This is a genomic window from Mesorhizobium sp. M1329 (genome assembly GCF_040318035.1).
Lineage (GTDB): Bacteria > Pseudomonadota > Alphaproteobacteria > Rhizobiales > Rhizobiaceae > Mesorhizobium.
Genome location: NZ_JAMYLN010000019.1, coordinates 57,102 through 114,772, shown reverse-complemented (window position 1 = coordinate 114,772; position 57,671 = coordinate 57,102). Strand labels below are relative to the sequence as shown.

The 57,671-nt window shown below is 61.0% G+C and carries 49 protein-coding genes (2 of these 49 cut by a window edge); 15 read left to right on the top strand and 34 right to left on the bottom strand.

The window, feature by feature from the left end:
- The 3 genes from NKH21_RS19860 to NKH21_RS19850 form a co-directional block, all read right to left on the bottom strand.
- A protein-coding gene (locus tag NKH21_RS19860) for a hypothetical protein (protein ID WP_352665798.1) crosses the window boundary here: on the bottom strand, positions 1–147 show its 5' portion. Its footprint begins 51 nt before the window's first position; only the first 147 of its 198 coding nucleotides appear in the window; its start codon is at positions 145–147; its stop codon lies off the left edge, out of view.
- 668 nt (positions 148–815) lie between these two features.
- Positions 816–1,121 carry a hypothetical protein gene (locus NKH21_RS19855; RefSeq protein ID WP_352867043.1) on the bottom strand — a complete coding sequence of 102 codons (306 nt, stop codon included), beginning with the start codon at positions 1,119–1,121 and terminating at the stop codon, positions 816–818.
- A gap of 91 nt (positions 1,122–1,212) precedes the next feature.
- Positions 1,213–2,166, bottom strand: coding sequence for an NAD(P)/FAD-dependent oxidoreductase (locus NKH21_RS19850; RefSeq protein ID WP_352665796.1), 954 nt, complete (start codon positions 2,164–2,166; stop codon positions 1,213–1,215).
- A gap of 386 nt (positions 2,167–2,552) precedes the next feature.
- Between NKH21_RS19850 and NKH21_RS19845 the strand changes: the two genes are divergently transcribed.
- The gene (locus NKH21_RS19845; RefSeq protein ID WP_352867040.1) at positions 2,553–3,818 is read left to right on the top strand and encodes an OmpA family protein; all 1,266 of its coding nucleotides are present in this window, start codon (positions 2,553–2,555) and stop codon (positions 3,816–3,818) included.
- Positions 3,819–3,829: 11 nt separating this feature from the next.
- Positions 3,830–5,080 carry a caspase family protein gene (locus NKH21_RS19840; protein WP_352665794.1) on the top strand — a complete coding sequence of 417 codons (1,251 nt, stop codon included), beginning with the start codon at positions 3,830–3,832 and terminating at the stop codon, positions 5,078–5,080.
- A gap of 1,325 nt (positions 5,081–6,405) precedes the next feature.
- On the opposite strand, the gene NKH21_RS19835 is transcribed toward NKH21_RS19840, so the two are convergent.
- Entirely contained in the window at positions 6,406–6,999 is a 594-nt protein-coding gene (locus NKH21_RS19835; protein ID WP_352665793.1) for a DUF6931 family protein, read from the bottom strand.
- Between the two features lie 187 nt (positions 7,000–7,186).
- Here NKH21_RS19835 and NKH21_RS19830 point away from each other — a divergent pair, with 187 nt between their 5' ends.
- The gene (locus NKH21_RS19830) at positions 7,187–7,723 is read left to right on the top strand and encodes an OmpA family protein (protein ID WP_352665792.1); all 537 of its coding nucleotides are present in this window, start codon (positions 7,187–7,189) and stop codon (positions 7,721–7,723) included.
- A gap of 224 nt (positions 7,724–7,947) precedes the next feature.
- Here the strand turns inward: NKH21_RS19830 and NKH21_RS19825 are convergent, their stop codons facing one another.
- From NKH21_RS19825 to NKH21_RS19810, 4 genes are read right to left on the bottom strand one after another with little or no spacing between them, the layout of a single operon-like run.
- Positions 7,948–10,281, bottom strand: a complete 2,334-nt coding sequence (locus NKH21_RS19825) for a M23 family metallopeptidase (protein ID WP_352665791.1) — start codon at positions 10,279–10,281, stop codon at positions 7,948–7,950.
- A complete protein-coding gene (locus tag NKH21_RS19820) occupies positions 10,278–10,784 on the bottom strand; it encodes a DUF1036 domain-containing protein (RefSeq protein ID WP_352867035.1) in 507 nt (168 codons plus the stop codon). Before NKH21_RS19820 ends, NKH21_RS19825 begins: the two co-directional genes overlap by 4 nt.
- A 12-nt stretch (positions 10,785–10,796) precedes the next feature.
- A complete protein-coding gene (locus NKH21_RS19815) occupies positions 10,797–13,379 on the bottom strand; it encodes a serine/threonine-protein kinase (protein ID WP_352867032.1) in 2,583 nt (860 codons plus the stop codon).
- A gap of 5 nt (positions 13,380–13,384) precedes the next feature.
- Positions 13,385–14,158 (bottom strand): PP2C family protein-serine/threonine phosphatase, encoded by a 774-nt coding sequence (locus NKH21_RS19810; RefSeq protein WP_352665788.1) that lies wholly within the window; start codon positions 14,156–14,158, stop codon positions 13,385–13,387.
- 537 nt (positions 14,159–14,695) lie between these two features.
- On the opposite strand from NKH21_RS19810, the gene NKH21_RS19805 reads away from it, so the two are divergent.
- A complete protein-coding gene (locus NKH21_RS19805) occupies positions 14,696–15,298 on the top strand; it encodes a DNA-binding protein (protein ID WP_352665787.1) in 603 nt (200 codons plus the stop codon).
- Positions 15,295–16,128, top strand: a complete 834-nt coding sequence (locus tag NKH21_RS19800; protein WP_352665786.1) for an RES family NAD+ phosphorylase — start codon at positions 15,295–15,297, stop codon at positions 16,126–16,128. The genes NKH21_RS19805 and NKH21_RS19800 overlap by 4 nt, the downstream gene beginning before the upstream one ends.
- A gap of 67 nt (positions 16,129–16,195) precedes the next feature.
- Here NKH21_RS19800 and tssM (NKH21_RS19795) read toward each other — a convergent pair whose 3' ends face one another.
- From tssM (NKH21_RS19795) to tagH (NKH21_RS19785), 3 genes are all read right to left on the bottom strand, one after another.
- On the bottom strand, positions 16,196–19,759 hold the full coding sequence (gene tssM, locus NKH21_RS19795; RefSeq protein ID WP_352867029.1) for a type VI secretion system membrane subunit TssM: 3,564 nt from the start codon (positions 19,757–19,759) through the stop codon (positions 16,196–16,198).
- A gap of 22 nt (positions 19,760–19,781) precedes the next feature.
- Positions 19,782–21,122: a type VI secretion system protein TssL, long form gene (gene tssL, locus NKH21_RS19790; protein ID WP_352867054.1), complete on the bottom strand. Its 1,341-nt coding sequence runs from the start codon at positions 21,120–21,122 to the stop codon at positions 19,782–19,784.
- Between the two features lie 457 nt (positions 21,123–21,579).
- Entirely contained in the window at positions 21,580–22,635 is a 1,056-nt protein-coding gene (tagH, locus tag NKH21_RS19785; RefSeq protein WP_352867027.1) for a type VI secretion system-associated FHA domain protein TagH, read from the bottom strand.
- 276 nt (positions 22,636–22,911) lie between these two features.
- Here tagH (NKH21_RS19785) and NKH21_RS19780 point away from each other — a divergent pair, with 276 nt between their 5' ends.
- Genes NKH21_RS19780 through NKH21_RS19770 form a run of 3 tightly spaced genes read left to right on the top strand, consistent with a single transcriptional unit; the run spans position 22,912 to position 26,022 of the window.
- Entirely contained in the window at positions 22,912–25,242 is a 2,331-nt protein-coding gene (locus NKH21_RS19780) for a type VI secretion system Vgr family protein (RefSeq protein WP_352867025.1), read from the top strand.
- A 10-nt stretch (positions 25,243–25,252) separates the two neighbouring features.
- Positions 25,253–25,675, top strand: a complete 423-nt coding sequence (locus tag NKH21_RS19775) for a DUF6484 domain-containing protein (protein WP_352867023.1) — start codon at positions 25,253–25,255, stop codon at positions 25,673–25,675.
- Positions 25,675–26,022 (top strand): hypothetical protein, encoded by a 348-nt coding sequence (locus NKH21_RS19770; RefSeq protein ID WP_502911902.1) that lies wholly within the window; start codon positions 25,675–25,677, stop codon positions 26,020–26,022. The genes NKH21_RS19775 and NKH21_RS19770 overlap by 1 nt, the downstream gene beginning before the upstream one ends.
- 1 nt (position 26,023) lies before the next feature.
- Here the strand turns inward: NKH21_RS19770 and NKH21_RS19765 are convergent, their stop codons facing one another.
- The 18 genes from NKH21_RS19765 to NKH21_RS19680 all read right to left on the bottom strand — a co-directional run bounded on the left by NKH21_RS19765 (position 26,024) and on the right by NKH21_RS19680 (position 46,354).
- Complete coding sequence (locus NKH21_RS19765; protein WP_352867022.1) at positions 26,024–26,947, bottom strand: beta propeller repeat protein; 924 nt, start codon at positions 26,945–26,947, stop codon at positions 26,024–26,026.
- The gene (locus NKH21_RS19760; RefSeq protein WP_352867021.1) at positions 26,947–27,894 is read right to left on the bottom strand and encodes a DUF4150 domain-containing protein; all 948 of its coding nucleotides are present in this window, start codon (positions 27,892–27,894) and stop codon (positions 26,947–26,949) included. Before NKH21_RS19760 ends, NKH21_RS19765 begins: the two co-directional genes overlap by 1 nt.
- A complete protein-coding gene (locus tag NKH21_RS19755; RefSeq protein ID WP_352867019.1) occupies positions 27,894–28,916 on the bottom strand; it encodes a 3-oxoacyl-ACP synthase in 1,023 nt (340 codons plus the stop codon). The genes NKH21_RS19760 and NKH21_RS19755 overlap by 1 nt, the downstream gene beginning before the upstream one ends.
- On the bottom strand, positions 28,913–30,016 hold the full coding sequence (locus NKH21_RS19750) for a DUF2169 family type VI secretion system accessory protein (RefSeq protein ID WP_352867017.1): 1,104 nt from the start codon (positions 30,014–30,016) through the stop codon (positions 28,913–28,915). The genes NKH21_RS19755 and NKH21_RS19750 overlap by 4 nt, the downstream gene beginning before the upstream one ends.
- Positions 30,016–30,558 (bottom strand): type VI secretion system-associated protein TagF, encoded by a 543-nt coding sequence (gene tagF, locus NKH21_RS19745; RefSeq protein WP_352867016.1) that lies wholly within the window; start codon positions 30,556–30,558, stop codon positions 30,016–30,018. Before tagF ends, NKH21_RS19750 begins: the two co-directional genes overlap by 1 nt.
- Positions 30,540–34,076 (bottom strand): type VI secretion system membrane subunit TssM, encoded by a 3,537-nt coding sequence (tssM, locus tag NKH21_RS19740; protein WP_352867013.1) that lies wholly within the window; start codon positions 34,074–34,076, stop codon positions 30,540–30,542. Before tssM (NKH21_RS19740) ends, tagF begins: the two co-directional genes overlap by 19 nt.
- A 1-nt stretch (position 34,077) precedes the next feature.
- Positions 34,078–35,400 carry a type IVB secretion system protein IcmH/DotU gene (gene icmH / locus NKH21_RS19735; RefSeq protein WP_352867010.1) on the bottom strand — a complete coding sequence of 441 codons (1,323 nt, stop codon included), beginning with the start codon at positions 35,398–35,400 and terminating at the stop codon, positions 34,078–34,080.
- 4 nt (positions 35,401–35,404) lie between these two features.
- Complete coding sequence (gene tssK, locus NKH21_RS19730) at positions 35,405–36,739, bottom strand: type VI secretion system baseplate subunit TssK (RefSeq protein WP_352867007.1); 1,335 nt, start codon at positions 36,737–36,739, stop codon at positions 35,405–35,407.
- A gap of 39 nt (positions 36,740–36,778) precedes the next feature.
- The gene (gene tssJ, locus NKH21_RS19725; RefSeq protein WP_352867004.1) at positions 36,779–37,234 is read right to left on the bottom strand and encodes a type VI secretion system lipoprotein TssJ; all 456 of its coding nucleotides are present in this window, start codon (positions 37,232–37,234) and stop codon (positions 36,779–36,781) included.
- Between the two features lie 3 nt (positions 37,235–37,237).
- The gene (gene tagH, locus NKH21_RS19720; RefSeq protein WP_352867001.1) at positions 37,238–38,710 is read right to left on the bottom strand and encodes a type VI secretion system-associated FHA domain protein TagH; all 1,473 of its coding nucleotides are present in this window, start codon (positions 38,708–38,710) and stop codon (positions 37,238–37,240) included.
- Complete coding sequence (tssG, locus tag NKH21_RS19715; RefSeq protein ID WP_352866998.1) at positions 38,707–39,768, bottom strand: type VI secretion system baseplate subunit TssG; 1,062 nt, start codon at positions 39,766–39,768, stop codon at positions 38,707–38,709. Before tssG ends, tagH (NKH21_RS19720) begins: the two co-directional genes overlap by 4 nt.
- Positions 39,732–41,606: a type VI secretion system baseplate subunit TssF gene (gene tssF, locus NKH21_RS19710; RefSeq protein WP_352866995.1), complete on the bottom strand. Its 1,875-nt coding sequence runs from the start codon at positions 41,604–41,606 to the stop codon at positions 39,732–39,734. Before tssF ends, tssG begins: the two co-directional genes overlap by 37 nt.
- A gap of 1 nt (position 41,607) precedes the next feature.
- Positions 41,608–42,363: a type VI secretion system baseplate subunit TssE gene (tssE, locus tag NKH21_RS19705; protein WP_352665769.1), complete on the bottom strand. Its 756-nt coding sequence runs from the start codon at positions 42,361–42,363 to the stop codon at positions 41,608–41,610.
- Entirely contained in the window at positions 42,350–42,811 is a 462-nt protein-coding gene (locus NKH21_RS19700) for an Hcp family type VI secretion system effector (protein WP_023678576.1), read from the bottom strand. Before NKH21_RS19700 ends, tssE begins: the two co-directional genes overlap by 14 nt.
- Positions 42,812–42,857: 46 nt before the next feature.
- Positions 42,858–44,360, bottom strand: a complete 1,503-nt coding sequence (gene tssC / locus NKH21_RS19695) for a type VI secretion system contractile sheath large subunit (protein ID WP_352665768.1) — start codon at positions 44,358–44,360, stop codon at positions 42,858–42,860.
- 2 nt (positions 44,361–44,362) lie between these two features.
- Positions 44,363–44,899 (bottom strand): type VI secretion system contractile sheath small subunit, encoded by a 537-nt coding sequence (tssB, locus tag NKH21_RS19690; RefSeq protein ID WP_352665767.1) that lies wholly within the window; start codon positions 44,897–44,899, stop codon positions 44,363–44,365.
- Between the two features lie 6 nt (positions 44,900–44,905).
- Positions 44,906–46,084 carry a type VI secretion system protein TssA gene (tssA, locus tag NKH21_RS19685; RefSeq protein ID WP_352665766.1) on the bottom strand — a complete coding sequence of 393 codons (1,179 nt, stop codon included), beginning with the start codon at positions 46,082–46,084 and terminating at the stop codon, positions 44,906–44,908.
- A gap of 72 nt (positions 46,085–46,156) precedes the next feature.
- Positions 46,157–46,354, bottom strand: coding sequence for a hypothetical protein (locus NKH21_RS19680; protein WP_352665765.1), 198 nt, complete (start codon positions 46,352–46,354; stop codon positions 46,157–46,159).
- Positions 46,355–46,421: 67 nt separating this feature from the next.
- Here NKH21_RS19680 and tssH point away from each other — a divergent pair, with 67 nt between their 5' ends.
- Positions 46,422–49,172 (top strand): type VI secretion system ATPase TssH, encoded by a 2,751-nt coding sequence (gene tssH / locus NKH21_RS19675; protein WP_352866991.1) that lies wholly within the window; start codon positions 46,422–46,424, stop codon positions 49,170–49,172.
- Between the two features lie 128 nt (positions 49,173–49,300).
- Positions 49,301–49,534, top strand: a complete 234-nt coding sequence (locus NKH21_RS19670; RefSeq protein ID WP_352665763.1) for a type II toxin-antitoxin system VapB family antitoxin — start codon at positions 49,301–49,303, stop codon at positions 49,532–49,534.
- A gap of 304 nt (positions 49,535–49,838) precedes the next feature.
- Here NKH21_RS19670 and NKH21_RS19665 read toward each other — a convergent pair whose 3' ends face one another.
- From NKH21_RS19665 to NKH21_RS19645, 5 genes are all read right to left on the bottom strand, one after another.
- The gene (locus NKH21_RS19665; protein WP_352665762.1) at positions 49,839–50,336 is read right to left on the bottom strand and encodes an RES family NAD+ phosphorylase; all 498 of its coding nucleotides are present in this window, start codon (positions 50,334–50,336) and stop codon (positions 49,839–49,841) included.
- An 8-nt stretch (positions 50,337–50,344) separates the two neighbouring features.
- Positions 50,345–50,695, bottom strand: a complete 351-nt coding sequence (locus NKH21_RS19660) for an MbcA/ParS/Xre antitoxin family protein (protein ID WP_352665761.1) — start codon at positions 50,693–50,695, stop codon at positions 50,345–50,347.
- Between the two features lie 303 nt (positions 50,696–50,998).
- Positions 50,999–51,292, bottom strand: coding sequence for a type II toxin-antitoxin system RelE/ParE family toxin (locus NKH21_RS19655; protein WP_352665760.1), 294 nt, complete (start codon positions 51,290–51,292; stop codon positions 50,999–51,001).
- Positions 51,289–51,597 carry a type II toxin-antitoxin system RelB/DinJ family antitoxin gene (locus tag NKH21_RS19650; RefSeq protein WP_352665759.1) on the bottom strand — a complete coding sequence of 103 codons (309 nt, stop codon included), beginning with the start codon at positions 51,595–51,597 and terminating at the stop codon, positions 51,289–51,291. The genes NKH21_RS19655 and NKH21_RS19650 overlap by 4 nt, the downstream gene beginning before the upstream one ends.
- 169 nt (positions 51,598–51,766) lie before the next feature.
- A complete protein-coding gene (locus NKH21_RS19645) occupies positions 51,767–52,756 on the bottom strand; it encodes a Tim44 domain-containing protein (RefSeq protein WP_352665808.1) in 990 nt (329 codons plus the stop codon).
- A 359-nt stretch (positions 52,757–53,115) separates the two neighbouring features.
- Here NKH21_RS19645 and NKH21_RS19640 point away from each other — a divergent pair, with 359 nt between their 5' ends.
- From NKH21_RS19640 to NKH21_RS19620, 5 genes are all read left to right on the top strand, one after another.
- Positions 53,116–53,835, top strand: a complete 720-nt coding sequence (locus NKH21_RS19640) for a FadR/GntR family transcriptional regulator (protein WP_352665757.1) — start codon at positions 53,116–53,118, stop codon at positions 53,833–53,835.
- A gap of 14 nt (positions 53,836–53,849) precedes the next feature.
- Positions 53,850–55,055: a mandelate racemase/muconate lactonizing enzyme family protein gene (locus NKH21_RS19635; RefSeq protein ID WP_352665756.1), complete on the top strand. Its 1,206-nt coding sequence runs from the start codon at positions 53,850–53,852 to the stop codon at positions 55,053–55,055.
- A gap of 39 nt (positions 55,056–55,094) precedes the next feature.
- Positions 55,095–56,078, top strand: a complete 984-nt coding sequence (locus NKH21_RS19630) for a sugar ABC transporter substrate-binding protein (protein ID WP_352492409.1) — start codon at positions 55,095–55,097, stop codon at positions 56,076–56,078.
- Between the two features lie 200 nt (positions 56,079–56,278).
- Complete coding sequence (locus tag NKH21_RS19625; protein WP_352665755.1) at positions 56,279–57,259, top strand: ABC transporter permease; 981 nt, start codon at positions 56,279–56,281, stop codon at positions 57,257–57,259.
- A 2-nt stretch (positions 57,260–57,261) separates the two neighbouring features.
- On the top strand, positions 57,262–57,671 hold the 5' portion of the coding sequence (locus NKH21_RS19620; RefSeq protein ID WP_023678772.1) for an ATP-binding cassette domain-containing protein. The gene runs 322 nt beyond the window's last position; 410 of the gene's 732 nt are visible here — the first part of the coding sequence; its start codon is at positions 57,262–57,264; its stop codon lies off the right edge, out of view.

Sequence of the window (57,671 nt, the reverse complement as noted above, 5' to 3'; positions counted from 1 at the left end):
GCGCGCTTCGCGTAGCAATGACGGGGGGTCCGTGCCGAACATGTTTATCAGATCCAGGACCTGGGCCGCCGTTATGCCGGTTTCCTTCGCAACAGACTTCGCTACGAGACTTTTGAGGTCGTCATGATCGCTCTTGTCGTCGTCCATAGTAAACTCCCAGCCACGCTTGCGTGTGTCGGTCGCCGTGATACTCGTTTCTCGAGTTAGTTGCATCGCAACGCTCGGTAACAGCTTTCGTTGCATTCGGCGCCGGGAAGAACAGTATATCATTTCGGTCTAAGAAGTTCGAGGAGCTCGCCCTCGTGCTTTTGCCCTCCAACAAAGGTCAAAACGCGAGATGCGAGACGTCGCCGTCCAAGGGCGAGGTTCGACGTTTCGTCGACGCAGTGCCGTTGAAGTACGCGGTGGCACAAACCTAGGTCGGCGGGGTCAAGGCTGGTTTGAACGGCGCAACGTCCCTGACCCATGCTTGGTGAATAGCATTCGATCGATCATCAGTCCCGCCGTGCTTCATATGCGGCGGGCTTTTTATTCCACTAGCGGGAACAACCGAGCCACCCCGAAGGTTCGGTGCTGGCAGCAAGTTTACTCCTGATGGCTGCAGGATCGGTCAAGCCGGTCGAGGCCCGCGTCTTTCATCCCTCCGAAGACGCGGGCCTTACTGCATAGATTCCGTCACAGACGCGAAACTGGAAAGAAGTTGCTGATCGCCGGGAGCTGACTGTATCGTGTGAGGGACTTCGAGGCCGCACCTTTGCCGCTCTGGTCAACCTGCGTCGAGCCTGCCCGCCGCCGGAACCGAAGCTCTATGCGTCCTACACGACGCCGATCGATGAGTAACGGATGATCACCTCGTCCTGAGGAAAGCGTCGCTCAAGGTCAGCACGGCGTATCCGCCAGGCTGGCAGATCATTGTCCTCCGCCATCACCTCGAAGATGACGATTTCATCGTTGCTGCACTGGTCGCCTTGCCGCCACAGACCTTCGGCAGGTGCCTGCAAAAAAGCCGTAACGCCGGCGAACTGCTGGGCCAGTTCCTCTTTCAGCCGGTCGAATTCCTGTTTGGGGAACGGTCTGCCGGAATTGTCCGCGGGAGGTAGGAGGATTTGAAAAAGATACATGCTGAATCCCGATGATCATGAACGGTCGCCGTGTCTCTTCGTTCCTCATGCTTTGTTCTCGGCGTCGGCGCCGGGCGCCGTGTGCTTGATGTCACCGTGGGCCGTGTTCGGCCTGGGACCAATGTTCGCTCTCGCCATTTGCAAGATAGTTGTGCATGTCGGTTGCTGCGACCGCTGCGTGGCCGAATGCTACGGCAAGCTGATTGATCTCGTCGACCACATCTCCGGCTGCATAAAGTCCGCGGACCGCAGTGCGCTGGCGCGAATCCACGACGAGATTGCCCGCTTTGTCACAGCATGCACCAAGGTCGACCGCAAGCTGCGAGCGGATCGTTGAGCCCATCGCAGGGTAGATGGTCTGGAACGAGAGCGTTGCGCCGTCGATGAGTTCCACTACCGCCTCCCGGCCCGTGGCGCAAACGGCATTGGGTCTGCATATGCCGATCTTGATTCCGGCGCTTTTGAGTTTGTTACGCTTGTCCGGGGAGAGCTCGGATGGATCGGTAATCAGCAGGGTGAGATCCTGAGTGAAAGTGCGCATGAACAACGCCTTTTTCATTGCGTGTTCGGTCGGTCCGATGATGGCCACCCGCTTGTCGATTGCTTCATAGCCGTCGCAGATAGGGCACAATCGCAAGACGCCAGCTTGGATCATGTCGGTAGCGCTAGGAAGATCCGGGAGGACGTCAACAACGCCGGTTGCAATGAGCACCGAGCGGGCACGAATGGGAGACGAAGCGGCCGCCAAAAACCCAGCCTTCGTTTTGCGAATGGATACGATCCTGTCGCGGACCAAGCTTGCGCCGTATCGAGGAGCCTGCAGTTCGAGGCGCTCAAGCAGGTCAGGGCCGGTAATGCCATCTGGGAAGCCCGGGCAGTTGCGTGTCAAGGGAATCCACTTTGCACGGCTTTCATCTGCGTCGACAACAATTACTCGCCTTCGAAATCTTCCAAGGTAAGTCGCAGCCGTTAGGCCCGCTGGCCCGCCACCTACGATCAGGCAGTCGAAGCTTCCTTCATGCCGGTTCGTGTCACGGTTGGCCATTCAGAAATCCTGAATCAAAAGGCTGGATCGCGAGGGCACAGCCGAACGCCGTTGAAGGAACGCGGAGCTGGCGATTTGGTTACAAATGTGGAGCTCCCAATTGGTCGGACAGTTCAGCTATTGAGACAATGCTTTGATACCTGCGGAGGGGAAGCCATCTTCAGCGCGGTATCCGGATGGATACCGACAGAATAGGTCGACGACGGGCTGGCGGAGTAAGCGTCCGCGGCACAAGCAGGATGAAGTAGGCGGGCGTTTCCCTCACTTGGCCTGGGCCAACATGACCGGCCTTCAGAGACGGCGGCAGCTGCTGTAGCGATTTCTTCAATCAGCTCCAATATCCGCCAACAAGACTGCTGCGCAGCCAGTGTTCGTCCATCACCATTTTGCCGGACTTCCGCAGCCCGGACCAGAGCGGATTTACACCGTTGCGGTCGATTCGCCGGTGCTCGCCAAGCCTCGACAATTGTTCTATGCTCTCTTTGGCACGGCATGGTCGTGATTGCGACACAGAAGGCTGTTGTCCTGTGGGGGGTTCCATGTTCGAAGTCGTCGGAGACTGGTGGAAGACGGGCTCGAGAAGCTGCTTCGCCCTAAACACCACCCTTGGCTTGATCGTTGCGCTATCGGTGCTGTTGGTACCTGGGCTGGAAAGCGCCAATGCACAGACGAACTGGACGCTCGACCCGACGGCGTCCGTGCTCACCTACCAGTCGGTCAAGAAGAACACGATCGTCGAAACCAACAAGATCAGGAACATAGCCGGCACTCTTTCTTCGGCGGGTGAGGCCAAGATCACCTTTGACCTCAACTCCGTCGACACCGGTGTCGACCTTCGCAATGTCCGCATGCGGTTCCTCTTCTTTGAGACATTCAAATATCCGTCCGCCGAACTGACCGCAAAAGTGGACCCTGCCGCATTTGCAGACCTGGCGACCAAGCGAAGGGTGAAGGCAGTACTGCCATTTCGCCTCAACCTGCACGGGGTCGATAAGGATCTCGAGGCCAATGTTGTGGTGACCATGATCAGCGACAGCATGGTCTCCGTCGCTTCGGAGGCGCCTGTTGCCGTGCATGTCGAGGACTTCGGACTGCTGCCGAATGTCGACAAACTGCAGCAGGCCGCCAATGTGACCAACATTGTTCCGACCGCTTCGGTATCGTTCGATTTCGTGTTCAACGCTGACGGCAGCAAGCCCGCGGCCGTGCAGACAGTCGCGGCAAGTACTGCCGACGTCGGACCCGTCTCCACCGATGCCGCGAAGGCGAACTTCAGCGACGAGGAGTGCCTCAACCGGTTCGCGGTGCTCTCCCGCACTGGTGCCATCTACTTTCGGTCGGCGAGCGCGCGCCTCGACAACCTAAGCCGCCCGCTGCTGGCGGAGGTGGTTGGCGTGGTCGGCAAGTGTCCCAGCCTGAAGGTAGAGGTTTCCGGCCATACCGATTCCGACGGTTCGCCTGAGGCCAACAAGCTGCTGTCGGAGCGCAGGGCTCAGGCTGTTGCCGACGCCATCGTTGCCGCGGGTATTGCACGAACGCAGATCACGGCGACCGGGTATGGCGAGGAGCGGCCTGTTGCGGCCAACGATACGCCGAAGGACAAGGCGCTCAACCGGCGGATCGAGTTTTCCGCCACCAAGCTCGTCAACTGAGGAAGGACCTCTTGTTCCGGCGGGGCTTCCAGCTGATTGCCTGTTTTGGCAGCACCCCGCGCATGATCGGGCTGGTGACGCTCTCTCTATTGTTGGCATTGACGGCGGCCAATGCGGAACGCCGTGTTGCTCTGGTCCTTGGCAACTCCCAGTACCAGCATGCGCCGGCGCTGACCAACCCGGTCCGCGACGCGCAGGCTGTTGCCGACCGCCTTGCGACGTTGGACTTTGAAGTCGTCTCCGGTTTCGATCTGACCAAATTGCAGACCCAGACGACCATTGCGCAGTTCGCAAAGCAGGTTCGCGGCGCCGACATTGCCCTTTTCTTTTACGCCGGCCATGGTTTGCAGGTTTCAGGCAGCAACTACCTCCTTCCGGTCGATGCCGCATTGGAAGACGAGACCTCGCTTGATTTCGAGGCCGTGCCTGTCGAGTTCGTTTTGCGGCAAATGTCGCGCGAGACCAGCATAAGACTGATTTTCCTCGATGCCTGTCGCGACAATCCCCTGGCCGAAGTGTTGGCAAAGGCGGCCGGCAAGGGAGCGAGAAGCGGGCTTGCCGAAATCCCGATCGAGAATGGCGGCGCCGGCACGCTGGTCGCGTTCTCCACCAGTCCCAATCAGGTCGCCTATGACGGATCGAGCGAACATTCGCCGTTCACGTCTGCGTTGCTTGCCCATATCGGAGCTTCGAACGTCTCCATCACCGATGCGATGAACATGGTCACCGCCGATGTCTTCAAAGCAACCGCCGGCAAGCAGCGCCCGTGGATCAATGTCTCGCTGACCACCGAGGTCGTATTGCACAGAGTCGATCTCAACGCGCCGCTGATCGTCGGCGAAGCGACCGGTCCGCAACCAGCGGAAGGCGGCTCGGATGGGCGCAACGCCACCGGAAATTCGTCAGGCGAGGATGAGGCACAGCTTGCACTTAATGTCCTGCGGCAGAAAATCCCGAAACTGGCTTCGGACGATCCGATCTTTTTCGACCGACCTGTCGATTTTGGAGATCCAAAGATCGACGGCAAGAGTATCGCCGAGCTGATCACGGGCAAGCCGCTCTTTGCTCCCGTGGAAGGGCTCGACAAAGCGGTGTGGCAGGGCAAGCACTGCAATGGCTGTCATGAGTGGAATGAGGTTCGGCTGTGCGAACAGGCGAAGAATTTCGCCGCCAACGATGTCTCCGTGCTGCGCCTGCAGCATCCGCTCGGGACGCGCTTCAAGGTGGCGCTGGCCAAGTGGGCGCAAGGCGGCTGCAAGTAAGATCTGGACCTTCGGTTCGAAAATTCTCGGTCAAACAGGCTATGGGGCCAATCCCCGCATAGACATTCGTCGTGTGCGGAAATCAGAAAACGGCCCGATTGAGAGCCACGGATGAGCTCCACAACAGCGTGTCGGCCCGCGCCATCCTGATCGAGATGAAAAGCATTCCTTGCTGCACGAAGCCCTCTAAGGGGACCCTATTAGTGGCGGATGTTGAAGGGTCCGCAACGCTCGACAGTCTGCACCGAAAGTGCCCGCGCGATACCCGCTCGCGGAACTGGAACGATCTAAACGATCTAATCGTGCCTGGTGTGCCTTTAGAACGGCCGTAGCGGCCCTCCGTGACCTGGGCCCACACGCAGACGAGACGAACCTCGAACTGTGTGAAATTCTGATCGATCTGGCGACATATGATGGAAGGGCCGTCCTGCTCGACACCGAAGAATAGCCAGAATAGCTAAGGAACAAATCGGATCACGGGATGGTTCGGACCTATTCGCATGTAGGCCGGCCATGGTTGAGTTCGACGAAAGAAACAGAAGGTTATCGCCGATCTCATACGACGGTGGATCACGTCAGAAGCCATCCGCGACTACCTCCGCAAGGCGCTAAATCTTCCGGTAGATCAGGGGCTTCCGGATGAGCACAAGTCTTTGCTTGATGAAATTGATAGGGTCGACAAAGAGTGATCGCATGACTGGTTTGCTCCGGTCCCGTCAATCTACGTCTGCAACTCACAGGGCAACAGCAAGTAACTCATGAAGTGGACCAAGCGTGGCCGTCAGTGGAGCGTGGGTCTAGCTGATGCCGCCACCACGAAGCACGAACAGCCTACCGACGTTTGATCAGTTCGGAAGGCAATCGTCAGGTTTGCGCAAGCGGCTAGGGTTGGAAGTCGATGCAGAAATGCCGAAGCACTTTGCCGGGTTGCTAACCGCGCTTGACCAGCGTGAGCAGGAACTGGCTGACGAGCCTTCAGTACGCTTTCGTACCTCGAATTGATTCAAATATGGCCGTCATGGCAACGTTGCCCAGAGAACACCTAGATCGCGGCGAGCAGGGACAGCAGCACATTGCTAGAACTCATCTTCCGGGGCTGAGACTGGTGGCCCGCAAAATCCACCCGACGTCGCCCTCTAGACCGAGGAAAGCACCGAGGCGAAGAGGCGGACGACGGTAGCCAACCCGCGGATGAGAATCTGATCAACGTCATCTCTGAGCCCCCCCTCGGCCCTGCGCAGTTCCAGCCAATCCCGACTCCTTTGGACACCCGCGCCAAGCAGTTGTTCCCTCTCGCCTTCAGCCCTGACAGAAAACATGCGAGGCTAGTATGCGTCCGCTGATTGGCGCAGCGCCTCGGTCTCGGCCATCTGTAAGCCCATTTCAACAAAGGCAGATAGGACGGCAAAACGGTCCGCAAGTGCAACACGCGCGAGTCCTGCCAGAACTCCGGCATTGACGGCATGGGCGGCAGGCAACGGCTGTAAGGCCGGTGGCACTGCTGTGCGGCCGGTGGATCCGCCAGTACCAAAGCCATTGCTACGCCGTACCGCAGCCAACGCAATCCAGGCGCCCGGGGTTGTAGGTGGCACTGCCGCTGCCTGGCCCAGCGCGGCGCGATGGTGGGCGCTGCCCGGTTCGCTGACCCAGTTGCTGACGAGTGCGAGCAGTTTTTGATCAGTTTCATCGAGCAGCTCGCTCAAATGCCCAAGGCATTCATGAGCCCACCAGACCGCAGCCCGATCCGGCAGCAGGTAGGCGCAAAAGGTGATTGCCTCTTCGGGAACGCGCCCGGCGAGGAGGCCGCGGCAAAACTCGATCGAACGCTGTTCGGTTGGAAGGGTTCGCATGTCCAGGGCAGCCGCAGGACAAGCCATGAAAAGATCTCGTGCCGTTTTGAATCGGAGCCCGTTGGCCATGACGCCACGCTTTCATCGAGAGCCTGCCGGCACTCAAGCCCGCAGCGCGGCGCGGGTCAAGTCTCAACTTGCGGCGGGGTGATGACCGGTGACACAGCCGCGGCTCGGTATTTCCCGCAGACAATTGCTTCGGAATTTGGTATGTTCACGGTTGGTTAATATCGGATGCTCAACAGGAGTAACCGCTATGCGGTGGGCCAGTTCACCCTTGGTGTTGGCGGTCTTGGTTTTCTCGACCCATGTTTACGCCGACCCGGTCCAGAAATCAGAAGATATCGTGAAGTTTTTTGCCGGCGTGGCCGATCTTGGCAAGTCGCGTGGAATTTGTGTCGGCACCGATGAGCAGTGCAAGAGCAGGACCAAGGCAAAAGACGGACCCGCCGACAAATCCAGTCTCGACATGCTGATCAATTTCGGACTCGATTCGGCCGAACTCGACGCGACCGCGCGCGCCGAGCTTGCGGAGTTTGCCAAGGCCCTGAAGGACAACCGGCTAAGCACTTTCCACTTTGTCGTCGAAGGCTATACCGACGCCTCCGGTCCGGCAAACTACAATGAGCGGCTCTCACAGCGGCGGGCGCAATCTGTGACGTCCTTCCTGACAGCAAGCGGCATTGAGGCTGCCCGCATTAACCCGATTGGCCTGGGCGAAGCGCATCCGCGCAGCCCCAATCCGTACGATGCTGTCAATCGCCGTGTGGAAATGCGCATAAAGACCGAGTAGCGAACGCTGGCGCATGCCGCCGGAAACTGTGCGGCAGTTTCGAGCCACAACGGCATTGCGGCGGGCAGGGCAGTCGTTTGAACGCCTGCTGACAGTTCCTCCAGCTCGCCGCCCACCACCACCCTGGCGCTGAGGTGCAGCGGCTTGGTCGGGAAATCGCGGACCCGGGAACTAATCGGGCTGCGTCTGCGAAGCGGTTGCGACTTGCCGACGCCGGCCCTGGTTCAAAGCGCATTCTGAACGGAGCTCAGCATCGCCGTGATCACCTGTTTGTACTTTGCGAACTCGGGCGATGTCTGCCGGACCTCAGTCGTGGTCGTGGACTGCTGGCTTGCGGCGGTCGTGGCTGGGCTGAGCTTTCGACCCATCTTCCTTTCGGCCCAGTCCACGACATAGCTGGCGGTCTTGCCGGTGAGAAAGGGATTGGCCTGAATGACGGCTGATCCGAGCACGGCGCTCAGTTGCGCCGAACCCGACGCCGACAGCACCTGATGCGCCCCCTCCATGCCGAGGAAATGGCACAGATAGAGCCGGCCGGCTGTGATCTGGTGGCCACGCGCCCGAAGATAGGCTTCGCCCTCTCGCGCCAGATTGCGAACCATCTCGCGCGAGATCGTGGCGTCGTAACGCAGGGCAAGCAGGTCGGCGGTCGAGAGCGTGCGTGCCAGTTCAGGGCGGTATGTATTCATCATCCGGATCCAGGTTTTGGTAATGAACTGGCCGGCGCCGGTCGCTGAAGAATTCGGGTTCTTGGCACGGGCACTGCCGCCACTTTCGACGTGGACGATGCGGTCGGTGAGCGTTTCCACGGCGGAAAGATCCGACGCGACCGCGGTAACTGTGCCCAGCGGGTCGATCGCCGCGCCATTCTGGTAAAGTTCGAAATGCAGGTGCGGTCCGGTCGACAGTCCGGTGGTGCCGATGTAGCCGATGATGTCGCCTGCCTTCACCTTGGTGCCGACACCTCCGACGATTGCGAATTTCTGCATGTGCGCATAGCGCGTCTCGCGCCCGCTGCCGTGCGAAATCTTGACCAGATTGCCATAGCCGCCCCCATCGCCCTGGAAGCTGATTTCGCCATCGAAGGCGGCTGCGATCGGCGTGCCGACCGGCGCCGCCCAGTCGACGCCCTTGTGGATGCGAACGGTGCCCAGAATTGGATGCTTGCGCGGCCCGAAGGTCGAGGTCAAGACCCCGTTGACCGGCGTGACCATGCCGTTGGTGACCGTCAGCGAGCGGACCTGATCGTCGCCTGTCACGCATGCAAACTGGCCATCGCCCTGCTGGAAGACGAAACAGTCGAGACTTTTTGTCGTGCCCTGGACACCAACATACAGCACGCGCCCGGCGCCTTCGTCCTTGCCGCGCGGCGTCTGCGAATAGATCAGCACAAGACGCTGGTCCTCGCTTGCGAAGGCGTCCAGATCCTGTCCTCTCGACAGATACATGATGGCTTCGCCGATCACGCCGGTCGGAACGCTATTGCGTGCCGCGGTCGAATAGATCGCGTCGAGCAGACGATACTGCCTTTTGTGGGCGCCTTCGGCGGGCGCGCCCGAGTAGTTGAACAGATCTTCACGTACCCAAGGATCAACGCCCGATACGAACACGCCCGCGGCATTGCGCGTCAGCGTACCGACAAAGACGTTCTTGGCGTAGATCGACACCTGCATGAGGGACATCGTTGTCGTCTCGCGGTTGGGCCGGTATCCACGCATGGCCACGACATAGCCCGGTTCCAGGCCGTCCCGGCCGAAGAGGGCCTTCAGCGCCTCGCCTGCCTGCTTGGCGTCGTCGGCGGAGAAATGTGCATCGAGCGCAACGCTGTCCAGACTGCGATCGTTGAGGATCTTCACGAACGTGTCTTGCGTCGTTTCGAACCGCTGATATTCGTTCGTGACGGTTACGACGCTGGTGTTGTTTTCGATCTGGGTCTTGTGGAACGCGGGAAGAGCTGCATCGCCTGCATCGATTGTTTCACCCCAGCCGGCCTCCGGGTCGTCGGCTTCGGCCAGTTGATCGGCAGCAGGCGCGGGTTCATCCGGGGCAGGAAATGGCTGAAGGTTGTTCTGCAGATCGCTGGAAGCGGCGGGAGCCGTCTTTCGTTGCGCCTGGAAGAATGCAAAATCCTCCTGCGTCGACGGTATGGTCGTCATGAATTTCTCGCTGGCGCTGAGCATGACGTCGGACAAAATCTCGATCTGTGGCGAAACCCCGGCCAGGTCGAGTTCGGCCGGACGTGGAACAACACGGCCTTTCGTTGCGGCGCCGGAATCGGGTGCGAGCGTGATCCACATCGGGTCCCCCGGCAGGCCGATGATGGCAGGTACATAAACAGAGGCATCAGCCGGCACATCGTCGGCTCCTTCGACCGCATGCAGCTCCTCGTCTTCGTCGCCAAACGACCAATAGTCCGCGGTGAGATAGAAGCCGGCGGCAATCGAACAAAGGAAAACCGTGGCGAAGCCGGCAAGAAGCCTGCGCCAAAACGTGCGCCGGCGAAGGGCAGCGCGTGCTTGCTTCTTCTCCTTGAAGGTGGTGTCGATAGCGTGCGTCACGGACTGTTTCCGGTCAGGAAAAACGTCCAACGCACCTGTTCAAGCGTATCGACTTCAACAAATCGCGCGGCAATATGGCCGCGCTGCCAGCATTCGTCGATGCCGCGTATCGAGAAACGTCGCCGCTCAATGCACATTTCGGTCGATCCGGTCAGGATGGCATGGCCGAAAACGTCAGTGGCGTAGAGGTAGATGTAGCGGTTCGCCAGTTCCTCGCGGATGACATTCACGCACTGATTTGCGCCGATGGTCCACCAGCCATCGGTCTGGTCGGCATTGTCGACCTCCTGGCCGACGGCGAGGTTGACAACGTCGAGCGTCTGATTGCACACCGTGAATTCGGCGCGCGCTTCGTTGCATGAGAGCACGGCCAGCAACGCGGCGGCCGAAACGACCGCAAGCCTCCTGCGGCCCCTCGAGGCAAGCAAGGTTCGAAGCCGACCACGCTGCTTCAAAGGCAGGTCGGAAGACGAGCGGGGCAGAATCGAGCTATGGAGTTCCATCGGACGCCCATGCTACCCGCCGAGCCGGAAATACTTGGCACTGGCCGAGAACTTGGATCCCTTGGCCTCGATTTCCTCGAGAATTTTGGGCAACAGCCGTGAGGCTGGCATTGGCGTGGAGAATGCAGCCAACTGGATATCCTGGGGCCCGGTAATCACCATGATGATCTGCGGCACGGCCTTGCCTGCTGCCCTGTCGGCGGCGCCGAGACCGATCGGGATGCTGAAGGTAGCCTTGTCCGATTGCACGACCATGCGGTCGTCGAGGTTGAACATCATGCCTTTGTGGTCGATCAGCAGCACGCTGGAAATGAGCCCGCCACGCGTCACCAGCGTACCGCTGATCGGCGTACCGTTCGGCACCGATGTTCGATCGAGGACAAGCTGCGGCTTTTCGCCAGCAGTCTGCCCCAGAAAGCGCAGGAAGTTGGTGACTTCGCACTGGCTCGGCTCAATGAGGCGCACGTTGATGTCCGGCTCAACGTGGAACTTTGCCTGGAAATCAGCCAACATCTGCTCGAAGGGCTGGACCGCGGTTCCAAATCCTTCGATGGCAGCGGTCTTATCGGTTATCGAGGTCACGGCGGCGTAGAAACAGTCGCCACCGCTGAAGTCGCGAACCCACGAGACGCGTTGCGCTATATCGTCGATTACCGGGGCAACTTCTGGCTTAGGCAAGTTCAGGGCGACCACGGCCTGGTCTGGTTCTTTGGCCGGCGGCAGGTCGGCCTGCTGCTCCTTTGCCCTCGTCGCATCCGGCTGGCGTTCAGCCGGCTTGGGAACGGGCGCTGCGGGTATCGCCTTCGCCGGCCGGCTCGCCTGGTGTTTGGGCGGCGGCAGGTCGGCCTGCTGCTCCTTTGCGCTCGTCGCATCTGCCTGACCTGCAGCCGGTTCGGGAGCTGGCGTGGCCGGTTTCGCCTCCGCCTGTTGGCTTGCCTGCTGTTCAGGCTTTTGGCTCGCCGCGGCGTCTGGTTCGGGCGGCGTCGGAGCCTTTTCGACCGGCGGGAGGGCAGGAACAAGCTTGGCAGGTGGCGAGGGCGTTTCGGGCTGAATTGACGGCGTTGCGTTTTCGGCCGGCGGTTGCGCCGCACTTGCTGACGGCGTCGACGTTTCCTCGGATTTCGGGAGTATCTTGGGCGACGCTGCCGGCGGCGGCATTCGATCTGCGGCCCCTGCCTGATTTTCGGCTGGTGCTAACGCAGTCTCCGTTTGCGGCTTTGGGGCTGGAACTTCCTGTGGCGGTTCAAGGGTGTCCGCAACATTGTCCGTCGCCAGCGGCTTCGATGCCTCTGCCTCTGGCATTGATGCTTCGGGGACAGGTATCGTTGCTCGTGGGGCAGGCTGTGGGGGCTCTGGCGCGGAAAGCGAGGTCTTGCTGGCGCTCGGCGCGGAGGGCGTTGTAAAGCCGCTGAAATAAACGCCGGCAACTGAGGCGAGAGCCAATGTCGCGAAGGCAGAGATTGCGATGGTTCGCGTCTTTGTGGATCGTCCAGGAACAGCGCCCACGACCGCACGTGGCGGCGCGGCGACCGGTGAGGCTCGCGGTTCGGACAACAGCGCCGGCCGGACATGCGGGACAAACCGCTGCCCAGTCGAGCCTGTTGCCAAAGGCGCTTCGTGGCCCAAGACATTGGATGGCGGGGACGAGGCCTTCGGATTGGGCGCAAGCGTTTGCCCCGCTCGTGGCAGACCCGGCCTGTCGCGGTTTGGGATGGACGTCGGTGGCGATGTCCCTTCGTCCTCGTCACGCGTCATCCTGGCGATCTCCGCCATGCTTACCGGGCGGTCTCGCGGATCCGGCTGCAGCATGGCTTCAACGATGCCGCGAAAATCGTCGTCGATGTCGGACAGGTCAGGCACGGTCCGACGCTTTTCGATGATCTCGAATTGGGACCCGCTCATGTCGATCGGCTTGCCGCGCAGGGCGGCAACCAGCACTAGCCCCAGGCTGTAGATGTCGGACTGCTCGCTGACATCGCCGCTGTATAGCCCAAGCTGTTCGGGGGAAACGTAGTTGTACTTTCCCGCGAATTTTCCGCCGATCAGGGTCTCACCGCCGACGGTCGCCGATCGCGCGATACCGAAATCGATGATCTTGGCGCGGTCAACCCGCCCGCCTGGCAAGATGATGTTGTCCGGAGAGAGGTCGCGGTGAATTGCTCCCGCCTCATGCACGGCGCTCAGACCCGACGTGAGGCGATGGCAGAGCTTGCGTACCTCTTCAGTCGGCATCGGGCCACGCCGGATGATGTCGTAAAGCGACTCGCCGTCGACAAATTCCATCGCAAGGTAAGGACGACCGATTCCGGGGTCGATGGTGAAGACGTGATATCTCACGACGGCATCATGCGAGAGGTGATTGAGGATCGACGCTTCCTTGCGGAACAAGGACAAGATCGTCGGGTCGCGGGCAAATTCGGGCAGGACGATCTTGATCGCGACATGGTCGCCAGTCTGAATGTTGTGCCCGCGGTAGACCTCACCCATGCCGCCGAATGCGATCCGCTCGTCAAGTTCGTAGATGCCGCTAAGCTGCGTACCGACGGCGGTGTTGGCCAGCTGCGGCGATATTCGCGTCTTGTCGTCGGCGCTCATCGGCCTCAACCCTCCGCTCTGGACAGATCAGGGTAGGGGGGGTGCCCATTGCTTCTGTTTGCGAATTTTACCAGCACAATCGTGACATTGTCTGTCCCGCCTCGCTCCAGCACCGTTTTCAGCAGAGCCTCACAGGCCGCCTGAGGTGTCGCAGTCACAACCGTGGCGCCGATCTCGGCATCGGTCAGATGCGCCGTCAGCCCATCGGTGCACAACACAAAGATGTCTCCGGGCATGATTTCGCCTTGCTGGAAATCGATGACGATTTCGTCGCTGACGCCTACCGCATGCGTGATGACATTGCGGCGCGGCCAGGTGAGCGCCTCGGCTGCGCTGATCATGCCGCGGTCGAGAAGTTCCTGAACTTCGGTGTGGTCCTTCGAGATCTGTGAGATCGCGCCGTTGCGGATCAGATAGACCCGGCTGTCGCCCGCCCACAGGCAGGCAAATCGCCCATCCATCGCCAACAGGGCGGCAACGGTGGAGCCGATGGTTATGCCGCGGGACTCGGAGATCCTGCGGATCTCGGCGTTGGCACGGCTCAGCCTGTCCTCGAAGCGTGCACGAAGATCCGGGGCGGAACTGGCAATGCCGATCGTGGCCAGATGATCGACGATGCTGGCTGAAGCAACCTCTCCGGCTTCATGCCCACCCATTCCGTCGGCCACCACCCACAGGCCGGTTCGCGGCTCGACCAGATAGTTGTCTTCATTGTGCTCACGGACACAGCCATTGTGGCTCACGCCGAAGCTTTCAAAGGAAAGGGCGACATCGCTCAACTTGCCACCAAGCGCTTCTCGAAGCGTCCTCTGCAGCGCACTCTCAGGCGCTCGCTGGCGCCACTTTGCCACAGGCTCGAATATTAAAATATCGAAATCTAGCTTTGAGCGCCTGACCGTTGTGGCGGGTCACCACGAGAAAGAGCTCAAGAGATGATTTGAGGGAGCGGCAGCGCTCAGTTGCCTGCTCAACTGCGCATGCTGCGATCTTCCCATCTGGCACGGCTTGCCGGTCCCTAAGCGTTCCAGCTCATCTCACAACCAACCAAGCAGCGGTCAGTACCCCGGAATGTGCGGAAAGACCTCGTAGGATCTCGCCATTATCGGCTCCCCAGAAGACCACCTGGATGCCACTGCCAGGAGCCCGACTTCTTCCAGGATCCGAGTGAGCAGCGTGCCCACCCAGCGCGCATTGCCGACGCAGTTCAAACAGGAGGGTAGATAATAGCCAACTATCGATCCTCGCCGTGACATCCGGCTGGTTAACGCAGGCAACATCGTTTCTATATATTCCTGATGTCAACCAGTGAGATCAGCATGGCTCGAACAGCGCCAAACACTAATATTATCGGGTCTGATAGTCTGCAGGCAGTGTTTCTTCGACGCGCCACATCGGCGCTTGAGCGCATTGCAGCCACTGCCTCACCAAAGGTTCTGGACGCATTGTCGGCCCCGACCGATGCCGGTTCGCTCGCCCGGCTTCTCAGCCAGTCGGACGTCATCGGGTCAGCCGTCATAGAACTCGATCCACTCGTCCCCGCCCTGGCAAGAAACGTCGAACACCGCAAAATTCTAATTGAGCGTGCGGGCGGCACGCTGTCGGCCGAGAATGCCGGACGGCTGCTCGGCATCTCGCGTCAGGCAGTGGACAAGCGCCGGCGGGCCGGGTCGTTGCTTGCGGTTCGGCAGGGGAGCGACTGGCACTATCCTGCTTGCCAATTTGACGAAACGGATATGGTCGCCGGCATCGCGGACGTTGTGCGGGCCTACACTTCAGCCGGATCGTGGATGGCGCTGGACTTCTTGCTCGCCCCCGACTCGGTGCTCGGAGGGCGCACGCCACTTGAGGCGTTGAGGGCCGGCGAGGCGGATTCAGTTCTGCGCATTCTACGCAGTGAGGCTGTGGATGGGTTTGCATGATTTCCGTGGATCGGGCCCCGCGCCGCGGTCCACCCGGCCTGGCGCCTCCTCCTCCCGATTGGCTTGACGATATCTCGCTTTCTATTGACAAAATAGAAGCCGGTCAGGTGCTGCACCGTGTTCACCGATCTTGGCTCGACCCGATTTTTTTCGGACCGGGACGGGGCGTGCCACCGACGAACCGTTTTGACAGCGCGGGCGGACGGTTCGTGGTCCTTTATGCCGGTCTGACGCTTCGCCGGGCGTTGGCCGAACCACAGCTGCGCAATCCGCAACGCCTCATGGTCGGCATGGCGGATATAGTGGAGCGTTCGGCATCGGGGTTGGTCGCGGACCGGCCCTTGCGCGTTGCGCGTCTGTATGGGCCGGGCCTTCAAACCATGGGCACTGACAATGCGATTTCGACGGGCCCCTATGAACCTTGCGGCCTTTGGTCTGATGCGCTGTGGGCGCATCGAGATCAGCCGGATGGATTGGCCTACCAATCGCGACACCATTCCAGCGAGATGTGCCTCGCTCTCTTTAAGAGAGCTGACTTTCAACTTAAGAGAGCTGACTTTCAACTTCTGCCAAAGGAGACCCGATCCTTATCGAGCATGTTCGACGAAGGTTGCAGCAGTGCTCGAGACTTATCGGAAATCCGTTTTGCTGCCCGCCAAGTAGCACGCCGCCAGTGCTGCCGGCGACGGTTCTCGATACGGTCCTTCGGACGAACGCCGCTCGTGGGGCCCTGGCGAGGCGGGTTCTTGCCCGGATGGGGAAGGCACCGTTTGGCAGGCGATGGTTTGGATACGCACATCAACCAGGCGTTCGCTGATGCCGCTCATTGATGCAAGACAAACCTCAGATCGACTAGATTTCGCGATCCCACTTGCCCTCGGCGAGGCTCAAATCCTCTCAGAAAGCCTTCGGACAGCTGAATACAGAAAGTGCGGGAAGGAAGAAGGGGCTGGGTCCGGGACCGGTCTGGATCGTATAACTGACGTCGCGTCCACCAACCACGAAGCGCGCCTCAACAGTGCCGTCTTTGCTGGTGATCGTCGCCTTGTCCAGCAACCGCTTCAGCGACCACGGCCCGTCGAAGCTGATAACGGATTCGCGGCCCGGCATTTCCGGTGTAAGTCTCAGACTGGCGGACGCCGAGGCCGCGCCGCTCGGCCAGGACACCGTGCTTGGCGTGTTACCCGCCTGGTTGCTCTGCACGATCTGGCCATCGATGTCGAGCACCGCAGAATCTGCATCGCCGTTCAGCGAGAACGGAGTAAACGTCAGGTTGACCGAGGGCATTGATCCGCCCGAGGGGAAAAAGGCGTTGCGGATTTCCGCAGCCACCTGAAAGTTTTTCAGCGTCGACTTCGACAGATCGCGCCCAAAGCGCGCATTCTGTTTCCAGCTCCAGTCCTGGCCGCTCATGTCGATCAAGGAAGCAAGGTTTAGTGCGAAAAACCGATCCATCAGGCCGCCCGGAGAGAACAGCTTGGCAAAGTCCGCCATCGCAATATCCTCGGTACCATCGCCGGCAAACGGGTAGCGGCCGTTGACCGCCTCCTCGCAGGGCTGCGTGACGGCCTGGTCGAGCATCTCGTTCAGATTCGTCAACGAAATTTCAGCCGCGTTGCCCTCAAATTCGTCTGCAGTTGCGTTGACCATTCTGCCGAGTTGCTTGGGCAGACGCGATGCATTGGCGCGAAGGGTGGCTATCTGCAGCTGAAGGTTGGCGTTGACACGTTCCGTCTGCGAAGGGACCTCGGTTGCCAGTTGCAGGCTCTGTTGGATATCGCGAAAATTCTGGGTCAGCGCATCGATCGGTCGGTGTCCAAAAGGCCCGCTTACCAGAGCCTGGAAGGACCTGAACTGCGCTTCGATGTTTGCCCCGGGGCTCTGGGTTTGAAATTTCGCCGACCCCATACCGGCACGGCTTTGCGACTTTGCGGAGCTAATTTGAATGCCGATGCGAGCCAGGCCCTTGGCCATGTCCGCAGCGTCCTGGGACTGGCGCATGACGGTGCCGGCTTGCGTCCCATTGCCTGAGTCTTCACCGGAGACAGGGTCGCGCGCCAAGGCTGTTTCCTCGGCAATCGCGGCAAAAAGCTGTTCGATCGGCGAGCTTGGTGAGGCAACGGCGGAAAGCGCGACATAGTGCGGCTTGTCGTTCAGCATGGCTTTGAATTTCAAACCATTGAGAACGCTGTTCCACGCGGCTGCGAACTCCTTGCCGTAGCGATCGAGAAGTTCGGGGCCGAGCTTGAGCAACTCCTGATCGATCCCGCCTTGCTCGCCGCCACCGCCCAGGACCCACTGGTCGTCGACGAGTGTCTGCGCAATGCGCGAAAGCTGTCCGAGATAAAAGTTGTTGAATCCGGCATGGGTGTAAAGACCGGGAACACGGAGCTTCGACAGATCGCCGCCATCGACGCGCTCGAACACAAGCTGCGCTTCCGGCCCGCCTTTTTGCGAAACAGAAAAATCGTCCAGCGCAGCCGCGTACACCGCCGACTTGATCAATGCGGACGCACGATCGGTAAGGCTCATGCGCCCGAGTGAACGTTGGGCGGCTTCCACAAGCGGCTGGTTGAGTTCGAAAGCCGGATCATAGGCATCGTCCAACGCAAGCATGGCGCGCAGGTGCTTTTCGAGCTGCGCGCGTCCTTCGCGGTTGCTCTCGCCTGGATACCGGTTCTGTTCCCAATCCTGCTTCATCCAGGAGATGATCAATGCGTCATCGACCTTGGGTGCTTTGCCGCCAAGCATCAGGTAGATCTTGAGCGGTTCGTAGAGCGCGGCGGGCTCAGCCATCGTCGCCTGGACGGTCCGCTCGGCCTGAACAAGCAGACGCGACCGCAACATTCGTTCCAGTGCTTGCCGGTAGGCTGTTGTCGATGCCGAAAGAAGCCTTTCCCGCTGGCTAAGGCCGACCGTTTCCTCGATCGGTATCGGTAAGTCACTGGTTTCGAAACCGGCCGGCATCTTGCGCAACTGGTCGAGCGGGCCGATGACGTTTTCAAGGTCGACATCGGTGACCGTGGTGCTTTTGAGCAGGGCGTCGGCTGTCTCGCGATATTGGCTCGTCGCCTGCGTGGTGGAGGCGATCAGCGAGCGGTTGGCCATGAAGCTCATCCCGAGCGCGCCAAGGGCCGCTGCAGTGATCAAGGCTATGATGCCAAAGCCGCCATATCTGAGGGCCGCTGCCCGCCTCTCGGTCGCTCGGTCATAGGAAACCCACCCGGATTCGGCGAAAATGACATCAGTCAGGAGATCGTGCAAAAAGAAGCTTTTGCCGGTCCCGGACAGGTGGGGGCGGGAATTGTTGCCGAAACTGCGGCCGATTGCGCCCAGCACCTGATCGATAGGCGTTCCCTCTTGGGTCCCCGACGAGAAGTAGAGCCCACGCAAGCTGACGTTCACCTGGCTGCGGACCGGATCGAACAGGCTGGTCACGAAATTGGCAATTCGGCCCTTCAGCGCGTAAAACTGGGCCGGAAAGCCAAAAATCGATATGCGCGAGACCGGATCAGGCTCTTCCTGCAGGCGATCAGGCATCTCGTCCGCCAAGCGGTTCGCCAGTGCATCGAATTCGGCCGAAGCCTCACCGGCCATGTTCTTATTGCGGTCTGTGGTCTGGAATGTCGCGCCCCAGACCTTGCGCCTGCGCGGCTCCTCGAAACTGCCGAAATAATCCATGAAGCCGGCAACAAGATCGGCCTTGGTGAAAAGCAGGTACACCGGAAACTGGATTTTCAGCGTCTCGTGGATCTCCCTCAGGCGACTGCGTATTTCAACGACATGGGCGTCAAGCTGCTGGTCATCGAGGCTGATGAGATCGGCAAGGCTGATGGCCAGGATAACCCCGTTGATCGGTTGTCTGGTGCGGTGTTTCTTCAGCAGTGACAAAAACGCAAGCCAACTTTTGCTGTCGCTTCCAGTGTTGGAATCCTGCGTGGTGTATCGTCCCGCCGTGTCGATCAGCACAGCCTTTTCGGTAAACCACCAGTCGCAGGAGCGGGTGCCGCCAACTCCGGCCACCGGCTGGGCCTCTCCTGAACCGGCAAGCGGAAAATTCAGACCCGAATTGACCAGTGCCGTCGTTTTGCCGGCGCCCGGCGGGCCAATGACGATGTACCAGGGAATATCGTAAAGGAAATTGCGCTTACCGCTCGAGCGCTTGAGTGCTGCGATGGCCTCACTCATGCGCGCCTCGAGCACCGGTGAATCGTCATTGCCCCCGTCGTTGCGGGCAATGATCGTCTCGAGCGCTTTTTCCGCCTTCCTCACATGCCAGGCGCGCACTCCGTAAACGAGGGCCGCGGCCACCACGATCGTGCCGATGATTGTCGCGCGCAACCAGACAGGTCCCAGCGGCCGGATATCGGCGAAGCGGATCAAAGGTCCAGCAAACCAGATCGCCGCCGCAAAACCGCCTAACGCGGCCGTGCTGGATATCCGCGGCAGCCAACGCATCATTGGCGTTTCCCACCGGCGGTGTTCACAGCGTTTCCTCCTTGGGGATCATAACGTCGACACGGCGGTTCTTGGCGCGGCCCTCGGACGTCGCATTGTCGGCAATTGGCTCATCTTCGCCCTTGCCCTCGGCGATTACTCGCGAGGGATCGCTAAGCTTCGCGGCGATCATTGTTTCGACAGCGTTCGCGCGGGCGACCGAAAGGTCAAAGTTCGATTTGAACGTGCTTGATTTCCGTGGTTTCACATTATCCGTGTGGCCAACGATCCTGATTGGCCCTGGCTCGTGCTCAAGGGCTGCGGCAATCTGTGCGGCCAGCGGCAGAAACTCGGGCTTCACTTCGGTCTTGCCGGGCTGAAACAACAATTGATTGTTGATCTCCACTACGATGAAGTCGCCTTTTGTGCCGACGGTGATCCCGCCGCGCTCGACTTGCGTGGACAGTGCTGAGCGGATGCGGTCGATCTGGCCGGTCACGGCAGGCGAGGCGGCTGTCACCGGTTTGGCAAGTGGGGGTACCACACTGGCGCGCTCGATCGTCACAGGCGTCGAGGGATTGAGCGCCAGCAATTGTCTGGCGGCAGCATCGCCTTCATCGGTCATGAACGCCCGCAGCGTGAAGAACGCGGCCGTCAGCAGGGCTGACGCCGCTGCAGCAACACCCCAGAGCGGCAGGCGGGTCGAAGACGGCACCATCGTAGCGGCCATGCCTTGCCAGCGGGGGGAGATGTCCTCTCCGGCACGGGCCCTGAAGTAGCGAATCGTCTCGTAGACGTCGCGCCGCACACGTTCGAGACTGGTATCGTCGCGCGCCAGGCCACGATACTGGCCCTCAAATCCCAGGGACAGGCACACATGCATCAGCTCGAGCAGGTCTAAGTGTGGCTCAGGATTGGCCAGCACCTTGTTCAGTGCTTCATAAAAGCCGGCGCCGGTGGGCTCGATGTGAAAGAACCGCGACAGCATACTGTGCTGTGCCCAGGTGTCCTCGCCGGCCCAAGGCAGGTTGCCCACAAGATCATCGGCGGTTTCGCAAAGGGCAAACTTCGCGATCCGCGCATCCTCTTCGGGAACCCCTGACTTCTCCAGCGTCCAGTCGAACCTCTCGATTGCATCGGCGATATGTTCGGCCAATGGCGCCGCCTGTCTTTCGACCGGCACGAGCCTGAGATGCCCGAACAGGACGAGCAACGGCGCTGACGCAGCGAGGATCGGATTTGCCGTCGAATATTTTACCGTGTCTGCGGCGCCAAGCAGCACCTCCTGCTGAATGGTCGGCCTTGACCCGGCCGCCTCGGCTCTGGCCGCTGTACCGGACGATGCTCCCTGATAAAGAATGGTTCCGGATGTCCAGTCCGGCGGCATATGCCGACCTATGTCAGGATCGAAAACTGTCGATTCCTTGACATGCGGGGGCGCGACGGTCTTCGCAATCGGTTCGTTTGCGGCTGGTTTCGTATTCTGCCCGCGTCGTGGATTGGTGCGGATGACGGTCTTGCCGACCGGGCCGAAAGGATCGTCCTTCGAGCTCATCGCCGATATGCCGCTGCCGTGCAGTGTCCGCGCTCACGTGCGAGAGGCGCCAGATCTTTCCTGGCTGGATAGGGCACGCAATGGTCCTTCCGGCAAGGCGGTCCGGAGCTACAAGAAAGTATGGTGCCGCAATGTGACATTTGCCGCAGACCCCCAGGTCAATCAGGCTTACCCGCTTGGCGAACTGTCGCATGTGATCGTAGTCCCAGATGTTCCCGATTGGAACATGATGCGGTGCGCCGACGCTCTTTTCTTCGTCAGCTACAGCGGCGCAGTCTGTTGCGCCGGTCTATTTGTGCTTGGCAGCTTTGGCATAGGCATCGCTAAAATAGGCCAAGAATATATCCAGCATGCCGTTTTCGTGTGCTTCCTCCATGCTCCTCCACGTCCCGACAAAAGCGTCCCATGCTTGGGCCTTCTTCGAGGTAAACGATGTCGGCGGGAGCTTTTTGCCGATCGCTTCCGGAGACAGGTCGTCAAGCAGTCGCGAGAGCGCTGCTTGCATGGCGGCATAGGTGGCAAATTCGTGCGCCTTGAGATCGCGGAACGCGTCCTCGACGCTGCGCCTGGCATCGAGATAGCCGGCCCTGCGCCGCGCGAACATGATTTCGAGTATGTCGTCGGTGCCGGGGACAAATTTGAGGGGATTGTTTTCAGCGGAGCTTATCATCGTTCGATGTGGGCTCTTGGCCAATGTCTTTGCAGCCGCACGTGCCTTCAGCAGCATGGCCAGCTGCTCGACCACCGTGCGAAGCACTGCGCCGATTTCGGCAGCGACTTCATGCGGATCACGCAATTGAAACAATTCCGGCGAGATGCCTGCGCCGATTGCAATTTCCCGCAGCACCTCGTCTGTAGTCGAGGGGACGGCCCTAGGCAGCGATGATGTCGATGGCGGTGCTTGCCCCAGCCATCGCTCTGCCGAACGGAAGAGAGGCTCGCCTCCGGAATCAAGCAGCCGATCGGCCGCGGCCGGCATCTGTCCTTGCGTCGAACCTCGGTCGGCCTCCGGATCAGTTGGCGTTGCATGCTCGTCGTCAATCGATACCAAGATGACGTAGCGACCGACCAGGAGCCTGTCGCCGTGGTCTAGCCGGCGCGGACCGGTGATGCGTTGGCTCGATCCATTGATGAAAGTGCCATTGCGCGAAATGTCGTGCAGCCAAAACGCGCCTGCCTCGTATCGGATCTGGCAATGCCGGCCTGAGATGAACTTGTCAGGATCAGGCAAGATCCAGTCGCAATGTTCGCGCCCGATTTTGAAGCTGCGATTACGCGATCGGTAGCCGGGCGACACGCCAGCGGGCAGGGCATCGACATTGCTGATCTGCAGACTGATTAACATGCGAAATCGCCTGTGTGATCGCTGGCGGCCTTGCCGACACGATACTCCATGTTTTTAGAGTGGCTAATCCCAAATTTCGCATCACGTGGCGCAACGCAGCGAGCGAACCTTGGCAACGCAGGCCGGGCGACTCTTCATGTCCTCTTTGGCCAGCACAACAAGATGTGGTACGTTCCATATGGACTGGCAACCATCGAGGTCGATGCGATTTCGATCTCCTGAACCGGATATTCAAATCCACCGCGCTGGCTGCCGGGCCAAGGAGGGGCACGACCCATGCCGAGTGAACAACGCGCCGCGGTGGTGCAAACGCCGGTTGGCGATGAGCTGTTGACCTTCACACATCTCGTCGGGCGCGATGAGATCAGTCGTTGTCTGGCCTATACGGTCGGGTTCGTGAGCCCCAGCCAGGATATCGATCCGCTGAAGATGCTGGGCGGCGCCGTTTCAATCGAAGGTGAATCCAACCCCCAGCGCTGGTTCAGCGGCATCGTGTCGGACTTTCGCCTTACCCGGATCGAAGACCGGCTGGCCTATTACGAAGCCGTCGTCCGGCCATGGCTCTGGTTTCTCGGCAATACGACCGACTGCCGCATTTTCCAGAACATGAGTGTCATCGAAATCGTTGAAGAGGTATTTTCGAAATACAACACGGCAAGATTCGAGAAGCGCCTGCAAGGGTCCTATCCGCCGCGCGAGTACTGCGTCCAGTACGACGAGACCGATCTCGACTTCGTGCAGCGGCTGCTCGAGCACGAAGGCATCCTGTATTTCTTCGAGCATGGCGAGCGCAAGCATACCCTTGTGCTGGCCGATGCGATGAGCAAGCTGAAGCCGGCGCCGGGCTATGAAAAAGTGCCGTACCACTTTGAGGGGCAGGGCTCCCGGCGCGATGTCGAATATATCACCGAATGGATCCCGGGCAGCTCGGTGCGGCCGGGCTCCTATGTCCATACCGATTATGATTTCAAGAAACCGGGCGCCGACCTGATGGCCAAGTCGGCCCAGCCGTTCAGTCACAAGTTGGCTGCGGGGGAGAATTACCGGCAACCCGGCGCGCATCTGGAAGTGGGCCGCGGCGACAGCCTGGCGGCGATCCGGCGCGAGGAAATCCAGGCGGTGCACCAGCGCATCGCCGCGGTTGGAACAGTGCGCGGCCTGTACTCAGGCTGCACGTTCAAGCTGGACGGCTTTCCGCGCGAGGACCAGAACCAGGAGTATCTGGTGGTCAGCGCCGAATACAGGCTCTTTGACCCTGGCTACAGACCCCATGCCGACGTCGACAGCGAGAACTTCAAGGTGATCCTTGGCGTGGCACCCACGGCCTTGCCCTATCGTCCGCCGCGGGTCACGACACGGCCGATCATGCGCGGTCCCCAGACGGCGACGGTGGTCGGTCCGTCCGGCGAGGAGATATTCACCGACAAGTATGCGCGGGTGAAGGTCCAGTTTCATTGGGACCGGTTGGGCAAGAAGGACCAGAACAGTTCCTGCTTCGTGCGAGTTTCGCAGACCTGGGCCGGGAGCGGCTGGGGTTTCATCCAGATACCGCGCATCGGGCAAGAGGTCATCGTCGACTTTATCGAAGGCAATCCTGACCTGCCGATTATCACCGGCAGGGTCTACAATGCCGCGCAGATGCCGCCTTACGGGCTGCCCGGCAACGCCACGCAATCCGGCTGGAAATCCGATTCGTCAAAAGGAGGCGGTGGCTACAACGAACTGATGTTCGAGGACAAGGCCGGCTCCGAGCTGGTCAACTTCCAGGCGCAGAAGGACCATCACCTCCTGATCAAGCACGACCGCAACAAGCTGGTTCAGCACGATCAGTCCGACCGCATCGACCACGACGCCAAGCACTCCGTCGGCCACAACCTCGACGAGGACGTCGGCAACAACAAGACGGTCAAGGTCGGCGTCGACCAGACAACCAACATCGGGTCGAACGACACCGAGACGGTTGGGGTGAATCGGTCGCTGACAGTCGGATCGAACGAGACGATCCACATCGGCGCGAACTCTACCGAAAACATAGACGCCAACCATTCGCAGACCGTAGCTATTGTCCAGACAATCACGGTTGGGGCGGCGCGCGTCGATACGGTCGGTGCCTCGGAGACACGAAGCGTCGGCGCGGTACAGACGAACACAATCGGCGCGTCGCGGTCGGTCACCGTCGGGGCGGGGCAGAGCCATGCCATTGGTGCTGCCGACAGCTGGCAGATCGCATCGAACCAATCCGTCCAGATAGGTGCCGACCAGAGTTTCAAGGTCGCTGGCGCACATTCTTCGCAGATAGGTAAGGGGCGAGACGCCAACATTGCCGAGGACGATGCGACTGATGTCGGCGGTGCGCGCTCGCTGAAGATTGCCAAGGGCAGCCTTGTTCAGATTGGTGAGGACGGTGCCATCAAGGTGGGCAAGGATTTGTTGATCGAAGCGGGCGATTCTATCGTGATCAAATGCGGATCAGCGGCGATCTCCATGAAAAAGGACGGGACCATCAACATCGAAGGCAAGGACATTTCCGTGAAAGCCTCGGGCAAGATTAACGTGAAGGCTTCAAGTGACATCACGATGAAGGGTTCGGAGATCAAGCAGAACTGAGGGCGGCTGGATGAACAAGACCCGAAAGCGGATCGAAGGTGTGATAATCGGAGTCTTTCTTGGCTTCGACGACGAAGCGCCGCTCGTCGTATTCCCAGGCAATGAAAGCGAGACAGCCGTGAGAGCGCGAAGTCTGGCCGAGATGCGCTCCGACATGATCGGTTCCGAAGTTGCGCTGTTATTTGAAGGTGGCGATGTCGGCCGGCCGCTAATCGTCGGACGCATTGTGGAACTTAGCCGCACGCCTCAGGCGCAAGTCATACGCGATGGCAAAGAAGTACGCATTGTGGGCGACGAGCGCATAGAGCTGCGTTGCGGCAAGGCCACGATCATTCTCGAAAAAGACGGCCATATCACTATCCGGGGTACCTACGTTACGAGCCACGCGAGCGCCGCCAATCGTATCCGTGGTGGCTCAGTGAACTTGAACTGATGGCGCCGCCAATCCTGCGCGATATTGTCCGACAGCATGCCGAAATGGCGGCGTTTCTCTGGATGATCTATGACCATCACCTACTCCATCCCGACGAAAATCCGGAGATGGACGAAGTGCGCCTTGCCCGCCTGATCGAAAGATTGGAGGCCCATCTGGATGGGCTGCGGGTAGCCGGAGACCGCGGCCACAAGATCGCGCAGGAGCGCTATGAAGAATTCCATGAGGCTGGAGAACTCTTCGTGCTGCGGATGCTGGTGGCGCCCAAGCCAATTAGGGTCGTGGATTTAGACCTTGTCAAAGTGAGGCAGTATCTGGCGATGGCGCTGCAACAGAAACAACTTTAATCTAGCGATAGTTGTTCATGTCGACCGCTCGCAGAAAAATGTTGCCGTCATAGCCCATTTCGAAGCCAGACCAGTTGGTGCCGTCGAACAGAAAGAATTCGTGCCAGCCCGCGACAACAAGAAACTCATCGGTCGCCGACATTGTAAAGCCCTGTTCCGTTTCCAGCATGGGCACGAGCTCACGTCCCTGCTGCACCGAAACGCCATAGCTCATGTCCGACCAGTATCGTTTGCCGCGAAATTCACAGATGTCGTAGTAGTCGACCTCATCGGCCTTCAGCAAAATCAATTGGCTGTCGCGCAGCTCGTAGGCCGCCCCGTTCGCCCCACCGATGTATACCTCGCCTGCAGCGCCGGCCAGGACGGTGTTGAAGTTTTCCTCGACACCAAGATCAATACGATCCCAGTGCCGCCCGTTGAGCCTTAGAAGAAGTCCTCGGTCGCCAGCGCAATAGATTGGCCCGCCATCTCGGCCATGGATATCGTTGAGCACAGCCTTCTCAAAGGTGTCCAATTGGTCCCATTGGCCTCGCTCACGCAGATAACTCACGCCGAGCCCTCCAATTGCGAAGACACGGTCGCGGGACGGCGCCCATAAACGCGTCAGCACACCTTCGGGCAATTCCGTGCGTGACGCCGCCCCGGGCGGGAGGTCGTGGATGATCCCGCCGAGTTCGAGCGCAATATGATCCTGACTCCCGAAACTGACGTGCGAGCGTAACGCGTCCTCGATCTGAAGCCTTGCGTTGAAGCGAATAGTTCGCCCCAGCTCGATTTCGAGAAGATAGGACCGGCTGAACTCGTCATCGGGATCGCTCAACTCGAAGCTCGCGCTGAAGCGATTGCCGCCATGATGGAATCCGTCAACGGCCTGGACATCGATTTCTTCGGGGTCGAAATCGGCGATGGTTTCGGGTTCACGCATCACTTCTTCCTTATCGGTTTAGCCAACAACTCAGCGTGCGTCGGCTTCGGTGCTCTGGCGCAGTCAGCAAGGTAGTCGAGGAGAACAAGCTTGAGACATTCGAGCGCGTCCTCCTTCTCCTGTTTTGTGCAGCTCTGCAGCTTTTCATGATGGTCGCCGACCGCTTGCTGCACCTTCTTGATCGCATCGCCTAGGGTCGGGCTGCGCTTTTTCTTCAAGAAATCGCGGACATCTTTAGTCTTCTTGTTGTGCGGCGAGCCGCGTTTCGACCCGGAGCCGGATTTGCGATATCCGGTCTTGGTTTTCTTGTAGGATTCCATGCAGATGCAGGGCGCTGTGTCGACGTCGTAGTTTCCCCAGCCGGAATAGTTGTCGCCGCCGCGACTACGCTGGAACATCTGATTCTCGAAGCAGTGCTCGGACTCGGTCGGGTGCTGGCAATCGGAATCCTTGTGTTGATGGATGTATATCCCAACGCTGTTCAAAATTGTCGCGCAGTCTTGCCCATTGACGCTTATTGCCGCGGTGTGCGGCCACGTAACCGTATTTCCGATGGGCGATGCATGGTTGTTGGTGGCCAGATCCGTCATGCGGATGACCGGCTCGCCATCGAACTTCACATCGTTGGACCAGGAATTGAAGTAGCCCTTTCCGGTATTCTTTGATGTGATAACGCCTTTCTTGGCGGCGCAGCCGGCCTCGGTTCCGGATGTTCTGGATAGGTCCGACTTGTTCTTGATGTTGACGGTCTTGCCGCCGATCTTGACGGTGCCTGTGCCTTGCTCGGTGTCGCTGGCCATTCCGAAGCTGGGGTAGGGGATGGGTACTCCAGGCGGCGTTGCCGGGTTTTCCGGCGGTGTGAAACAGACGTCGGGGAATGCGGCGATCGTCTGCGCGTTCACAGCCTTGCCGGAAATTTCCAAGCCGTTGGCGAACACTGCGCCCATCACAGCGGCCTCCCTGCGACGATTGCTGCGCCGCAGGCGCCAGCATCGTTTGATGCCTCAATCAAAACCGGATTTCCCGCGGCATAATCTTTGCGCGCTGCGGTAAAAGCCATGCCGAGCATGAGAGGCACCACGGCGGCTCCGATGTTGCCGAGGGATTCTCCGGGCGACCAGATGTCCTGGAATTCGTGCCGGCCGCGCAGCATGCGCAGGCTGGCCAGCGCGCTCTGCTTGAACCAGTACTGCTCCCCTACGAGATCGGCGATACGGTATCCGAGGCGGTTCATTTCGATTCCGGTTTCTTCGAACGCCGCTCGATAGGCTGCCGTCATGCCGTCGGCGCGAAATGGCAAATCTTCGGTGTTGTAAATCGACGCGTTCTCGCGTGAGAGCCCAAGCCCGAACAGCCGCATTCCTGTTTGCCCATGTTGGGTGCAAATCACCGCCGCCGCCGCTTCGCCGGGTATGAACCCGTTAGGATTTCGAGGCGTAAGGATGCGGTTGCGTGAAAGATAATGGGTGACCGTCTGACTTGTTAGATAGCTGTCGACGCCGGCAATCATGACAAAGGGCACATCGCCTGACGCCAGAAGCCGTCGAGCATGATCCAACGCGACAATGCCGGAAGGTCTTCCATGCGCGATTATTTTGCAGCTTGGATGCAGCTCGATTTCGACGATCTCGGCAATGCTCCTGAGCAAACCGGAATCATCGCGGACATACCTACCAGGCCTGTCCTCCTCGGGAAGGCATAGGATCAGTGCTGTCTGGCCGCGCGCCTCGGCTACGCTGTCGAATGCTTCACAAATTGCGCCGGCCGCCAAATGCGCCATGCGCCTGTCGCCGATCCAATTGCGCGGCAGCGGGATCGGCGCACCGGTCAGCCATTCGCCGGCGGACCCAAGAAGCCGCGTCTGTTGGAATCCATCGAGTCGTGCCCGCATCGCAGCGCAGGCGGACGGCGCGTCGAGGCCGACAGCCGTCACCATGCCGATCGAGACGATGTCGAGCCTCGTGCTCATGCGGCTTCGCTCTCTCGCACCGGCGTGATGTGGTTTATGCGAATATAACGTTTCCCCTTGCTCCTCGCTCTCAGCATAGCCGGCGTCGGCGGGCCGACCCAGCACTCTGAGAAATCGATGATGGTCCGCTGAATGCGTTGCGATATACGCCAGACCAGCGAGAAGCGACGTTCTTCGGGCTCGAGGAGAACGGTGTCAGGATAAATGTCGGCCTCGTAAGCCTTTTGCCGGCCCTTGAACAAAGCGATGGGCAGTGCCGTCGAGGGTAGCCGAAAACTCACGCGTCCTTCAGGCGTCAGGTTGACCAACTGGACCTCTTCACCGCCACGCGGAGAATCGATCTGCTGGTCGGGCGGCGCCATTTGAAAATAGCGCTCGTCGAAGTCTGGCGGGAGGAAGGGAAAAATGTTGTCGATCCAGTTCTGATCGTAGGTGCCGCCATATTCGATCCGTCCAGGCCAGCCGCGTCCCATCGGACCAAAACTCATCGGCTTGTAGTCGCCGAACGGCGAGCGGATTTCTTCGCCGACAGCTTGCGTATTGGGCAGCCGTAGGCCGGGAATGAGACGCTGATTCTTCGTGCGCGACCAGCCGGTTCCGACCGGATTGTACTTGTAGCTGGCCGGAAGTTGGTCCTCCGGGTCCAGCCTGTCGACGCCGCCCCAGGCGACGTCATATGATATCGGCAGTTTCAGGAATGGCTGCGGGGCGGTGGAGGTGAACACCGGTCCGATGGCGCGCCACTCGCGGTGGCCGACGGCTTCGAACAATTTCGACCAATGGCCCACCTTGATGCCGACCGGTACACGTTCGGCCGGACGTCCTCCCGGTGCGTACGCAAAGCCATTGGCGATCACATCACAACGCGGCTTGCGAAAAGCGAAGTCGGTCTCCCAGAGCGTGGCGGAGTAGCCGGGCTCTCCCGTCTGGATGTCGGCAAAGACGAGTGGCACTTGCTCCGCAGATTTTTGGGCCGGCCCGCCTGGCGTCGCGGGAAAGTCGAACGTGCCCTTCACCACCACGACGATCCATTCATGGCCGGCCTTGTCCATGCCCATGGTGAATTGGTGCGGATAGCCCATCTGGTTCCAGATCTGCATCAGCTGGTCTCCCAGCTCGCCGCGAAGATTTGCTCCAGCGTCGTTTGAGGCGACAGCGGGTCGATGTCGAAAATGTCCGAACGCGCTGTCCACATCACCATATCGCTGATGAGCTCTTCGCCCGGTTCAACCTGCGGTACTGGCAACGCAGCCAGCGCGCCATCCAATTCATCCGGCGTCAGCTCGCCGCCCTGGGCGGCTATGGCCACCCTTTCGATCTCGGCAAACCATGCATCGGCATAGGCAAGCTCGACGGGAGCCTCGGAAAGCTGCACGACGACGCTCAACGGAAACTGCCTGCCAACCCTGTCGGCGCTCTGCACGATGATGCCTGCCGATGCGCCGAGAAAACCCGGACCGGACAGGAACTGCAGCGCGGTGCTCCGCGGCCAGGATTCCGAGCCAATGAGCGGGACGACATGCTGCGCCAACCAGCGGTCCCAGGCGCGAACAAAATCTCCTGGCAGCCGCCGCGTCACAAAATCGCCGGTAGCAGGCATCTTGCCGTAAAAGCCGGGCAGGATCATATCTGCGGCGGACATGAAAACTTCTTGAACATCTGCAGGTTGTAGGGGTTTTCGACGCTGGCGGCCTTGAGTTGGAAATCGGCGTACATGCCTTTGGTGCCCAGGCGCAGGCTGTAGACGTCCGACAGCGAGGTGCCGGTGAAGCGACCGCTGCGCAACATCCTCAGCCACGCCCAGCTGCCGGTCTCGTTGAGCAAGATCTCGGGCGAGCCATCGATCGGCTGGAAGGCAAGCGAGATGACGCCCGTGCCGTCCTTGCCGGGCCACGTCATCGGCTGCGGCCTCGTTGCGTTGTTATAGTAGACGAGGTTCTGGCCATCGAGGTTGAGTGTCACGCGCGCGACATTAGGCGACAAATCCTTCGGCTCGAGTGTGAAGCTCATCAGCGGGCCTGTACCGGCCGGAAAGAGATCATCGCGGATCCGCCTTGCCTGTTCGAACGCGGCCAGTGCCGACGGGTCGAGGCCGAAATCGGCACGCCATTTCCATGGCTGCGCCGACGTGTCGACATAGCTGATCAGATGGTCGTTGATGAAGGTGTCGATCAGCCCTGCCGGTCCGAACAGACGGGCGAAGTCGCGGACATTGACGTCTACGGCGCTGTCAGGGCTGAAAGGATAGCGGTTGTTGAGTGCTGCCTGGCAGAACGGCAGGATGTCGGCGCGCCAGATGGCGTTGAGCTCCGAGGTGACCGCCTTCTGTGTCAGGCCGCTAGTATCGCCGGCAATACCGCCCAACCAATCATCGATCGGGTCGGGCAGGATCTGCGCCTGCCTGGCAACCGCTCCAGTCAGTTCGGCGAGGCCGCCCTGCTTCTTGATGGCGTCCTGAGGATCGGGATTGGCCGTCACCGTCTGCAGCACGTTGGACAGTGCGGTAAGCGCGACAATGGCGGCGTCGAGCGCCGGCGGCTGGCCGTCGACCTCGGCAATGGCACCCTTGAGCGGCTTGAAATGCTCGGCCACCAGACTGCCGGTAAGATCCACCTCGTCGGCGGAGCCGGCACGCGGCAAAAGCTTTGCTCCGGTTTTTACGATCTTGCCGAGCTTGCCCAGCTTGCCAAGCAGTTTCGAGCCACCTGCCGCCGCTGCCTTGTCGTTTGTCGGCGCTTCATCGGATCGCGTAAGCTCGGTCTCCTGGACCACCGCGGTGACCAGGCGCTTCAGCGCGGAGTCGGCACTTGAAAGGTCCTTGAGGTTCTCACTGGCGACGTTGAGATCGGTCAATGGCGCCAGCCTCATGTCGCGCAGGAAGCTGTCCCATTGCGCGATGTAGTCGTCGTAATAAAGCTTCAGAATATCTTCTGACAGCGCTGACACCGAGGTTTCGGAATTTTCCGAGCAACCGCCGGCGAACACTGCCCGGTCGAGTGCTGCCTGGGCGGCGACATCCTCGACCCGGTCGAGAATGGCGTCATGGAAGCCGGCATAGGTAAACGCTCCCGAAATGCCGACCCTAAGCGTCTTGTCGGAACGCCGCGCAAAGACCTTGGCGCCGTTGGGGCCGGCGAAGTTGGCAGGAATCCATTCCTTGAGCGCAGTCACCGCCGGGTCGGCCAGCAATTGTTTATAGGCACGCGCCGGCAAGGAAATCGTGCAGACGGTTTTCAGTGCCTCGGCAACCAGCGCCTGGTCCGGAGCGATATAACTGGCGTCAACCGCCATGCGACGGATCGCGGCAAGCTGGTGCTGTTCGGCGTCAGCTGTCGGAAAGGGGGCAGCCGCGGCGAATTCGGGCAGACTGTTGACCCACCAGCTCTGGGCGAAATCCGGATCCATCTGAGAAAGGCCGGTCATCATGCGATAGGTCTTCAGCGCGCCAAGCATGAAGTCCGGGTCGCGGATCTGCCGCCACATCGTCGCCTCGAGCAGCGCCACGATGTGCGGCTCGAGAACGTTGCGCAAAGCATGATCGTAAGTGTCGGTCTGTGCCCGCACCAGTTCCGCCGAGGCTGATGGCCCCAGCAAATCCTGTGCCGCGCCAGGCGGCGGGGTGCGGGCATTTGCGACTTCATCCATCGCACTGAGAGCGCCATCGATCGCAGGCTGTTCTACGGATGCCGGGTTTGCCGCGGCCGAGGTCAGTGGCGTTTGCAGCGCCTCGAACTGGCTTGCCTGGGCCGTGATCGCGTTGCGGTTGTCGTAATAGGACCAGGTGAACAGGCCGCTGACCAGCAGGGCGGCTGCGGCACAGGCGGCGGCCGCGCCACGCCAGATCCAGGCACGGCGGCGTTGCGCCAGCGGATCGAAGGTGCCTAGGCCGGCTTCCTTGAAGATGACTTCTGTAAGCAGGTTCCTCAGGAAGAAGCTGCGTTTATCGACACGCGGCGCGGCCAACGCCCGGCGCGGCGGAAGGCCGAAGGAGGCAGACAGCGCCGCGGTCAGCCGATCGATGGGCGCCCCTTCCTGGGTCGCCGACGTCAGATAAAGGCCACGCAGCCAGGCGGCCTCCTCATACCTGCTTTCCCCGAACATCGCCTCGATCAGTACCTGGATCGGCTCGGACAGGCTGGCGAGTTGGGCGGGAAACCTGAAGATTTCGGCGCGGGCAGCAAGCTTGTCTTCGTCCTCCAGCCGGGGCACCAGCCGCCGCTCGAGCTCGGTTGCTAACGTCGCGATTTCCCGCTCGATGGTCTTTGCATCGACATGCGCGTCGAGTGCGAACGTAGTGCCCCAAACCTGCTCGCGCGCAGCCGTCGACAAGCCGCCGAAGAAAGCCTCGAACCCCTTGATCAGGTCGGCTTTGGTCAGCATCAGATAGACCGGAAGGCGGATTTCAAGGCGATCGTTGAGCTCGGCCAGCCGACGGCGGATCTTGCGGCCATGCGCCTTGATGGCGTCGTCGCCCTCCGAAAGCACATCGATCGAAAGCGCGACGATCACACCGTTGAGCGCGCGACGGCCCCGGTGCTTCTTCAAAAGGTCGAGGAAGCCCAGCCACTCCACCGCGTCGACGTCGGGTTGGCTCTCCTGTTGGACATAGCGGCCTGCAGTGTCGATCAGAACGGCGCTCTCCGAAAAGAACCAGTCGCAATTGCGCGTGCCTCCGACCCCTTGCAGGTCGTCGGTCAGGTCGATCGGAAAGTTCAACCCCGACTGCCGCAAGGCTGTGGTCTTGCCGGTGGCCGGCGGTCCGACGATCACGTACCAGGGCATCTCGCGCAGGAACTTGCGACCGCCCAGTTTGCGGCGCTTCAACTCGGCCATGACCTCGCCGAACTTGGCTCCGACGGCAGCGACATTCTCTTCGCCGGGGCTGAGTGGTTTCTCTACCGCCGGCGCGGCGATTTCGGCGACGAACATACGGTTGGCACGGATCGCCCGACGCTGGGCAGCGATCAGCCAGATCAGCCAGAAGATGACCAGCAGCGCGATGATGACGATACGCACATTGTCGGAGGCGAAAGGGTCGTAGGGGCCGACCCTGACGATCGGCCCGAATACCCAGATCACAAAGGAAAGCAGCGTGATGCCAATCAGTGTCCACAGCCAGCGTGATGTCAGGACCGCCCAGAGGAAGCGCAGGATGAACATCTCACAGCCTCTTTTCGACCAGCACCTCAACGCGCCGGTTCAGGGCCCGGCCCTCGCGCGTGCCGTCATCGGCCACTGGATCCGTGGCTGCCCGGCCCTCGGAATGGACGCGTTCCTGCGGCACTCCGTTTTGCACCAGCATGTCGGCAATGGTCTGGGCGCGAGCCTCGGAAAGTCGCTGGTTGGTCGACAGCGGATTGGTTCTTTGCAGAGGCACGCCGTCCGTATGTCCGACCACGGTGATGTTGCCGATCAGGTCCCGATTGGCCAGGATCACCTTGGCGATCGAGCCGATCAGCGGCTCGAATCCTTCCGTCAGTGTTGGCCGCGAGGACTGGAACAGTTCGGGGCTGGAGGCCTGGATGACCAGCTTGGCCAGCGAAACGCTCTCCGTGCCGCTCAGAGCCGATCTGAGATTGCCCGGCGCGCCGGCCTCAAATTCGGGCAGCAGCGCGAAATCCACAGTCTCCGGCGGCGGGACATCGACGGTTGGCGATACGCGGCTGATGTCGCCACGGGTCGGCGGCGGCAATGCGCGGACCAGCGCTGAAAGCTCCACCGCCTGGCTGCTTAGTCCCATCGAGAGCCCGACATAGGTCGCGGTGGCGATGACCGCCGCGGCCAAGGCCATCACCCAGATCGGAACAATGAAGCGCTGCGGCTCGTCGGATGCGATGACGCCTTTCCAGTTTGGCGACAGCGGCGCATTCTCGGCGTCGGCATCGCGCAGGAAACGTGCCGCGGCCACACGAACGGCATTGAGCGAGCGATCGCCCGACCGGCCGGGCACGCGATACTTGCCGCGAAAACCGAGTGCCAGGCAGTCATACTGGAGTTCCAGCAATTCGCGGTCTCGGTTCGGATGGCGTTCCAGTTCGTCGAGCCGTGTGAAGAACTGCGTGCCGGCGTCGACATCGCCGCGCAACATGACCACAAGCGGCTGACGCGGCCACGCGCTGGCTCCGCCCCAGGGCGTGTTCAGGGCCAGATCGTCGAGCAAGGCCGCCACCACCCAGGCTGCCTGATCGGCCCGCTCCATCGACGACCCCGCCGCCATTGCCGTGTCGCGTGCCCGAACCAGTTCTTCCAGCAGCCGGGTGCGTAACACCTCCGGATTCTCCGGTGGCAGCGCGCTTTCAAGCTCAGGCGCAAATTCGAGCAGGGGTGCGAAGGCGTTGACAAGGCCGTTCGGGTGGGTGCGCGAGCGTTTAACCGGCCCGCCCGGCAAGGATGCCGCCATCGGTCGCGGCATCGGCGTGCCGGTCAGCCTGATGCGAGTGCGTTCGCGATCCTCCGACAGTCCGAAAGGATCATCCCGGCTCATGGTTTCACCTGTTCACCGAATAGCAGTCCACCTGCGGTTCGCTCGGCAGTACACCCGAAACGCCAATGACGAAGCCTGGGGCACCGAGCAGCGATGCCCAGTGCTCGCTTTTCTGATCGAGCTCAAGGCAGAGCCGATCGCCGTCGTAAGGAATCTCGCGCGGTTGCGAATGAAGCGGTTTCAGCGGGATGCCAGGCAGGCGGGACTTCCACAGGCCCTCAAACTCATCCGCCGAGCCTACGGTCGCCTGGTTGACGAATATCTTGCGTAGCGCGTCCTCCGACAGTTCCGAACCGACCCGGATGACGATCCGGCTGGCCACCAGCAGCTTCGGATTGTCGATGCGGATTTTCCAAACATTGGTCGAATGGCGCATGACGGGCAGCGCGCGCGATTTCGGCTCAACGTAGCGCAGGCTCAGGATCAGTGAGCGCAACGCATCCGCCAGCGCCGAAAACGGTGGGCCGGGCGCCATGTGATCGTAAGCCGGCAGCTCGCCCAGTCGTCGCGCGCTCGAGCCGTAGGTCGCCATCGAACCGGCAAGCCCGACCAGTTCCAGGTAAAGTTCGGCCGGATGGAAAACATCCTGCGCCAGCATATGGGCCAGTCGCGGACGCGCCGCGTTGGCGAGGTTGAGCATCAACAGGTCTTCGACGCTGCGCCCGGGCCCGCCCATGACCATCTTGCCATGCGCCTCGGCGATCTGGTCGAGGCCTGTGACAACTTCCAGAAGCAGTTGCCGGTACCAGGCCACTGCACCAGTAACCAGGGCCGGTGGCAGGAACGTCTCGTCCAGCGAAACGCCGCCATCGGCTCGAATCCCCTTGATGTCGGCTATGGGCAGGGCGGTATAGCCGCCGACCGATTTGCCGGGTGCAAGCAACAGCGATTGCGGCCGGGCGATTTCGATTTCTTCGGGGTCTGAACCGCCCTGGACGGCATCGCGCACCGAAACGATCCGTCCATGATATCGCGCACCGCTGGGTGGCGCATGCGCGGGATCGAAGCCAACCCCGCCGGCCGGCTCGAGCGGCAAGGCGACCAGCACCGGGCCGGCGCCTGTATCCGGGGTGACCGGCAGCGGACGCGGCGCGTCCATCAGATCAGGAATGGAGAAGGGGGTTCCGTCCGGGAAAATGCCTCGTGCAGACAGGATCGAGATCTGGCCGGCATCGAGCAATGCCTTATCCAGGGTCAATCGCTGAAAGCCGAACGTATGCAGCTGGCCGGCCTCCAACGCGCCGCGCACAGTCGCCTCAAAGAAACGATCCTGCTGCTGGAAATGCTGGGTCCGCAGAAAAAGGCCCTCGGACCACAGCACCCTGTTTGCATCGCTCATCCGGCTACTCTCTGCATCGAGCTCCCCTCGCCTTGGCCGTCAGGCGGAAATGCCGCCGCTGCCGAGTGTGACATTGACCGTAAAGTTTGATCCGGGCGAAACCGATTTGGTGGTCCGCCAGTTTCGCCCGCCAGGCTCACGGATAAGTGCAACGAAGCCCAGGGCCGTCGCATCCGGTTCAACTGTAATGGTCTTGGTCGCGGTTTTTCCAGGCCCGACGGCAATCTGGTCGGATCCGATCAGATCGCCTGCCAGTGCCGAGCCGGCATCCCCCTGCAAGGCAAAGTAGTCGGCGGCGTTGAACTTACCGGTGCTGCGCAGCCGCATGACCAGCACTGTCACTGGCCGGTCGCCGCCACCTGGTCCAGGGTTCATGCCGGCCGCTCCTGTCAGCTTCACGGTGATGACCGACGGTTTTGGCGGCCCGGCGCTTTGACAGGCCGTAAGCAGCCCGGTCGCACCCAAGGCAACGATAAATTCGCGTCGATCGATCATGTCTTACTCCTCCTCATATGCATCCCGAAAATCGGCGCCGATTTCGCCGAGAAAGCTCTTTTCTGCGCTCTCGGCGATTTCACGATGGCGTTTCTGGTAGAGCTCCCACAGCTTGGCGCCGCGCCCGCCCGACAACAGCGTGCCGATCGCGGAACTCGATTTCAGCTCTTCTTCGATGGCAGCCGGCTCAAAACGGTCGACCATCCGCCGCAGGGCCGCCTGCACGCCGCGCCAGGCGCGTACGTGATGTTGTGCGAGGTCGCGAACCGCATCCGCGATAGCCGCTTCGCCGGCGAGAAACCCGGGGCTGCGCTCCGCGATAAGCGTCACGATTGCGTCGTCGACCGTCGGCAGAAACTTGAGGGGATTGACTTCGGAGGCTCCGACCATTGTCTGGGCAACGCGGGCATTTCCTTTTTCTTCGGCGCGCTTGCGCAGCAGCTGCATCAATCCTTCCATCATAAGCCGATATTCGCGGCCGAACTTCTCCATCTCGGCGACGGCGTCGCGCCCGGGAAAATCGGCTTCCGCCACACCCATACCGCGCAGGAATGCGGTGCGAAGCGCCATGTCGGCGTGCTGTCTCGCAGGCGGCTGGCGGGCGGGGCTGGCGGCTGCGCCTGCCCGCATCGGGGGAGGGGCATCTGCCGCTCGCACGGGCAGGTCCCAGGAATTGGCCGCTTGCAGTGGCGGGGTGTCGCGCTCGCGCTGACCGGTCGAGCGCGCATCGCTTCCCGGGCTGGCCGCCGCTGGCCCAAAACCGAAGTCGTCGTTGAATTCCGGCAGCTTTGCCGTCGCGGGCTCCGTTGAGCCGTTGGGGAACGCTCCCGACTCGAGGCCAAATGGGTCTGTCTGCTTGGGTGCGCTGGCTGGTTCTGGATAGTTTGCGCTGCCTTTGGACCCCGGTGTTGCGACCGGATCGAGGCTGAACGGGTCGTCGAAAGCAGGCGAGCTGCGCTGTCTGGAATTGGCGCGCTCGAACGCTCCCGGGATCGGCTGCTCGAAGGGGTTCGGCAGCTCGGCTGGACGTGGCCGCTGCGGCTCTTCTTCCACGGCGGCTGAAAAGAAATCATCACGGCCGATGCTGACCGGCGCCCGAGACGCCGGCGGTGAGCGCTCCGGAACTGGGGCTGCGGCTGCTGCTGTGGTTTGGGCACTCGACGTCTGCAGATCGACATGCACGATGTAATCGCCCAGTTTCAGCCGCATGCCATTGCGAAGACGCGTCGACTTGCCTGCGCCGAGCGGGCTGTCGGAGTCGTCTATGAACAATCCGCTGCTCGACGTATCGGTGACGAAGTATCCATCGCGCCCACCAGTGATCCTGCAATGGGCGCGTGAAACGAACATATCGGGATCGTCGATCTGCCAGCCGGCGTCGGCGCTGCGGCCGATCACCAGTTCCCCCTCGTCAAGCCGGGTCTGCCGTACCGCCTGGGTGCGTGGCCCTTGCTCCAGCGTCAGCAGCAGACTCATGCCGCGACCTCCGCCCCTTCCTGCCGCCAGCCGACTAATGTCCGCAGCCGCATGTCGTCAGCATCGCCCCTTTCAGCGGGCCGCGCAAGCCACGCGGTCCGGGCGAGTTGCACGGTTCCAATACGCGGCGGCGGAACGGCATCGCGCGCCAGCACGATGCGTAGATCGACGTCGAGCGATTCGCCGACCATGTCGCTAACGGCTTGCTTGAACAATTTGAGGCGTTGACCGCCCGGCAGGAACGCCTTGAACTCCTCATAGCCCAGCGGGCCGACGCGGAGCTCGATCCTGCTTTGACGGTTGAAGACGCGCGGACCGATCGTCGCTCCCCGACCGAGCCCTGCGTAGGCTTTGCCGAGCCGGGTCTGGAGCGCGGCTGGTATGGTCATCCAGGCAGCGATGAACTCCCTGATCTGGACCGGCACCTTGAACGCCTCAGCCAGGAACAGCGTCAGCCGCTCGGGGCCGTCGACCTGATTGGCAAGCGAGGCGGCCTGGCGCACCTTCACGGGGTCCAGTTCGGGATTGTGGGTGCCGGGAAGCCCTATTCCCGCCATGGCTTCAAGCATGGCGCGAACGCGCCCACCTACCCGGCGCTCGACCTGAACCGCCGGATGGGCGTCCGCCCACGCCCTGTAATACAGCGCAATCATGCGGTTCTGAAGAATGTTGACGAAGTCCATGAACGTCGTGTCGCTGGTCTGCTGCGCATCGGCGCCGGTGAACCAGCGTTGCGACAGGCGATCGAGTACCCAGCGCGTCAAATGCAGGGGCATCGGACCTTCAGGTCCCATCAGACCGATGTTTGCGACCGTAACCCGAGCGGGCGCTTTGTCAGTCGCTTCGCGGAATTCTGCCAGGTCCTTGGCGGAAAAGCTGAGACGGACATGCTGCCCGAGCCGCGAGGGCTCGCGCTCCGGCGGGCCGGAATAGCCGAACAGCCCGCCTCTTCGTTCGAGTCGCCGCAACAACTCGAAGAAGTCGAATGCATCCGACAGCATTTCTGACCGGCCAGGCTTGTCTAGATCAGGTAGCGATTGCCGGGCGTCATCGGCCATGGCACATCCTCCTGCTTTTGCAGCAGCCATGTGCGGGTTCGCACAAAGCCGTTTATTCCGGCATGACGGGCAAACAGCCGTGCCAGCAAGGCCGAAAGCAGCAAGGTGCTCTGCCCCGCCAGAACCGATTGATCGACATGCAATGTCACCTCCGTGCCTCGTCCGAAGCACATCGGCCCATCGATCTGCAGCCGTTCGATGACCGACCGGGAGTCGATACGCACGATCGAGTGCACATTGCGGGCGAGGCTCGGGTCTCCCCTGTCGGCGTAAAGCTCAAGCAGCGCATGCAGCGGATCGACGCCGCGACCTTCCTTTGCAAGGCTTAGAAAGTTGAGGGCGAGCTGCGCTACAAGCCGCCAGGCGAGATTGTCAGCTCGCGATTCACCCGCCGCGCCCGCCGGCAGCGCTGCGGGGATGGCTGGGCGAGGCGGGCGCAATGCGCCGAGAAGCCGGATCGTTTCGACCGGATCGCCGGCTTCCAGAGTCAAGGTAGGGTTGTCGTCAAGAATCGGCAGATCGCGGTTGGTGCAGAGCGCCACGATGTCGAGGCGCTTCAGCGGCCGGTTCGCTGGACTTTCCGCCGGACGTGAAATCGCCAGGAAAACGTCGTCGCCGGTGTATGAAGTGCGGGTGAGGCCGTCGCGCCGTTCTTCCTCCGTCGGGCGGCGTGGGCGCCGTTCGGTGGAATAAACCCAACCGCTGCCGCGGTTCTGTCCCAGGCTGAAGAGCTCCGGGATTGCGGCGTCGCTCCCCTCGCTGTCGGCGTCCTCGACGCCGACAACCCGATAGATTTCGAAGTCCCGCGCTCGCGTGCGGTCGGCATGCAGCACCTGCCGCGTCTTGCGCGGATCGAGCTCGATGACGTTGCACTCACGTTCGAACAGATTGATGATCGGCGTTGCGAAAAGTTCAAAATCGGCCGCCGTCACATCAGCAAGTTCAGGCACCGGACGCCTGAAGATGAAGATGATCTCGAGTTCGGCTGTGCACGTGCGCACGATGGGCTGCAATCCCGAAACCCGAGCGTAATGAAAACGCTCCGGCATCATGAAATATTCGCGCAGAAGACGGTACCCTTCGAAGGTCGGACGTGTACGAGGCATCAGCGCCTCGTCATCGTTGATGCCGACCATTTCAGGTACCGGCAACGGCGAGATCGGGTTGGCTTTGCCTTCCGGCCGTGCACCAAGGGCCGAGCAGGCGCCGAAAATCGCGTCGAAAAGCAGTGGTGCCTTGGTGCGCGCGGAAAAGTAGAGATCAAGCCGGTCCAGCGACAGTTCGTCGAGCTTGCCTTTTCCGGTACGAGCCAGTGTGATGCGAAGCGCCGCCTCGCCATTCACACCGCCGATCCGAGCGATGCCGGCGGCAGCCAAGGCGCTGCGATCCTGAAAATAGCCGACCGAGGTGATGGCAATCGGCCACAGCGTGATGTCCTGGGCGGTGGTGAACGTGCAACGCGTCGACAGGCCTGGCAGGAGGCTGGAAACCAGACGCGTTTTGCGCTTGACGACATGGCCCCCAATCATTGTCTGGACCTGCTGGCCGGGTTTGAACACCACCATGGCCGTTGCCGGCGCCGGCGTGACAAGATCGGGATAGAGAACATCAAGGACGGCGCGCGAGAAACGCGAGCGTTCCGCATCGACCTTGAGCCGGGTCCGCGCGGCCAAGAAAGCAACGCCGTCAAGCAGCCGCTCGACGTAAGGGTCCGGACAGGGGACCGTATCGAGTGAAAGGTTGCGCGCCACCGCCGGATGCATGTCGGCAAATTCTGCCGCGAGCGCGCGGATATGGGTCAGTTCCTCCTCGTAATATTCTACGAAGACCCGGTCCATCTCAGGTTTCCCTAAATTCGGTCCGAGCCAAGCCGTTATCGAGATTGATCGTGGTGCGCAGGCGCATGCGTTCGGGCGTCGGCGTCATGATCAACACCGCATCTATCTCGATCTTCAGGCCCACGGTTTTGTCGCCAAGGGTTACCGTAACCTTTGTTGCACTGTCCTTGAGACGCGGCTCGAAGGTGGCAAGCACCGAGCGGATCTCGCGCGCAAGGGCCTCGCGATCAAAGTCGCGGGAAGAACGGCCCGAGAAGGAAGGCACTCCGTAATTGACGACGCTGCGACGCACCTCCGGAAAATCGGCCAGCGACGGCGGGTTGTCCGCGGCCTGTTCGCTTTCAAGGTCGGTAAGAAGCGGAACGGCCTCGAAGCGCTCGGTGTTGAACAAAGCCTCGACGTCGCGCCGCACGGCTTCCTTGAGCACACGAGCCGACACCACTACGCCGCGGCTTTCGATTTCAGCGCGGTGCTGGCTCTGAAAGGCCAGGCGGTGCAGACGCCGCTTCTGGTCGGCCGTCAACTCCGCGTCGGCATCGATGAGCCGCGCACTGGCCGCAACCAGATTGTCCAGCCGCTCCGCGCCAAGCTCGTCCTGCAGTGCCTGGCGCAAACCGTCTATCTCGGAGGTCATACCCGGCAGATCGTTTACCAAGCGGTCCCACAGAGAGGGCTGGACCGCTTCGCGCTTTGCTCGCGAGCTGCCGCTACCCAGCGACTTGTCCGCGCCGGGCCGCCGGGCCTCACTTGCCGACATAGACATCCATTTCGATTTCGTCGTTGTCGTCGTAGACGAACTTTATTTTCTTGTAGGCAAAGCTGACCTCTTCCTCGATCAGGTCCTCCTCATCCTCGGCCTGCGACATGTCGTATTCCATGATCGAGGCGTCGGTGAGTGTGACGACTAGGTAATCCTTGGTCTCGCCATCAATGGTCCGCCGTGCCGAAAACACGACTTCGTCCAGGGCCTTGTTTTCGAACAGCGCCTTTTTCAGGTAGGGCGAGGACTTGTCATAATGCTTGGTGAACTTGATCATACCCAAGGACACACGACCGCGGCGCGAGAGCGAATTTGGATCATAGGGTGCGATCATCTTGTAATCGACGCCATGGATTTCGATTTCGTCCTCATGGCCATCACGGGTGCTTGGACCCTTGATATCCGGAACCTTTAGAAAGCCATCAATCTTCGTATTTGTGGGCATTGTCTTTCTCCACCGCTTTCAAAAACCAAGATGTTGTTGCTACAAATCAAGTCTTTACGGACGGAAGTTCCGAAACCAGCCGGAGCGAGGCATTGATACCTTCCAGCTGATAATGCGGGCGCAGATAGAAGCGGGCATTGTAGTAGCCGGGGCGTCCCTCCACGCTGTCCACCTGAACCTCGGCGGCGGCGAGCGGGCGCTTGGCGCGCGCCTTGTCGTCGGCAAAGGCCGGGTTGGCCAGCACATACCGGTTGATCCATTCGGTCAGCCAGATCTGCATGTCGGAGCGCTCCTTGAACGAACCGACCTTGTCGCGCGCGATCGCCTTGAGGTAGTGGGCAAAGCGCGAGACCGGGAAAAGGTAGGGCAGGTTGGCGCTCAGCCGCTCGTTGGCCTGCGCATCGGGGTCAACCAGCCGTCCCGCCCTTGTCTCGTCGTCCTGGAGCGAATGGGCGCCAATAAAGGCGGCGAGATCGGTGTTCTTTCGGTGCAGGATGGGCATCAGGCCGAGCTTGGCCAGCTCCGCCTCGCGCCGATCGTCGATGGCGACCTCCGTCGGACATTTCATCGCTATCGAGCCATCATCGGTCGGGAAGCTGTGCACTGGCAGGTTGAGGACCGTGCCGCCATTTTCGACGCCGCGGATCTGCGTACCCCAGCCATAGAGCTTGTGGCTGCGGTTTATGTTCACGCCCATCGGGAAGGCGGCGTTCATCCAGACATATTTGTTGTGGTCGCCATGCACCTCCTCCTCGAAGGTGAAGCCCTTCACCGGAACCGTATCGGTGCCATACGGCAGCCGCGCCAGAACGCGAGGCATGGTCAGGCCGATGTAGCGTGCATCCTCGCTCTCGCGCAGCGACTGCCAGGAGGCATAGGCGGGGTTGGAGACGATCTGCTGCAGGTCCTGCGGGTTCGGCAATTCCTGCCAGCTATCCATGCGGAACAGGCGAGGCGAGGCAGCTGCGATAAAGGGCGTGTGCGCTGAGGCGCAGATGCCGGAGATGTTGCGCAGCAGACCGACGTCGCGCGGGTGGTTGGAGAATTCGTAGGCACCGATCACACAGCCGATCGGCTCGCCGCCAAGCATCGAATATTCGTCCGTGTAGACTTTCTTGAAGATAGGGCTCTGATCCCACATCTGGCCCTCATAATCCTCAAGCGTGTCGGCCAGCTGCTCCTTGGAGATGTTCATCACCCGGATCTTCAGCTTCTGATCCGTCTCGGTATTGTTGACGAGATACCACAGGCCACGCCATGTGCCCTCCATTTCGCGCACTTCCGGCGCGTGCAGGATCTCGTTGACCTGTTCGGAAAGCATCTTGTCGATTCCGGCAATCAGCGACTTGATCGACTTGATCGCATTCGACGAGATGGTCGTGGTGTCGGAACGCGATTGCGCTGCAAGTGCGAGATTGCGCACCAATTGCTGCAGCTTTTCGCTGTCGTCCTTCTTGACCTTGAAATCCTTCTCGAGTAGCCCGCTGAATTCTCCAAGATCGATGGTTTCCGCCTCGGCGACGGCGGCGGTTTTTTGCTGTTCGGCCATGGTCATTCCCCTGCCTTGTCGTCCGCCAGCGCCTGGCTGGCGATCTTGCCAAGCAGCGGTTCATTGTTCAGCAGTTGCGCGATGCGCTTTTCGGCGTCGACGCGCCCGTCCATGAAGCCGAGAAGTTCCTCGAGCTGGCGGCGCATCTTGAGGATTTCGGCCAATTGGGGCACCTGCTCGGCAATCTTGTCCGGCGCGAAATCGCCCATCTTGGTAAAGGTAAGGTCGAGCGCCAGCTCCTCGTCCCGCTCGGCGCCTTCGGCCTGAGGCAGCGTATTCTTCACGCGGGCTTTCACGCGTGGTCCAAGTGCCTCCATGAAACGCGGAAACCGGTTCGCATCGGTCTCGACAAAGGAGCGGTCCAGCACTGACTTCGCCGCTTCCTTCGTCTGCGAAGCCCCCGAAAGATCGGCCATGACAGCCATGACAAACGGCAGCTCGATTGTCGTTGGACTGCCATAGGTTTCCACGTCGTAGGCGATCTGCACCCGCGGCGCGCGATTTCGTTCGATGACCTTGGCTTTGCTTTCGGCTGGCATTGCTTGCTACCTTTCATCCTTCTGAGCCGTCTTCTTGACATCGGGAACGCCGGCAAGAAGCCGGAACTCCTTCAGTCCCGACGGGGCGAGGTCTTCCATCAGTTCAACAAAATCCATATGCACCATCCGGCGCACACGGCGGGCGAGGTGGGGAATCGGGCTCGACGGTTCGGTGCGGTCATAGAAGGCGACGACGAGGTCCAGGCATTTCACCACGTCGTCGCGGGAAGTGATCCGGTCGGGGAGTCCAGCGCTCGAGTCCGCGTAGCTAGCCACACTTGCCATAGTATCGGCTCCATGACCGTTTCGAGCAGGCATTGCCGGTTCTGCAGGCGAAGGGGGCGGCTTTGCCGAGCCATTCGCCATCGCGCCGGCAGCCGAGTTGCGCTCGAGGGTTGTCAGCAAACGCTGCAGGAACCGTTTTAATTCCGGAATGGTGGTCCCGCCGCTGCCTTCAAGGCGAGCGTTGAGGGCTGTCTCGACGGCTTCGAGTGCCGCGACCGCCGCGCGCGCATCGGCGATGAGCGACTGCATTTCCTCATTAGCTTGATCCGCCTGTGCCGCGCACCCGGCACGAACCCGGTTCAACAGTTGTCCGTGCGCACTGACAAGCGCTGCCTTTTCGGCCGCATTCAATCCTGACGCTGCTTCTTGCAGCATGACGCGGTCGTCGAGTGCAGCGTGTTCCAGGTCGCGTCCGCTGATCGGCCCGATTGAGCGTGGCGCAAAGAAAGTCATTTGCCGCAGGTTGGCCAGCATGCCGTCCTGACCATTTTGAAGGTCGAGCAGCGCGTTGATGCGGCGCAACGCGGCCTCGCGAGGCGACGTGTTGGGCCGCAGCGCCGGGTGCATGGTTTCCCAATGCTGGTCGAATGTCCGCCCAATAAGCGCCAGACCCTGCGCCAAGCCGGCCAGTCCCTGCTCGTTGGCCAGTGCGCGTGTGACAATGACAATCAGGCGCAGGTCGCGACCACGCGCGCGCAATTCCTCGGCCTTGGTGAGCACTGCTGGCCAGTCGACTGGAATGGTGCTTTGCGAGACCGGCCTGTTGTTGCCGTCATGGACAACCTTGACCTGGGGCTCCGTCAGGCGCTCGAGTTCGTGAAACGCCGGATCGTTACGCAAATCCTCTCCGGACGGATTTTCACCGTCGAGCGGAGCAAGCCAGAGTGCGACGTCGATCACACCGATCCCCCAGTCACCGGCCCTGAGGCCGACCTGCCCCTACGTTATCACACGGTTGCGCTTTTCCACAATTCAGCGAGTGCGGAAAAAATTAACAAAAGCTAATGCAGCCTTGTCTTGATTGTGAAATCCGGTGGCGTGATCGCCGAGCCCTGAATCGGGAATGCGTCGTGGCGGGATGTCGGGTCCCTCGTTGTTTGCGGCCACGATGCGGGATCTTCCACCAATGGTGGGAGCCCGCATAATCGGTGCATCGAAACCTTTGTTCATCACGCACTTTGTCAAGCGGCTGCTTATGTGGCAGGTTATCAACTTGCAGAGTGCAGGAGCACGTTCGATGGAACAGCGCCGGTCATCGCAGAGTTTCAAGCGCAAGGAACTGGTCGGCAAGCTCAATACTGTAGGCTTGCGCGCCTTCAAGGCAGCGGCCGACAGTGCAAAGCTGCGCGGCAATCCTTACGTCGAACTCGTCCACTTCATCGAGCAACTGGTGCTCTCCGACCGCTCGGATGTGCAAATTATGATCGCCGATGCGGGACTGGATGCGAGCCGACTTACGGCCGATATGACGCGCGCGGTGGACAAGCTGCCTTATGGCGCAACCTCGATCGAAGAGTTTTCCGACCATATCTTCCACGCCATCCAGGAGGCCTGGAATCTGGCAACACTGGAATTCGGGGTGGAGGAGGTCCGCAGCGCACATGTTCTGCTTGCTTGCCTGAAGACACCGGTGCTGGAAGGCCTGCTGTCGAAGATCAGCGGCGAGTTCGACAAGATCGACGCCGACGCCGTCGTGGCGCGCTTCGCCGATGTCACGGAGGGGTCACTCGAAGCCGGCGCTGCGCCAACGGTCAGCGCGGCAGAGGCCCCACGGCGGCATCCCGGCGGGGATTCGGCACTGGCCAAATATGCCACCGACCTGACCCAGCGCGCCCGCGACGGAAAGATCGACCCGGTCGTCGGCCGCGATCCGGAGATCAGGCAGATTGTCGACATATTGATGCGACGGCGGCAGAACAATCCGATCCTGACCGGGGAGGCGGGCGTCGGCAAGACCGCAGTCGTGGAGGGTTTTGCGCTGCGCATCGCCAAAGGCGATGTGCCGCCCCCACTGCAGGGAGTGAGCGTGCGCATGCTCGATGTCGGGTTGATGCAGGCGGGCGCTAGCGTAAAGGGTGAATTCGAAAAGCGGCTGAAGGCCGTAATCGACGAAGTTCAATCCTCTGAAGCGCCGGTCATCCTCTTTATCGACGAAGCCCATACCCTGATAGGCGCCGGTGGTGCTGCCGGAACCGGCGACGCTGCCAATCTGCTCAAACCGGCGTTGGCGCGCGGCGAGCTTCGCACCATAGCGGCAACGACCTGGGCGGAATACAAACAGCACATCGAGAAAGACCCGGCTTTGACCCGCCGCTTCCAGGTGGTAAAGATCGACGAGCCGTCCGAAGCGGTGGCCATTCTCATGTTGCGCGGGGTGGCCGGCGTTCTCGAACAGCACCACAAGGTGCAGATATTGGACGAGGCGATCGACGCGGCGGTCGGCCTGTCGCATCGCTACATCCCGGCGCGGCAGTTGCCGGACAAGGCGGTCAGCCTTCTCGACACCGCCTGCGCGCGTGTCGCCGTATCGCAGCACGCCACGCCGGCCGAGGTCGAGGACATTATGCGCCGTCGCCAGGCGATGGAGGTCGAGCGCGCCATCATTGGCCGCGAGGCTGCAATCGGCATCGAGGTGGCCGAGCGGCAGGCACGGGTCGAGGCCGGACTTGCCGATACCGAACGCACGCTCGCAGCCGCGCAGCAGCGCTGGGAGCGCGAAAAGGCGCTGGTGGCCGAGATACTCGAACTGCGCGCCAGGCTGCGCGGCGACGGCGTGCCTCTCGATGCCGTGGAAGGGCAGGAGGCCGCCACTGAGACAGAGAGCGTGGACCTGCCGGAAGCCGAACGGTCCAACGCCGGCACGAAGGTTCCGGCGGCAGGCGGTACTTCTCCTCCCGATCCGGCTGCCGATCTCGCTCGGCTGCGCGAACTGATGAGCGAACTGGCCGAGGCGCAAGGCGAAACACCACTTATCCTGCCATCGGTCGACCGCAACGCCGTGGCGGCCGTGGTTCAGGACTGGACGGGCATCCCGACGGGGCGGATGCTGTCGAGTCAGACCGAGAAGGCGCTGCGGCTCGCGGCCACTCTGTCCGAGCGCGTTGTCGGACAGGATCACGCCATGGAGATGATCGCCAAGCGCGTGCAGACCAGTCGCGCCGGTCTCGGCGCTCCGGAAAAGCCGGTGGGTGTATTCCTGCTTTGCGGCCCCTCGGGCGTCGGCAAGACGGAGACCGCCTTGGCACTGGCCGAAACGCTCTACGGCGGAGAGCAGAACCTGATCTCGATCAACATGTCCGAATTCCAGGAGGCGCATACGGTCTCCACCTTGAAGGGCGCGCCGCCCGGCTATGTCGGCTACGGCAAGGGCGGAATTCTCACCGAGGCGGTGCGACGCAAGCCCTATTCGGTGATCCTGCTCGACGAGGTCGAGAAGGCGCATCCGGACGTGCACGAAATCTTCTTCCAGGTCTTTGACAAAGGGATGATGGACGACAGTGAAGGTCGACGGATCGATTTCAAGAACACGCTGATCCTGCTCACGTCTAATGTCGGCTCCGAAGTGATCATGGCCCGGACAAGGAACGGGGCGGAACGGGCAGGGCTCGACGAATTGGACACCGCGTTGCGCAGCCCGCTGCTGAAGGTCTTTCCTGCGGCCTTTCTGGGCCGGGTGGTGACCATCCCTTACTTTCCGCTTTCGGATTCGATGATTGAAGCCATCACTCGTCACCAGTTCGCCAAGATTGCTCGCCGGCTGCGCGCAACCAACGATGCTGAATTGGTCATCGGCGATGGTGTCATGGATCTGGTCAAGGCCCGCTGCACGGAAATCGAATCGGGCGGCAGGATGATTGACGCAATTCTGACCAACACGCTCCTCCCCGAGTTGAGCCGCGGCGTGCTGAACCGGTCGCTCGCTGGTGAAAAGATGACGAAGGTGACGGTTGGCGCGTCAGCCCAAGGGTTTACCTATTCCTTCGAATAAGAGCGCGAAATTATGGGCGGCTCCTTTCGTCAGCTGTGGCGTAAATCGCTCATGCGGCAGCAAGCCAACACCACCCATCTTTGCTAGTATGCGAAGTGGGTCTAGGTAATGCCGCGAAGGAATCCGATATGGCCGATCCACAGCTCTCAGTCCGCAGCGGCAAGGCTCGTGATCTTGCGCGCCGGCTTGCTCGGCGTCAAAACCGCACCATGGTGGACGTGGTCGAGCGCGCGCTCGAATACTACGAGTTCCGAGAGGCCGGTCGTGAGCCTGCTTCGGCCTTCTATCGGCGTCTTTCGGAGCAATCCGGTGTAGACATCGATCTTGACGCAGTGATTCATGAGACCGGATCAGGCCGCTGATCAGCTGGAGCAAGGTTGCCCGACTGGCGCAGGCGTTTCGCAACCGCATCTCTGACTGAAGAGCTGCTCTGGCTTGCCGAGAATTATGGATGCTGCTGGTTCGCCAGAGGTGCAGCATTGCGGCACCCGCTCTCGCTCGCCGGCAAGAGTTCTGAAGCCTCTGGAATGCCGGGTAAGCAGGGCAGGGGCTGTTCTTCCCTTTTGCATGCCTGGTCCTCTGTCCGGCAATATTTCTCGTCATCTCGGCCAGATCGTGTCGGCCAGATCGTGTCACCTGGCGCCGCATCTCGACACAAAGCCGGCGTCAGCGCGAAAGCCGATTTTCATCGTCAATCAAGGTGAGGCGCGAGGGGGCTCTGTCGCTCCACCGCCAGAGCACGAGATTCAAGTCGTTGTCGGTCGCGCCGGGCGCGAAGCTTTTGACCAACAGCGCATTGAACCCGTTGGCCATCAGGCGCCGGGCAAAGGTCTGGGTCATCGCCTCTCCAGAAACGTTCATCTGCTCGCGCCAGGTCGTATCGGAAAGGACAGCGGGATTCATTCCCTCAGCTTTCAGGGCGTCCTCGTCCCGGCTGTCAAATATGTCCTCAATGTGTGCGTCGTAGGCGACGAGGGTGGTCGGCTGCAGGCTGCCCACCTGATTGGCTTCCCTCAGCGCCGTCACTACGGACAGCGAGGAATAGAGCGCTGCCACGCCGTTCGGATTGAATCGTCCTCCATAGAGTTCGGCGCCGCGGCCCGAGAGCGGTTCTCGCGCATAGTTCGGATTGAGGGCACGATAGAGCGCACCGCGGTAGAGCATCGAACCGGTCAGGCGTGGACGCCGGCATCAACCGCATCGATGTAATCAAGCACCTCGTCCGCACGGCCACTGCGAACCAGTTGCATCGCGGTCTGGCCCGAAAACCCCGGTAGCGGCTCCGATCGATACCAGGCATAGGCGATCAGGGTTGAACCGAAGCGCGGCTCGACCTTGTTGATCACCTCGACCATCTCACGCAGGCGGCGCTGCGTCTTGTCCGACCGGACCCGCTCCTTGCGCTGAACGGCGTCCTTGCCCAGCCCGGCAGTCCGGGCGACTTCCTCGCTCGTCGTGCGAAAGGCGTCGGCAATCTTGCGCGGAGCAAAGAAGCCATCGTCGGAGTACTGGGCCAGTGCCATTGTCAATCCCAAGCGCAAATGCCTCATATCCTGACGGGACATAGCGTCAAAATAGGAGGCATTCAAGGAGGAGAGCTCATAGTGAAGGAATTGGAAGCCGCGACCGTGCGGTGTTAAGCTGCGCTATTTGCCGCATAGAATGCGGCAAATGATTTTACGTATGCGGCGATTGAAGGAGCGCTCGAGGCCTGGCTGGCATTCAAACGTCAGATTTCTGCTGGAGGATCCGTAGTCACATGCATAACCCTCGAGAGAGCAGCGCTGGAAAGTGTGCCCGACGTCCTCGTTCGGAAGAGGAAGAGACTACTCCGTGGCTATCTCGTCCGGCCACATCTGAGCGCCATGTAGGACGCGAAGGATGCGAACCGTGCCGGCCGTCACCACGCAAGCTGCAATATAGGGCGTGCGAGGGACCACGAGTTCGCGCGTGCCGGCGACCCGGCCGGGTCGCCCGCTTTCCGGAAAGTCTATTAGACGGCGAGCCGTAAGGACGATGTGGTGGTCGATTTGAACCGCCGCTCTCGGATTTTCGGCCTCGATATGCGTGAAGATGTCCTCGCGATCGAAGAGCGCAAACCGCGCCCAAACGAGCCTCAAAGCTCGCCCGCCTCGGCTTTGCGAAGCGCTGCGGCTCGCCGTCCAGCAAAATGAGCTTCGGCGTCAGCGTCATCGACGTCCGGCCGGGTGTCATCAAGGGCCTGCAGAACTTTCGCGCGGAACCAGGCATCATGGGCGTTGCTGTTGCTGACAAGCTCGAGCGGCAACGTGCCCTCGTTCGCTGTGCGGGTTAAGAGGATACGGACGGCATCCGATACCGTCAGTCCCATGTTTTCCAAAACCGCCGTGGCGCGTTCCTTCACTTCGGCGTCAATTCGGGTCTGGACCAGTGCGTTCGAGGCCATGGCAGTCTCCTTCGGTGATAGTCAGTGTAATGCATCTGCATGACAATTGCCAGACCCTCGCAAGCCCCATAGCCGATCGATTTGGCGTTCCCGACTTCGAGGCGGAGCTGAAAGACGAGGTGTCAAACGGCTCCCAAAACTGACCACTCTGATCGCGCTGGCAAGCACATCAGCTAGGCTGCTGGATCGCGGCGAGCTTCCAGTCCCCGCCGTTCTGGCGCATGAAGGTCCACAGTTCGGTTGTCTGCGTCGGCCGATCGGCCTGGCCCTCAACGATCTTGCCGCTGATGCGATCGCGGGTCACGTCGCGAGACTCATAGCGCAAAGCAGCCGTCGCGTAGTCGCGATCACTCTCCCGCCAACTTTCCGCAATATCGGCCTCCAGCAGGCTTACGTCTGATACGTCGTTCCTGACGCCCTTTTTGGCATTGTCGGCAAGTTCCTCGGACAGATAGGACACCATTTCCGGCGTCGCCAGGCGGCGCAATGCAGCATGGTCCTCGCGCCCGAATGCCTCCTGAACTTCCGTCAGTCGCTGTTGGAACGTGTCGAGATCGGTTTGGGTGAGTGTGATCTCATCGGAAGCATTGTCTTGGTTCGTTCCGCCATATCCTGACCCAATACCTGGAATGGGGAACGCTGTGGTGTTGCTCGGGTCAGGCCGGGCTGCTGCGTTGCGCCTAAAGGTCCCCGTACCCCGCGGGGCACCGGCCATAGCTGGCGCCGGGTTTTGCGCCGCCTGCGAGCGGAAAAACCGGATCGCCAGCATGATCGCGCCGCCGATCAGCAGTACTTGGAGCAAAAGACCCAACATGCCGGCCAAGCCGCCGAACCCATGGCCCAGAAGAACGCCGATCAAACCGCCGAGAAGCAGCCCCCGCATCATCGATCCGCCGAGGCCGTTGAAGAAGCCCGGGCGCTGGAATGCCTGCGGCTGACGGGCCGCATTGTTCGTTGAGGCATTCGGCGTCATCGAGCGCTCGACCGGTGCGGCCGGTTGCGGCGCAACTCTGGTCGGCGAGACCGGCTGGAAAGTGCGCATGCCGCGACTGCCGAAGCTGCCGCCACGGCGCGCATCGGCGTGATCCATAGCGACCATGGAAAATGCCAGGAACAACCCCGCAAACAAAACTGCAAACCGTCCCCAACGCGAAATCAGCATAGGCAAGTCCTCAAGTGACACTCTTTCCGCTCATATGGGATGCGTCGATCGAAATATCAGTGAATCGTCCGCCGAGATATTTTCGGGCGGCATGGTCGGCCGCCCGTCGGTGTTCACGACGAGAATGTCTGCCGTACCCAAGCGCGATGATCGCTGTTCGATCACGCAGGCTCCCGCACCCCGGCCGACCGGCGCCGGTCGCGTCAAAAGCATCGGTCATGCAAGCCTCTGGTCCCCGGCGATGATGCCTAGGGTTCTCCGTCGACGACTCGATTGACATACAGCTTTCCTAGGTACTATCAACACATCCGGACAACCTGCCAGACAGGTTTGCCCACTCCTGAGCTGGAGATTGCGTGAGCACGGCCGTATCCGCAAAACATTCCGACGCAGCGAGCCTGGTCAGCAATACGATCGGCGAGATCACGCGCCATATCCGCGCGCATGAGCTCGGGCCGGGCGACCGGCTGCCCAGCGAGGCCGCGCTTTCGAGACAATTGAGCGTCTCGCGTACCGTGGTTCGCGAGGCCTTCAGCTCGCTCGCCGCCATGCGGCTTATCGACCTGAGGGCAGGCAGACGGGCGACCGTCGCCGAGCTGGATTATGGCGCCATGTCACTGGTGATCGAGCATGGCGTCCACACCGAGCAGATCACGGTGCAGCAAATCTACGACGTGCGCCGCACGATTGAGACCCGCACCGCCATGCTGGCGGCCTTGCGCAGAACAGCTGACGAAGTGGAAAGGATCAGGACGCACGCGCTCGCCATGCGCGAGAATGTCCAGCAGCCGGAACAGGTCATGGAACACGATCTCGCCTTTCACCACGAAATCGCCAAGGCTGCGAAGAATCCGATTTTCAGCCTCATCGTCGGCGCGTTCGAGCGCGTATCGCGCCAGACCTGGCCGATCGGCTGGCGGACCCGCCCTTCGGATGCCGAGCAGTTGGAGATGATCCAGATCCATATCGATCTCGCCGAAGCAATCGAGACCGGTGATCCCCAGTCTGCTCGTGACCTGATGGCGAGGCATTTTGACGAGAGCGTCAAGGCCCTGCTGGCGGCCGGCATCGCCTGAGGAGCGGGGACGCAATGAAGATCACGAAACTGGAAACGCTACGGCTCAAGGAGCGGCCGAACCTTCTCTGGGTTCTGGTTCACACGGACGAAGGCCTCGTCGGGCTGGGCGAGACCTTCTTCATGGCCGAAACCGTCGAGACCTATCTGCACGAATACGTCGCGCCATGCGTGATCGGGCGCGACCCGTTGCAGATCGACCTGCTTGCCGCCGACCTCGTCGGCTATCTCGGTTTCCGATCGACGGGCGCGGAAGTCAGGGGCAACTCCGCTTTCGATATCGCGCTTTGGGATCTGTTCGGAAAGGCCACGGGTCAACCGATCGCACAGCTCCTCGGCGGCTTCACCCGGCACGAGATCAGGACCTACAACACCTGTGCCGGAACCGAATACATCAAGAAGGCCATCGGCCAGACGACGGCCAATTATGGGCTCGATAAGCCCGGCGACGCCTATGATGATCTGAACGGCTTCCTTCACCGCGCCGACGAACTGTCGCATTCGTTGTTGGAGGAAGGCATCACGGCCATGAAGATCTGGCCCTTCGACATGGCGGCCGAGAAAACACGCGGCCTGTACATATCGCAGCCCGACTTGAATTCCGCGTTGGCGCCATTCGAGAAAATCCGCAATGCGGTCGGCGACAAGATGGACATCATGGTTGAATTCCATTCAATGTGGCAGCTGCTGCCGGCCATGCAGATCGCTCGCGAGCTTGCCCCCTACAAGACCTTCTGGCACGAAGATCCGATCAGGATGGACAGCCTGTCCAGCCTGAAACGCTATGCCGAGGCTTCGCTGGCGCCGATATCGGCTTCGGAGACGCTCGGTTCCCGGTGGGCCTTCCGCGACCTTCTCGAAACCGGAGCGGCCGGTGTCATCATGCTCGATATCAGCTGGTGCGGCGGGCTCTCGGAAGCGCGCAAGATCGCTGCCATGGCTGAGGCATGGCACCTCCCGGTCGCGCCACACGACTGCACCGGTCCAGTGGTGCTCGGCGCATCGACCCACCTGTCGCTGAATGCGCCGAACGCACTTGTCCAGGAGAGTGTCAGGGCCTTTTACAAGACCTGGTACCGCGACCTTGTGACCGCTTTGCCGGAGGTGAAGAACGGCATGATCACCGTGCCTCCCGGACCGGGCCTCGGCATGGAACTGAACCCGGAGATCGATCGCGCCTTCACGGCGCTTCGACGGGTGACTGAGGCATCGACTCTCTGAAAATGAACCTGAAGCAGCTTTCTACGGAGGAGGAGAACCATGAAGAAGCTACTTATCTCGGCAGCCTTGGGAGCAGTACTGGCTGGAGGCTCGGCAATCGGCTCACGCGCGCAGGAGCCGATGAACATCGTCTTCACGCATCATTCGTCGGCGTCGAACCCGTTCTGGCAGGCGGTGAAGAAGGGGTTTGACGACGCCTGCGCCAAGATCCAGGCCAATTGCCAGATGGTCTTTACCCAGACCGAAGGCTCGATCGAGCAACAATCGGCCAACATGCAGGCGGCACTCGCGGCAAAACCGGACGCGCTGATCACCTCGATCGTCGACAACAATGCCTTCGACCAGATCATCGCCGACGCCCGCGCTGCCGGCGTCACCGTCATCGCGTCCAACGTCGACGACACCGAGGGTGCAGCCGGCAATGCCCGCCAGGCTTTCATCGGCCAGGGCTTCATTCCCGCCGGCTACGAACTCGGCAAGAAGATGTCCGAGTTCTTCCCCAAGGAAGGCAAGATCAGGGCGCTCGTCGGCGTCTCCGCGCCCGGTCAGAACTGGTCGGAACAGCGCGCTGCCGGCGTCATGAAATTCCTTGAGGAATACAAGGCCGCGAATGCCGGACGCGAAGTGGTCATTGAACGGCTCGACACCGGCACAGATGGCGCCGTCGTCGCCGATCGTGTTGGCGCCTATCTGTCTGCCCACCCGGACACCACAGTGTATTTCGACACTGGCCTTTGGCACGCCTACGTCGCCCAGGTCCTGATCGATCGCGGCATCGAGCCGGGCAAGGTGCTGATGGGCGGCTTCGACATCGTCTCGGAAGTCCTGCAACAGATGGAAGCGGGTTATATTCAGGTCCAGGTCGACCAGCAGCCCTACATGCAGGGCTTCATGCCGGTGATGGAAGCCTATCTCGCCAAGAACGTCGGTCTGCTGCCGGCAGACATCGACACTGGCAAGGGCATCATCGTCAAGGAAGACGTGCCGAAGCTCAAGGAACTGGCCGCAAAAGGCGTGCGGTAGGCGCGAACCGGCGTCCTCTCCTCGTTCTTTACGCGGAGAGGCAAGGGTGAGGGGCAGGCCGCGTGGCCTTTGGGCGTTTTAGCTCCGCCCCTCATCCTGCCACGGCATCTCCCCGTCAAGGGGACGGCAGAAGACAGACTGCCGCCATCCCCTTGCCGACGCGGCAAGCCAGCGCAACCAATCTCAAGCCGGAGCGAATGATGAGGCGCTTGATGAAGATTTACCTGGAGAAGCCGGAGCTTGCGGCGGTCGTGTTCCTGCTCCTTCTCCTCCTCGTCTTTCAGATCCGCTCGAACGGCGTATTTCTGAACACACAGAACGTGCGCGGAATGCTTGGGCTGCTGCCCGAAATGGGGCTGGTCGCGATCGGCGTGACCCTGCTGATGATATGCGGCGAGTTTGATCTTTCAGTGGGCTCGGTCTTTGCGCTGACGCCGATGACCATGGCGGTGATGCTGGCGGCCGGCGTGCCGTTCGCGCCGGCCTTTGCCGCCGGCCTCGCGATCGCCGCCCTGATCGGCTTCTTCAACGGGTTCATAACGATTCGTTTCGCGATACCAAGCTTCATCACCACGCTTGGCATGCTGTTCATCGCGCGTTCGCTGACGGTGGTAATCTCCGGTGGCTTCCCTCCTGTCATCCCAGCCAACGCTCTGCCCAAATGGCTGTTTACGATCTATGTCGGGCCGGGCGACCTCTTTCGCATGTCGTTCTTCTGGTTTGTCGCCGTGGCAATCCTGGTGACGGTGCTGCTGTCGCGCACGAATTTCGGCAACTGGGTGCGCGCCACCGGCGGCTTTCTGCCCGCCGCGCAATCGATGGGCATCCCGACGGCCCGGGTGAAGGTCGTCTGCTTCATGATCTGTTCGGTGCTCGCCGGCTTTGCCGGCACCATTCAGGTGATGCGCCTCGGCGCGCCGCTGCCCTCGATCGGCGAGGGGCTGGAGTTGCAGGCCGTGTCGGCTGCCGTCATCGGTGGCGCCTCGCTGGCTGGCGGCATCGGCACCATCTTCGGCGGCATCATCGGGGCTGCCCTGATCCGCGTTATCGACAACGGACTGGTACTGAGCCAGGTGGACGCCAACTGGTTCAAGATGGCAATCGGCTTCCTGACTATCTTCGCGGTCGTCATGAATGCCTGGCTTCGAAAGCGGGGCAGGGCAATGAAGGTGGAGACCTGATCATGGCGGCACCCATCATCGCGATCAAGGGACTCCAGAAATGGTATTCCGGCGTCCATGCCTTGAAGAACGTCACGCTGGACATCTACCCCGATGAGGCACTGGGCCTCGTCGGCGACAACGGCGCCGGCAAATCGACGCTGATCAATATCCTGTCAGGCACCCAAAAGCCCGATGGCGGCGAGATCAGGATCGACGGTGAACCGGTCCGATTCTCGAACCCGCGCGACGCCATGGATCGCGGCATAGAGACGATCTACCAGTACAATTCCATGGTCCCGACCATGACCATTGCCCGCAACGTTTTCATCGGACGCGAGCCGGTGAAGGGCTCGGTTTTCGGCATCGGCATCCTGGACCAGAAGCGCATGCGTGACGAAAGCGTCAAGGCGATCGCCGACGTCGATCTGCA

Excerpts from the sequence above, each read along its gene's own strand:
- NKH21_RS19760 (WP_352867021.1), bottom strand. The coding sequence starts at position 27,894 with ATGGGCGCAGTGTTCGCCAACGGCTTGGAAATTTCCGGCAAGGCTGTG.
- NKH21_RS19805 (WP_352665787.1), top strand. The coding sequence starts at position 14,696 with ATGGCTCGAACAGCGCCAAACACTAATATTATCGGGTCTGATAGTCTG.
- tagH (WP_352867001.1), bottom strand. The coding sequence starts at position 38,710 with ATGAGTCTGCTGCTGACGCTGGAGCAAGGGCCACGCACCCAGGCGGTA.
- tssB (WP_352665767.1), bottom strand. The coding sequence starts at position 44,899 with ATGCCAGCCGAAAGCAAAGCCAAGGTCATCGAACGAAATCGCGCGCCG.
- NKH21_RS19835 (WP_352665793.1), bottom strand. The coding sequence starts at position 6,999 with ATGGCCAACGGGCTCCGATTCAAAACGGCACGAGATCTTTTCATGGCT.
- NKH21_RS19630 (WP_352492409.1), top strand. The coding sequence starts at position 55,095 with ATGAAGAAGCTACTTATCTCGGCAGCCTTGGGAGCAGTACTGGCTGGA.
- NKH21_RS19670 (WP_352665763.1), top strand. The coding sequence starts at position 49,301 with ATGGCCGATCCACAGCTCTCAGTCCGCAGCGGCAAGGCTCGTGATCTT.
- NKH21_RS19765 (WP_352867022.1), bottom strand. The coding sequence starts at position 26,947 with ATGCGTGAACCCGAAACCATCGCCGATTTCGACCCCGAAGAAATCGAT.
- tssJ (WP_352867004.1), bottom strand. The coding sequence starts at position 37,234 with ATGATCGATCGACGCGAATTTATCGTTGCCTTGGGTGCGACCGGGCTG.
- NKH21_RS19800 (WP_352665786.1), top strand. The coding sequence starts at position 15,295 with ATGATTTCCGTGGATCGGGCCCCGCGCCGCGGTCCACCCGGCCTGGCG.
- NKH21_RS19635 (WP_352665756.1), top strand. The coding sequence starts at position 53,850 with ATGAAGATCACGAAACTGGAAACGCTACGGCTCAAGGAGCGGCCGAAC.
- NKH21_RS19700 (WP_023678576.1), bottom strand. The coding sequence starts at position 42,811 with ATGCCCACAAATACGAAGATTGATGGCTTTCTAAAGGTTCCGGATATC.
- tssM (WP_352867029.1), bottom strand. The coding sequence starts at position 19,759 with ATGATGCGTTGGCTGCCGCGGATATCCAGCACGGCCGCGTTAGGCGGT.
- NKH21_RS19780 (WP_352867025.1), top strand. The coding sequence starts at position 22,912 with ATGCCGAGTGAACAACGCGCCGCGGTGGTGCAAACGCCGGTTGGCGAT.
- NKH21_RS19680 (WP_352665765.1), bottom strand. The coding sequence starts at position 46,354 with ATGAACAAAGGTTTCGATGCACCGATTATGCGGGCTCCCACCATTGGT.
- tssH (WP_352866991.1), top strand. The coding sequence starts at position 46,422 with ATGGAACAGCGCCGGTCATCGCAGAGTTTCAAGCGCAAGGAACTGGTC.
- NKH21_RS19755 (WP_352867019.1), bottom strand. The coding sequence starts at position 28,916 with ATGAGCACGAGGCTCGACATCGTCTCGATCGGCATGGTGACGGCTGTC.
- icmH (WP_352867010.1), bottom strand. The coding sequence starts at position 35,400 with ATGAGCCGGGATGATCCTTTCGGACTGTCGGAGGATCGCGAACGCACT.
- tagF (WP_352867016.1), bottom strand. The coding sequence starts at position 30,558 with ATGTCCGCCGCAGATATGATCCTGCCCGGCTTTTACGGCAAGATGCCT.
- NKH21_RS19850 (WP_352665796.1), bottom strand. The coding sequence starts at position 2,166 with ATGGCCAACCGTGACACGAACCGGCATGAAGGAAGCTTCGACTGCCTG.
- tssF (WP_352866995.1), bottom strand. The coding sequence starts at position 41,606 with ATGGACCGGGTCTTCGTAGAATATTACGAGGAGGAACTGACCCATATC.
- NKH21_RS19815 (WP_352867032.1), bottom strand. The coding sequence starts at position 13,379 with ATGAGCGCCGACGACAAGACGCGAATATCGCCGCAGCTGGCCAACACC.
- NKH21_RS19650 (WP_352665759.1), bottom strand. The coding sequence starts at position 51,597 with ATGGCCTCGAACGCACTGGTCCAGACCCGAATTGACGCCGAAGTGAAG.
- tssG (WP_352866998.1), bottom strand. The coding sequence starts at position 39,768 with ATGGCCGATGACGCCCGGCAATCGCTACCTGATCTAGACAAGCCTGGC.
- tssE (WP_352665769.1), bottom strand. The coding sequence starts at position 42,363 with ATGTCGGCAAGTGAGGCCCGGCGGCCCGGCGCGGACAAGTCGCTGGGT.
- NKH21_RS19820 (WP_352867035.1), bottom strand. The coding sequence starts at position 10,784 with ATGGAACTCCATAGCTCGATTCTGCCCCGCTCGTCTTCCGACCTGCCT.
- NKH21_RS19775 (WP_352867023.1), top strand. The coding sequence starts at position 25,253 with ATGAACAAGACCCGAAAGCGGATCGAAGGTGTGATAATCGGAGTCTTT.
- NKH21_RS19855 (WP_352867043.1), bottom strand. The coding sequence starts at position 1,121 with ATGTATCTTTTTCAAATCCTCCTACCTCCCGCGGACAATTCCGGCAGA.
- NKH21_RS19830 (WP_352665792.1), top strand. The coding sequence starts at position 7,187 with ATGCGGTGGGCCAGTTCACCCTTGGTGTTGGCGGTCTTGGTTTTCTCG.
- tssC (WP_352665768.1), bottom strand. The coding sequence starts at position 44,360 with ATGGCCGAACAGCAAAAAACCGCCGCCGTCGCCGAGGCGGAAACCATC.
- tssM (WP_352867013.1), bottom strand. The coding sequence starts at position 34,076 with ATGTTCATCCTGCGCTTCCTCTGGGCGGTCCTGACATCACGCTGGCTG.
- tssK (WP_352867007.1), bottom strand. The coding sequence starts at position 36,739 with ATGAGCGATGCAAACAGGGTGCTGTGGTCCGAGGGCCTTTTTCTGCGG.
- NKH21_RS19750 (WP_352867017.1), bottom strand. The coding sequence starts at position 30,016 with ATGCAGATCTGGAACCAGATGGGCTATCCGCACCAATTCACCATGGGC.
- tagH (WP_352867027.1), bottom strand. The coding sequence starts at position 22,635 with ATGTTAATCAGTCTGCAGATCAGCAATGTCGATGCCCTGCCCGCTGGC.
- NKH21_RS19770 (WP_502911902.1), top strand. The coding sequence starts at position 25,675 with ATGGCGCCGCCAATCCTGCGCGATATTGTCCGACAGCATGCCGAAATG.
- NKH21_RS19660 (WP_352665761.1), bottom strand. The coding sequence starts at position 50,695 with ATGGCACTGGCCCAGTACTCCGACGATGGCTTCTTTGCTCCGCGCAAG.
- tssL (WP_352867054.1), bottom strand. The coding sequence starts at position 21,122 with ATGCCGCCGGACTGGACATCCGGAACCATTCTTTATCAGGGAGCATCG.
- NKH21_RS19665 (WP_352665762.1), bottom strand. The coding sequence starts at position 50,336 with ATGCTCTACCGCGGTGCGCTCTATCGTGCCCTCAATCCGAACTATGCG.
- NKH21_RS19625 (WP_352665755.1), top strand. The coding sequence starts at position 56,279 with ATGAGGCGCTTGATGAAGATTTACCTGGAGAAGCCGGAGCTTGCGGCG.